At 74.7% G+C, this 55,879-nt stretch carries 56 protein-coding genes and 2 pseudogenes (2 of these 58 cut by a window edge); 22 read left to right on the forward strand and 36 right to left on the reverse strand.

The window, feature by feature from the left end:
* The 4 genes from C2142_RS01135 to C2142_RS01150 form a co-directional block, all read right to left on the reverse strand.
* A protein-coding gene (locus tag C2142_RS01135; protein ID WP_148640641.1) for a HAMP domain-containing protein crosses the window boundary here: on the reverse strand, positions 1-995 show its start. The gene continues 3,124 nt to the left of window position 1, outside the view; the window shows 995 of its 4,119 coding nt (coding positions 1-995); the start codon lies at positions 993-995; the stop codon falls past the left edge of the window.
* A 369-nt stretch (positions 996-1,364) separates the two neighbouring features.
* A complete protein-coding gene (locus tag C2142_RS01140) occupies positions 1,365-2,306 on the reverse strand; it encodes a SigB/SigF/SigG family RNA polymerase sigma factor (RefSeq protein ID WP_241002303.1) in 942 nt (313 codons plus the stop codon).
* 538 nt (positions 2,307-2,844) lie between these two features.
* A complete protein-coding gene (locus C2142_RS01145; RefSeq protein WP_148640642.1) occupies positions 2,845-3,390 on the reverse strand; it encodes an ATP-binding protein in 546 nt (181 codons plus the stop codon).
* Between the two features lie 10 nt (positions 3,391-3,400).
* On the reverse strand, positions 3,401-3,847 hold the full coding sequence (locus C2142_RS01150; protein ID WP_148640643.1) for an STAS domain-containing protein: 447 nt from the start codon (positions 3,845-3,847) through the stop codon (positions 3,401-3,403).
* A gap of 484 nt (positions 3,848-4,331) precedes the next feature.
* On the opposite strand from C2142_RS01150, the gene C2142_RS01155 reads away from it, so the two are divergent.
* From C2142_RS01155 to C2142_RS01170, 5 genes are all read left to right on the forward strand, one after another.
* On the forward strand, positions 4,332-4,541 hold the full coding sequence (locus C2142_RS01155) for a hypothetical protein (protein WP_148640644.1): 210 nt from the start codon (positions 4,332-4,334) through the stop codon (positions 4,539-4,541).
* Positions 4,542-4,839: 298 nt separating this feature from the next.
* Complete coding sequence (locus C2142_RS01160) at positions 4,840-5,262, forward strand: hypothetical protein (protein WP_148640645.1); 423 nt, start codon at positions 4,840-4,842, stop codon at positions 5,260-5,262.
* The gene (locus C2142_RS41385; RefSeq protein ID WP_277347210.1) at positions 5,259-5,381 is read left to right on the forward strand and encodes a hypothetical protein; all 123 of its coding nucleotides are present in this window, start codon (positions 5,259-5,261) and stop codon (positions 5,379-5,381) included. Before C2142_RS01160 ends, C2142_RS41385 begins: the two co-directional genes overlap by 4 nt.
* A gap of 166 nt (positions 5,382-5,547) precedes the next feature.
* Positions 5,548-6,660 carry an AI-2E family transporter gene (locus tag C2142_RS01165; RefSeq protein WP_241003098.1) on the forward strand — a complete coding sequence of 371 codons (1,113 nt, stop codon included), beginning with the start codon at positions 5,548-5,550 and terminating at the stop codon, positions 6,658-6,660.
* Between the two features lie 98 nt (positions 6,661-6,758).
* Positions 6,759-7,139, forward strand: a complete 381-nt coding sequence (locus C2142_RS01170; protein WP_241002304.1) for a hypothetical protein — start codon at positions 6,759-6,761, stop codon at positions 7,137-7,139.
* A gap of 165 nt (positions 7,140-7,304) precedes the next feature.
* On the opposite strand, the gene C2142_RS01175 is transcribed toward C2142_RS01170, so the two are convergent.
* A complete protein-coding gene (locus C2142_RS01175; RefSeq protein WP_148640647.1) occupies positions 7,305-7,727 on the reverse strand; it encodes a GNAT family N-acetyltransferase in 423 nt (140 codons plus the stop codon).
* A 100-nt stretch (positions 7,728-7,827) separates the two neighbouring features.
* Between C2142_RS01175 and C2142_RS01180 the strand changes: the two genes are divergently transcribed.
* A complete protein-coding gene (locus C2142_RS01180; RefSeq protein ID WP_148640648.1) occupies positions 7,828-8,886 on the forward strand; it encodes an NAD(P)-dependent oxidoreductase in 1,059 nt (352 codons plus the stop codon).
* 74 nt (positions 8,887-8,960) lie between these two features.
* Complete coding sequence (locus tag C2142_RS01185) at positions 8,961-9,482, forward strand: hypothetical protein (RefSeq protein ID WP_148642102.1); 522 nt, start codon at positions 8,961-8,963, stop codon at positions 9,480-9,482.
* A 90-nt stretch (positions 9,483-9,572) separates the two neighbouring features.
* On the opposite strand, the gene C2142_RS01190 is transcribed toward C2142_RS01185, so the two are convergent.
* The 3 genes from C2142_RS01190 to C2142_RS01200 all read right to left on the reverse strand — a co-directional run bounded on the left by C2142_RS01190 (position 9,573) and on the right by C2142_RS01200 (position 12,042).
* A complete protein-coding gene (locus tag C2142_RS01190) occupies positions 9,573-10,013 on the reverse strand; it encodes a carboxymuconolactone decarboxylase family protein (RefSeq protein ID WP_148642103.1) in 441 nt (146 codons plus the stop codon).
* Between the two features lie 169 nt (positions 10,014-10,182).
* Entirely contained in the window at positions 10,183-11,307 is a 1,125-nt protein-coding gene (locus C2142_RS01195) for an MFS transporter (protein ID WP_277347317.1), read from the reverse strand.
* A 255-nt stretch (positions 11,308-11,562) separates the two neighbouring features.
* Positions 11,563-12,042 (reverse strand): Rrf2 family transcriptional regulator, encoded by a 480-nt coding sequence (locus C2142_RS01200; RefSeq protein ID WP_148640649.1) that lies wholly within the window; start codon positions 12,040-12,042, stop codon positions 11,563-11,565.
* Positions 12,043-12,211: 169 nt separating this feature from the next.
* Between C2142_RS01200 and C2142_RS01205 the strand changes: the two genes are divergently transcribed.
* From C2142_RS01205 to C2142_RS01215, 3 genes are read left to right on the forward strand one after another with little or no spacing between them, the layout of a single operon-like run.
* The gene (locus tag C2142_RS01205; protein WP_148640650.1) at positions 12,212-13,036 is read left to right on the forward strand and encodes a CPBP family intramembrane glutamic endopeptidase; all 825 of its coding nucleotides are present in this window, start codon (positions 12,212-12,214) and stop codon (positions 13,034-13,036) included.
* Positions 13,037-13,085: 49 nt separating this feature from the next.
* Positions 13,086-14,405, forward strand: a complete 1,320-nt coding sequence (locus C2142_RS01210) for a sensor histidine kinase (RefSeq protein ID WP_241002306.1) — start codon at positions 13,086-13,088, stop codon at positions 14,403-14,405.
* The gene (locus C2142_RS01215) at positions 14,357-15,001 is read left to right on the forward strand and encodes a response regulator transcription factor (protein WP_148640651.1); all 645 of its coding nucleotides are present in this window, start codon (positions 14,357-14,359) and stop codon (positions 14,999-15,001) included. Before C2142_RS01210 ends, C2142_RS01215 begins: the two co-directional genes overlap by 49 nt.
* 172 nt (positions 15,002-15,173) lie before the next feature.
* Here the strand turns inward: C2142_RS01215 and C2142_RS01220 are convergent, their stop codons facing one another.
* The 7 genes from C2142_RS01220 to C2142_RS01250 all read right to left on the reverse strand — a co-directional run bounded on the left by C2142_RS01220 (position 15,174) and on the right by C2142_RS01250 (position 23,914).
* Positions 15,174-18,050 carry a bpX6 domain-containing protein gene (locus C2142_RS01220; RefSeq protein ID WP_148640652.1) on the reverse strand — a complete coding sequence of 959 codons (2,877 nt, stop codon included), beginning with the start codon at positions 18,048-18,050 and terminating at the stop codon, positions 15,174-15,176.
* Positions 18,047-19,753 carry a hypothetical protein gene (locus C2142_RS01225; RefSeq protein ID WP_148640653.1) on the reverse strand — a complete coding sequence of 569 codons (1,707 nt, stop codon included), beginning with the start codon at positions 19,751-19,753 and terminating at the stop codon, positions 18,047-18,049. Before C2142_RS01225 ends, C2142_RS01220 begins: the two co-directional genes overlap by 4 nt.
* Positions 19,750-20,325 (reverse strand): hypothetical protein, encoded by a 576-nt coding sequence (locus tag C2142_RS01230; protein WP_148640654.1) that lies wholly within the window; start codon positions 20,323-20,325, stop codon positions 19,750-19,752. Before C2142_RS01230 ends, C2142_RS01225 begins: the two co-directional genes overlap by 4 nt.
* The gene (locus C2142_RS01235; RefSeq protein ID WP_241002307.1) at positions 20,322-21,599 is read right to left on the reverse strand and encodes an AAA family ATPase; all 1,278 of its coding nucleotides are present in this window, start codon (positions 21,597-21,599) and stop codon (positions 20,322-20,324) included. Before C2142_RS01235 ends, C2142_RS01230 begins: the two co-directional genes overlap by 4 nt.
* Positions 21,600-21,691: 92 nt before the next feature.
* Positions 21,692-22,258, reverse strand: a complete 567-nt coding sequence (locus C2142_RS01240) for a DUF4240 domain-containing protein (RefSeq protein WP_174315567.1) — start codon at positions 22,256-22,258, stop codon at positions 21,692-21,694.
* Positions 22,259-22,526: 268 nt separating this feature from the next.
* Entirely contained in the window at positions 22,527-22,901 is a 375-nt protein-coding gene (locus C2142_RS01245; RefSeq protein WP_162002376.1) for a hypothetical protein, read from the reverse strand.
* A 581-nt stretch (positions 22,902-23,482) separates the two neighbouring features.
* Positions 23,483-23,914, reverse strand: a complete 432-nt coding sequence (locus C2142_RS01250) for a hypothetical protein (RefSeq protein WP_148642108.1) — start codon at positions 23,912-23,914, stop codon at positions 23,483-23,485.
* 575 nt (positions 23,915-24,489) lie between these two features.
* On the opposite strand from C2142_RS01250, the gene C2142_RS01255 reads away from it, so the two are divergent.
* Together C2142_RS01255 and C2142_RS01260 are read left to right on the forward strand one after the other, a co-directional pair.
* A complete protein-coding gene (locus C2142_RS01255; RefSeq protein WP_148640656.1) occupies positions 24,490-24,741 on the forward strand; it encodes a transposase in 252 nt (83 codons plus the stop codon).
* 72 nt (positions 24,742-24,813) lie between these two features.
* Entirely contained in the window at positions 24,814-25,485 is a 672-nt protein-coding gene (locus C2142_RS01260) for a GNAT family N-acetyltransferase (RefSeq protein ID WP_162002377.1), read from the forward strand.
* Between the two features lie 104 nt (positions 25,486-25,589).
* Here the strand turns inward: C2142_RS01260 and C2142_RS01265 are convergent, their stop codons facing one another.
* The 3 genes from C2142_RS01265 to C2142_RS01275 all read right to left on the reverse strand — a co-directional run bounded on the left by C2142_RS01265 (position 25,590) and on the right by C2142_RS01275 (position 28,343).
* The gene (locus tag C2142_RS01265) at positions 25,590-26,243 is read right to left on the reverse strand and encodes a GPP34 family phosphoprotein (RefSeq protein WP_148640658.1); all 654 of its coding nucleotides are present in this window, start codon (positions 26,241-26,243) and stop codon (positions 25,590-25,592) included.
* 199 nt (positions 26,244-26,442) lie between these two features.
* Positions 26,443-27,771 (reverse strand): DUF3533 domain-containing protein, encoded by a 1,329-nt coding sequence (locus C2142_RS01270; protein WP_148640659.1) that lies wholly within the window; start codon positions 27,769-27,771, stop codon positions 26,443-26,445.
* Between the two features lie 248 nt (positions 27,772-28,019).
* Entirely contained in the window at positions 28,020-28,343 is a 324-nt protein-coding gene (locus C2142_RS01275; protein ID WP_148640660.1) for a DUF1330 domain-containing protein, read from the reverse strand.
* Between the two features lie 270 nt (positions 28,344-28,613).
* On the opposite strand from C2142_RS01275, the gene C2142_RS01280 reads away from it, so the two are divergent.
* Positions 28,614-29,624 (forward strand): NADP-dependent oxidoreductase, encoded by a 1,011-nt coding sequence (locus C2142_RS01280; protein ID WP_174315568.1) that lies wholly within the window; start codon positions 28,614-28,616, stop codon positions 29,622-29,624.
* A 142-nt stretch (positions 29,625-29,766) separates the two neighbouring features.
* On the opposite strand, the gene C2142_RS01285 is transcribed toward C2142_RS01280, so the two are convergent.
* The 8 genes from C2142_RS01285 to C2142_RS01320 all read right to left on the reverse strand — a co-directional run bounded on the left by C2142_RS01285 (position 29,767) and on the right by C2142_RS01320 (position 38,617).
* A complete protein-coding gene (locus C2142_RS01285) occupies positions 29,767-31,236 on the reverse strand; it encodes a glutamate synthase subunit beta (RefSeq protein WP_148642110.1) in 1,470 nt (489 codons plus the stop codon).
* Between the two features lie 314 nt (positions 31,237-31,550).
* Positions 31,551-32,306, reverse strand: a complete 756-nt coding sequence (locus C2142_RS01290; protein ID WP_148640661.1) for an alpha/beta hydrolase — start codon at positions 32,304-32,306, stop codon at positions 31,551-31,553.
* A gap of 54 nt (positions 32,307-32,360) precedes the next feature.
* On the reverse strand, positions 32,361-32,903 hold the full coding sequence (locus tag C2142_RS01295; protein ID WP_148640662.1) for a hypothetical protein: 543 nt from the start codon (positions 32,901-32,903) through the stop codon (positions 32,361-32,363).
* Entirely contained in the window at positions 32,900-34,408 is a 1,509-nt protein-coding gene (locus tag C2142_RS01300; RefSeq protein WP_346766354.1) for a DUF58 domain-containing protein, read from the reverse strand. Before C2142_RS01300 ends, C2142_RS01295 begins: the two co-directional genes overlap by 4 nt.
* Positions 34,405-35,472 (reverse strand): MoxR family ATPase, encoded by a 1,068-nt coding sequence (locus tag C2142_RS01305; protein ID WP_148640663.1) that lies wholly within the window; start codon positions 35,470-35,472, stop codon positions 34,405-34,407. Before C2142_RS01305 ends, C2142_RS01300 begins: the two co-directional genes overlap by 4 nt.
* 192 nt (positions 35,473-35,664) lie before the next feature.
* A complete protein-coding gene (locus C2142_RS01310) occupies positions 35,665-36,213 on the reverse strand; it encodes a hypothetical protein (RefSeq protein WP_148640664.1) in 549 nt (182 codons plus the stop codon).
* The gene (locus C2142_RS01315) at positions 36,210-37,145 is read right to left on the reverse strand and encodes a DUF4129 domain-containing protein (RefSeq protein WP_148640665.1); all 936 of its coding nucleotides are present in this window, start codon (positions 37,143-37,145) and stop codon (positions 36,210-36,212) included. Before C2142_RS01315 ends, C2142_RS01310 begins: the two co-directional genes overlap by 4 nt.
* 410 nt (positions 37,146-37,555) lie before the next feature.
* On the reverse strand, positions 37,556-38,617 hold the full coding sequence (locus C2142_RS01320) for a phosphatidylinositol-specific phospholipase C domain-containing protein (RefSeq protein ID WP_148640666.1): 1,062 nt from the start codon (positions 38,615-38,617) through the stop codon (positions 37,556-37,558).
* Between the two features lie 383 nt (positions 38,618-39,000).
* Between C2142_RS01320 and C2142_RS01325 the strand changes: the two genes are divergently transcribed.
* Positions 39,001-39,729: a hypothetical protein gene (locus C2142_RS01325; RefSeq protein WP_153882742.1), complete on the forward strand. Its 729-nt coding sequence runs from the start codon at positions 39,001-39,003 to the stop codon at positions 39,727-39,729.
* Between the two features lie 92 nt (positions 39,730-39,821).
* Here the strand turns inward: C2142_RS01325 and C2142_RS39060 are convergent.
* A pseudogene (locus C2142_RS39060) lies at positions 39,822-40,004 on the reverse strand (IS5/IS1182 family transposase); the annotation flags it as partial.
* A 63-nt stretch (positions 40,005-40,067) separates the two neighbouring features.
* Between C2142_RS39060 and C2142_RS01330 the strand changes: the two are divergent.
* From C2142_RS01330 to C2142_RS01340, 3 genes are all read left to right on the forward strand, one after another.
* Entirely contained in the window at positions 40,068-40,853 is a 786-nt protein-coding gene (locus C2142_RS01330) for an alpha/beta hydrolase (protein WP_148640669.1), read from the forward strand.
* A gap of 384 nt (positions 40,854-41,237) precedes the next feature.
* Positions 41,238-41,936 (forward strand): SDR family oxidoreductase, encoded by a 699-nt coding sequence (locus C2142_RS01335; RefSeq protein WP_148640670.1) that lies wholly within the window; start codon positions 41,238-41,240, stop codon positions 41,934-41,936.
* Between the two features lie 401 nt (positions 41,937-42,337).
* Positions 42,338-42,874 carry a hypothetical protein gene (locus C2142_RS01340; RefSeq protein WP_148640671.1) on the forward strand — a complete coding sequence of 179 codons (537 nt, stop codon included), beginning with the start codon at positions 42,338-42,340 and terminating at the stop codon, positions 42,872-42,874.
* A 17-nt stretch (positions 42,875-42,891) separates the two neighbouring features.
* On the opposite strand, the gene C2142_RS01345 is transcribed toward C2142_RS01340, so the two are convergent.
* Both C2142_RS01345 and C2142_RS39065 read right to left on the reverse strand, forming a co-directional pair.
* Positions 42,892-44,406: a tyrosine-type recombinase/integrase gene (locus tag C2142_RS01345; protein WP_174315560.1), complete on the reverse strand. Its 1,515-nt coding sequence runs from the start codon at positions 44,404-44,406 to the stop codon at positions 42,892-42,894.
* On the reverse strand, positions 44,346-45,422 hold the full coding sequence (locus tag C2142_RS39065; protein ID WP_241002308.1) for a site-specific integrase: 1,077 nt from the start codon (positions 45,420-45,422) through the stop codon (positions 44,346-44,348). The genes C2142_RS01345 and C2142_RS39065 overlap by 61 nt, the downstream gene beginning before the upstream one ends.
* Before the next feature lie 143 nt (positions 45,423-45,565).
* Here C2142_RS39065 and C2142_RS39070 point away from each other — a divergent pair.
* From C2142_RS39070 to C2142_RS39080, 3 genes and pseudogenes are all read left to right on the forward strand, one after another.
* Positions 45,566-45,679 (forward strand): annotated as a pseudogene (locus tag C2142_RS39070) (hypothetical protein); the annotation flags it as partial.
* A 13-nt stretch (positions 45,680-45,692) separates the two neighbouring features.
* A complete protein-coding gene (locus C2142_RS39075; protein WP_241002309.1) occupies positions 45,693-45,977 on the forward strand; it encodes a hypothetical protein in 285 nt (94 codons plus the stop codon).
* Positions 45,978-45,998: 21 nt separating this feature from the next.
* Positions 45,999-46,409 carry a hypothetical protein gene (locus C2142_RS39080; RefSeq protein WP_241002310.1) on the forward strand — a complete coding sequence of 137 codons (411 nt, stop codon included), beginning with the start codon at positions 45,999-46,001 and terminating at the stop codon, positions 46,407-46,409.
* A gap of 118 nt (positions 46,410-46,527) precedes the next feature.
* On the opposite strand, the gene C2142_RS01355 is transcribed toward C2142_RS39080, so the two are convergent.
* On the reverse strand, positions 46,528-47,259 hold the full coding sequence (locus C2142_RS01355) for an HAD family hydrolase (RefSeq protein ID WP_148640673.1): 732 nt from the start codon (positions 47,257-47,259) through the stop codon (positions 46,528-46,530).
* Between the two features lie 129 nt (positions 47,260-47,388).
* Between C2142_RS01355 and C2142_RS01360 the strand changes: the two genes are divergently transcribed.
* Positions 47,389-48,054 carry a response regulator transcription factor gene (locus tag C2142_RS01360; protein WP_148640674.1) on the forward strand — a complete coding sequence of 222 codons (666 nt, stop codon included), beginning with the start codon at positions 47,389-47,391 and terminating at the stop codon, positions 48,052-48,054.
* A 7-nt stretch (positions 48,055-48,061) separates the two neighbouring features.
* Here C2142_RS01360 and C2142_RS01365 read toward each other — a convergent pair whose 3' ends face one another.
* From C2142_RS01365 to C2142_RS01375, 3 genes are all read right to left on the reverse strand, one after another.
* A complete protein-coding gene (locus tag C2142_RS01365) occupies positions 48,062-49,444 on the reverse strand; it encodes a sensor histidine kinase (protein WP_277347211.1) in 1,383 nt (460 codons plus the stop codon).
* Complete coding sequence (locus tag C2142_RS01370; RefSeq protein ID WP_148642114.1) at positions 49,437-50,828, reverse strand: FtsX-like permease family protein; 1,392 nt, start codon at positions 50,826-50,828, stop codon at positions 49,437-49,439. The genes C2142_RS01365 and C2142_RS01370 overlap by 8 nt, the downstream gene beginning before the upstream one ends.
* Positions 50,829-50,929: 101 nt before the next feature.
* Positions 50,930-51,682: an ABC transporter ATP-binding protein gene (locus C2142_RS01375; RefSeq protein ID WP_148640675.1), complete on the reverse strand. Its 753-nt coding sequence runs from the start codon at positions 51,680-51,682 to the stop codon at positions 50,930-50,932.
* Positions 51,683-51,827: 145 nt separating this feature from the next.
* On the opposite strand from C2142_RS01375, the gene C2142_RS01380 reads away from it, so the two are divergent.
* Positions 51,828-52,094, forward strand: coding sequence for a hypothetical protein (locus C2142_RS01380; RefSeq protein ID WP_148640676.1), 267 nt, complete (start codon positions 51,828-51,830; stop codon positions 52,092-52,094).
* 272 nt (positions 52,095-52,366) lie between these two features.
* On the opposite strand, the gene C2142_RS01385 is transcribed toward C2142_RS01380, so the two are convergent.
* From C2142_RS01385 to C2142_RS01390, 3 genes are all read right to left on the reverse strand, one after another.
* A complete protein-coding gene (locus C2142_RS01385) occupies positions 52,367-53,860 on the reverse strand; it encodes an SDR family oxidoreductase (RefSeq protein ID WP_148640677.1) in 1,494 nt (497 codons plus the stop codon).
* Positions 53,861-54,744: 884 nt separating this feature from the next.
* Positions 54,745-54,933, reverse strand: coding sequence for a hypothetical protein (locus C2142_RS39085; RefSeq protein ID WP_162002437.1), 189 nt, complete (start codon positions 54,931-54,933; stop codon positions 54,745-54,747).
* A gap of 499 nt (positions 54,934-55,432) precedes the next feature.
* Positions 55,433-55,879, reverse strand: the 3' end of a protein-coding gene (locus tag C2142_RS01390) for a nucleotide disphospho-sugar-binding domain-containing protein (RefSeq protein WP_148640678.1). The gene runs 666 nt beyond the window's last position; 447 of the gene's 1,113 nt are visible here — the last part of the coding sequence; its start codon lies beyond the right edge, outside the window — the gene reads right to left on this strand; the stop codon is at positions 55,433-55,435.

Here is a 55,879-nt window from a genome sequence, read left to right on the forward strand (position 1 = left end):
ATCGTGTTGATGGTCTCCTTGAGCTCCAGGATCTCGCCGCGCGCGTCCACCCGGATCTTCTGGGTGAGGTCGCCCTCGGCGACCGCCGTGGTCACCTCCGCGATCGAGCGGACCTGGGCGGTGAGGTTGTCGGCCATGACGTTGACGGACTCGGTGAGGTCGCGCCACGTCCCCGAGACGTCCCGCACGTCGGCCTGGCCGCCGAGCCGCCCCTCGGTACCGACCTCCCGCGCCACCCGGGTCACCTCCGCCGCGAAGGAGCCCAGCTGGTCCACCATCGTGTTGATGGTCGTCTTCAGCTCCAGGACCTCGCCCCGCGCGGTGACCGAGATCTTCTGGGTGAGGTCGCCCTCGGCGACCGCCGTGGCGACGTGGGCGATGGCGCGGACCTGGCCGGTCAGGTTGCCGGCCATGGAGTTCACCGAGTCGGTCAGGTCGCGCCAGGTACCGGCCACCCCGGGTACCCGGGCCTGGCCGCCGAGCCGCCCCTCGGTACCGACCTCCCGCGCCACCCGGGTCACCTCCGCCGCGAAGGACCCGAGCTGGTCCACCATCGTGTTGACGGTGTTCTTCAGCTCCAGGATCTCGCCGCGCGCGTCCACCTCGATCTTCTGGGTGAGGTCCCCGCGGGCCACCGCCGTGGTCACCTGCGCGATGTTGCGCACCTGCCAGGTGAGGTTCCCGGCCATCGCGTTGACCGAGTCGGTGAGCTCCAGCCACGTCCCGGCCGACCCCGGCACCCGGGCCTGGCCGCCGAGCCGACCCTCGGTACCGACCTCCCGCGCCACCCGGGTCACCTCCGAGGTGACCCGGGACAGCTGGTCCGCCATGCCGTTGAACACCGTGGCGATCTCGCCGAGCAGGCCGGGCCGGTCGGGGGTGAGCCTGGTCCCGAAGTCGCCGTCGCGCACCGCCGTCAGCCCGGCGAGCAGCTGTCGCAGGCCCTGCTCGGCCGGGTCCGCCGGCTGCGCGCCGGACACCGCCTGGTCGTCCATCCGTCCCACCGTCCGGATCGGCCGCACCCGGGGGCGCCGGGCGGCGCGCTCCGGGTCGTCGGGCGGCGGGCGCCGCCCTGCTCCCACTGTGCCACCCGTCGGCCGGACACGGCAGGCCCAGGCCCGCGACCCCGCGCCGGGCGGGCGGGCCGGCCTCCGGTGGGGGGCCACGCCATCCGGCACCCGGCGGCGTGAACCGGCGGCGGGCACCAGTCCCGAAGCCCGGGGCGCCGCCGGCCCCCGGGGTGACGGTGCCCCCGGCGGGGTCGAGGGTGCGTCGAAGAGCAGCCGCTCGATCCGCGGGCGGCGGCCCCCGCAGCAGCGCGGCAGTCCGCTGCGGGGGCCGGCAACGCCCGGCGGGAGGGGAGTTCAGCCCGGCGTCCCGGCGCCGGCCGGTGCCTGCGGCCCGTCGGCCCAGCCCGGGGAGTCCCGGTCGTCCAGCTCCTCGCGCAGCCGGGCGAGGGTGGCGGTGAGCAGCCGGGAGACGTGCATCTGGGAGACGCCGATCCGGGCGGCGATCTCGGACTGCGTCCAGCCGTCCCAGAACCGGAGCTTGAGCACGGTCTGCTCGCGCCGCGGCAGCCGGCCCAGCAGCGGGCGCACCGCGGTGCGGAAATCGGCGAGTTCGAAGTTCTCGTCGCAGCCGCCGAGTCGGTCGAGCAGGGCGCTCCCGCTCTCGTCGCTGTCCTGGTCGCGCAGCGCGTCCAGCGAGTTGGGCCGGTACACCCGGCCGGCGACCAGCCCCTCAAGGACCTGTTCCACCGTCAGGTCCAGGTCCTCGGCGATCTCCTCGGGGTGCGGGAGGCGGCCGAGTTCCTGCTCCAGCCGGTCCGACCCGCGGGCCACCTTCAGGTACAGCTCCTGCATGCTGCGCGGCACCCGGACCGGCCACGAGGTGTCGCGGAAGAAACGCTTGATCTCACCGGCGATGGTGGGGATGGCGTAGGTGATGAACTCGACGCCGCGCGCCGGGTCGTAGCCGTCGACGGCCTTGATCAGGCCGATGGTGCCGACCTGCAGGATGTCCTCCATGTCCTCGGCCCGGTGCCGGAACCGGGCGGCGATGAAGCGGACCAGCGGCATGTTGAGTTCGATGACGGTGCCGCGCACGTAGCTGTAGGCGTGGGTCTCGCGGGCGAGGCCGGCCAGCCGCTCGAACAGCGCGTCGCTGAGCTCGCGTGCCTCGGACTTGCCCATGGTGCGCAGCTCCGCATCGCTGGGACGCGGGGGCAGGTCGGGCGGGAGGCCGGACGGCGGCACGGCCGCCCGGTCGGTCCGGTGGCCGGTTTGCACGGGGACGGGGGTGGACACGGTGGCTTCTCCTGGGCATCGGGGCGAACGGCCCCGGCACCGCGAACGGACCGTTCACGTGCCGTGGGCTTCTTTCCCGAGAACCTCTGCCCGGCTGCTTCAAGCGACGGTCCCGGTGGCACCTGCGGGTGCGGGGAGCGTCGGGCTGGTCGCCGTGACCGCTCCGGTGGTGTCCTACCCGCAACATCCGGTTTCATCCCGATCTGTCATGATTTGCTGCCCCTGCTCCGGGTAGACGCCGCCGGGCAGTGACCCGAGGAAGGTGCCACGATGACCGTCCCCGTTCCCCCCGACCCGGACACCGAGCCGATCCCGCACCCGTACCCCGCACCGGGGCCGGGCGAAGGGCCCCGGCCCGCCCCGCCGCCGATCCCCCCGTTCCCGCGCCCGGAGCCCTTCCCGGACCCGGACCCGGCACCACTGCCCGAACCGCATCCCGGACAGGCGTGACCGCCGCCGCCCGGGGCGGCCGTCGGCCCGGTGCCGGCGGACGCCCGGGTCCGTGACCGCCGCCCGCCCGGATCGGGGCCGGCGGACGTCAGTGCCGGCGGACGCGGTGGTCGATCCGGGCGACGCGGTGGTCGAGCGGGGACGGCACCTCCAGCCACACCTGCTTGCCCGTGCCCTCCGGCAACGAGCCCCAGGCCCGGGCCAGCCGGTCCACCACCCGCAGGCCGTGCCCGCCCGGCCGGCCGGGGTCGGCGTGCGGACGCAGCCGCGGCGGCACCGGGCTGGCGTCCGCGACCTCGACCCGCAGCCGTTCGCCGTTCCAGCTCAACCGCAGCTCGCGCGGGCCGCCCGGGGCGTGCAGGCACGCGTTGGTGACCAGCTCCGACACCATCAGCAGGACGTCCTGCGTCACGGCCCGCTGCTCGTCGTCCTCTTGTCGCTCCTTGTCCGGTTGCTCCTCGTCCTGTTGCTCGCCGTCCTGTTGCGCCGCGTCCTCGCCGGGTAGCCAGTGCCAGGCCGCCAACGCCTGGCGGCTGAAGTCCCGGCAGCGCTGCACGGCGCCCTCGGCATCCTCCAGCCGGAGCCGTCGGGTCCGGTCGGGTTCCGGGAGCGGGCCTTCCCACGGGCGCTTCATCCGGTGCTCCTCAGTCGCCGTCGGAGGGAGGAGCGTCCGCCACCGGGCGGGGAGCCCGCAGCGCGGCGCCGAGGTCCGGGTGGATCCGCAGCACGCCGTCGACTCCGGTGAGCGCGAACAGTCTGGCGACCACTGGACGCGGGCCGGCCAACTCCATCCGGAGCCCGGCCGTCTCGGCGTCGAGCCGGGTGCGCAACAGGATGTTCAGCCCCGTCGAGTCGCAGAACCGCAGACCGGTGAGGTCGACGACGATCCGCTCCAGCCCCTCGTCCTCCGGCCCCTCGTCCGCGGGCAGGGCCAGCGCCCTGCGCAGCACGTCACCCGTGTCGTGGTCCAGCTCGCCGGTGACGGTGACGACCCGGGTCGCCCCCTCCCGGCCCGTGACGACGTGCAGACCGCCGCGTTCCTCGTCCCCCTCGCCGTCGCGGTCGGAGGGGTGCTCGGCTGGCCGCGGCATGGTGGGCTCCCGGTCCGCTCGGGACGGCGTCGTACCGTCCCGACCATCATGCCGCGCGGCGCGGCGGGCCGCACGGACGACCGGGGCCGGTGGTACCGCCGGCCCGGGCGGGACCGGGCCCGCCACGTACTCCTCGTCCTCCATGCCCCGCGTCTGTCCGGTCCGGCGGCGGTCACACACGCCGGAGGGCACGTCCGGAAGGCACGTCCGGAAGGCACGCGCGCGAGCCGACCACGTGGACGCCGCCGCAGACCGCCCCGGGTCCGGACGGCGACGTTTCGGCGGCGCCCGCCCGCCCGGCAAGACGCCGTCCATGACGTTCCGTGCACATCCGAACCCCCGCACCGTGGTCACCTACCTCGGCTACGTCAACGCCGGACGGCGGCCGCCCCCCGTGCCCGCCGGTCTGCTCGGCGCCGCCCACTGGTGAGCCGCCCGCCTCGGCCTGTCCGGCGAGGGCGTCGACCCGGCCACCGGCCGCCGCGTGCCGATGTCCGCACTGGCCGAGCAGCTCGTCGAGTACGCGACTCCCGGCCTCACCGCCGCGGGTGACCTCGCCGCCGTACGGTCCGGACTGGCCCGTCTGCACCGCCTCGGCACCGGCGCCGCCCGCCGGCGCCTCACCCTCCGCCGGTGCGGCCGGCTCACCGCCGTCGTCGGCGAACTCGCCGCGCTCACCACCTCGGCGGCCTGACCCGGCGGGGTTCCGGACACCCGGCCCGCGCGCCGTGGACGACCGGCCCTCGGGCCGCCTCCGGGCCGCGTCCGGTCGACCTCCGCCGGTGCGGCGCCGGGCCGATGATCACAGCGGCCGGTGCGGGCGTGCGGCGAACGAGTGGTCCGCGGGGGCCATCCCGGGCGCGGCGGCGTTGCGTCCGGGACGCGGCCACCCTCCGGAAGGTACACATGGGGCCGCTCGCCGCGAGGGCGGGCCGGGCGCCCGGCGCGGTCGGGGCCCGGGGCGAACGGGGCCCGGGGCGAACAGGGGATGAATGCGCACCACAGTCGAACTCCTGCTCTGGTGGGGGCTGTTGCCGCTGTCGAGCGCCCTGCCGATCAGTAGGGTGAGCCCGCTGGAGATGGCCGGCGGCGGCTGCCTCGGCGCGGGCGGTCGCGACGGCGCGGTCGTGGTCCGGCGCGCGTCCGGCGCCGCTGTGGGCGGTACGGCGCACCGGGCGCAGGCACTCCCGGCCTTCCCGCAGCCCCTCCTCGGCGACACCGCCCGGCTCGCCCTCGCCGTCGCCGTCGCGTCCGCCCGCCACCGGTGCGGCACGTTCCGCAGCGTCCGGCCCGCCCCTGCGTCCTCCTGCGCGGCACCGGCCTGCTCGACGCCCCGACCGGGGAAATCGGCCTCGCCCGGCGCGGCGCCGCCCTCGACCAACACGCCGCGGCCGGGCACGGCCGGGACGCCTTGACGGTCCGCGCCGCCGTCCTGCCGCTGCGCCGCCTGCACTCCGGGCTGCCCGGCGACTACGTGGCGCGGCTCGCCGTCGGCCTGGCGGCGCTGCTGGCGGCGATGGCCGCGCGGCTGTGACCGGCGCACCGTCTCGCCCACGGTTTCCACCCCGACCCGCCGGGTAGCCGCGGGATGTCGCAGCCCGAACCGGACCCCGATCGCAGAAAGGCCGCCCGTGCGGATGAACACCGGTGAACCGGCCCGGCGGCCCCGGCCGCCCGGCAGGCGACGGCCGCGTGTGCCCATGCCCCCGGCCCGGCCCGCGCCGTCCGGGGACGGCGTCCCGCCCGGGCTGCGGACCGTCGCCGGGTACACCTGGCGACTGGTCCTGCTCGGCGTGGCGGCCTTCCTCCTCGTCCTCGTCCTCACCCGGCTCGAACTGCCGGTCGTCGCGGTGTTCCTGGCCCTGGTCATCACCTCCGTGCTGCGGCCGGTCGTCGATCTCCTGGACCGGCTGGTGCCCCGCTCGCTGGCCGTCCTGCTGGCCTTCCTGGCCTCGATCGCCCTGGTCGGCGGGATCCTGGCGTTCGTCGGCACGACCGTCGCCGACGAGTGGACCGGCCTGGGCCGCGAACTGCACGGCGGCCTGGGCCGGCTCGACCGCTGGCTGACCGGCGCGCCCTTCCACCTCCACGCGGGCACCGTCACCGACTTCCGGGCGAAGCTCGGCGAGTTCGTCGCCGCCCACCGGTCGACACTGATCAGCACCGCCATCAGCGGCGCGGGCCGGGCCGTCGAGGTGGTCACCGCGGCCGCGCTCGCGGTGTTCTGCTCGGTGTTCTTCCTCCACTCCGGCGACCGCATGTGGTCCTGGGCCGAGCACCAGCTTCCCGCCCGCGCCCGGCCGGTCTGGGGCCGGGCGGGCCGCGCCGCCTGGCAGACCTTCGCCGGCTACACCCGCGGCGTGCTCATCGTGGCATCGACCAACGCCGTCCTGGTCGGCATCGCCCTCGCCCTGCTGGGGGTGCCGCTGGTGCTCCCCCTGGTCGTCCTGGAGTTCGTCGCCGCACTCGTCCCCCTGATCGGCTCCCCCATCGCGCTGGCCATCGCCTCGCTGGTCGCCCTGGCCGCGCGCGGCCCGGTGGTCGCCCTGCTGGTGCTCGGGCTGATCGTGGTCATCGGCCAGATCGAGGGCCATCTGCTGCACCCGCTGGTCCTCGGCTGGTCGGTGCGGCTCCACCCGGTGGTGGTCGCCCTGTCGGTGACCGGTGGCGCCGTGCTGGGCGGGGTGCTGGGCGCGGTGGTGGCCGTGCCGGTGGTGTCGGTCGCGTGGGCGGTGACCGGCGAGCTCCGCGACCACGGGACCGGGGCCCGGCCGCGGTCCCGGCCCCGGCCCACCGGACGGGCAGCCCCGTAAGGGCGGGGCGCGGGGCGGTCCCGGCGCTTCGCCGGGCGGGGTAACGTTCCGTCAGACGACGACGGCAGCCGCGGCTGCACAGACCGGGGAAGGACGCCATGGCACGTGAGACCGCCGCCGTCGTGACGAGTCCGGCCGACCGGGCCGCCCGGTCCGTCTGGAGCGCCCGGTCCGCCTGGGGCGTGCTCGGGCTCCTCCTGCTCACCTGGACGGTGTTCGAGGCGGTGAAGCACACCGGGGCCACCGTCCCGTGCGCCGTGCTCGGGCTCCTCGTCCCCTCCCTGACCAGGGCGGCACCGGGCTCGGCGGCCGTTCGACACCTGCTGCTCCGGGTCTGGGCGCCGGTCGCCGTCATGGCGGTCTGCTCCGCCGTCCCGGGCCCGGCCGACGACATCGCCGCGCCGTTCACCTTCGGGTTGGCCTGGCTGGCCCACATCGCGGTGGGGCGCGCCCTGGGACACGGGATCCGGCCGTCCTGAGCCGACCGCCGGATCCGGGGAGCGGGACCGGGGCTCAGCGCAGAGGGCGCTGCACAGGAAGTCGGGCGGGCCGACTTCCCGCGCAGCCGCCCGCCCGGCCCGGGCGCTCCGGCCCGCTCGGCCCGCTCGCCGGGGCGGGCACGGGCACCGAGGCCGGGGGCGGGGTCAGACCAGGCGGTGCATGCCCACCGAGTGCGGGGCCGTCCCGACGAAGCCGTGCTTGGCGTAGAGGCGGTGGGCGTCGCCGTCGGCGATGAGCGAGACGTACGCGCCCGGCACGGCACGGCGCTCCAGCTCGGCGACCAGGCCCGCCATGATCCGCCCTCCGAGACCCCGGCCCTGATGGGCGGGCAGGACGCAGACGTCGGCGATCTGGAAGACCATGCCGCCGTCGCCGACGATCCGCCCCATGCCGACGGTCGCGCCGTCCCCGGTGTGCACGGTCACGCCGTACCAGGTCCGCGGCAGCCCGGCGGCCACCGCGGCGGCGGGGCGGTCGCTCATGCCGGAGGCGGTGCGGAGGTGGCGGAAGGTGTCGACGTCGGGCACGCCCGACCGAAGCTCGTAAGAGTCATTAGCGTCATTCATACCTTACATCATAGGGTGGGTGGCTCCGGGTGCCCCACGGCCCGGGATCCCGCGTCGCGACGGATGCCGCGACGCTCCGGCCGTCCCGAAAGGAAAGTCCGTGTCACAGCCCCGGATCCTGCTGCTGGACGCGGCCCCCGGCGGGCTGCTCGACCGGGAGCTGGCGCGGCTGCTCGACCACGGGCTCGCCGTCACCCTCAACCTCCGACGGGTGACCGACAGCTCTGCGGCGCGGGCCGCCTGGGCCGGCCGGGTCGAGTTCGCCGACTTCGACGCCTTCGACGAACCGGCGCTGCTCGCCGCGACCGTCCGGGGCGGCCTCGGCTACGACGCCGTCAAGTCCCGTGGCGGGGTGCCGATGCGCGCCGCCTTCCTGGCGACGGCGACCGACCCCCGTCTCGCCCGCCGGCTCCGGGCGATCGGCCGGGCCGGGGCCGGCACCGACCACGTCGACCTCGCGGCCACCGCCCGCCACGGCGTCGCCGTCACGCACACGCCGGGGTCCAACGCGAACGCGGTCGCCGAGTTCGCCCTGGCCCAGCTCCTCGCCCTGAGCCGCGACCTTCCCGCCCACAACGAGGCCGCCCACCGGGGAAGTTGGCGCACACCGGCGGCGCCGGCGGTGGAACTCTCCGAGCTCACCCTCGGCATCGTCGGCCTGGGCCGGACCGGTCTGGCCCTGGCCACGCGGGCCGGGGCCCTCGGCATGGACGTCCAGGCGTTCTCCCGCCGCCCGGCCGGGGCCCCGGTGCGCGCCGCCGACTCCCTCCGCACGCTCCTGGCCGGCAGCGACGTCGTCTCCCTGCACCTGCCGCTCACCCCGCAGACCCGCGGGCTGATCGGCCGGGCCGAGCTGGAACGGATGCGGCCCGGCTCGGTCCTGCTCAACACCGCCCGCGGCGGCATCGTCGACGAGCAGGCCCTGGCCGACGCCCTCCGCGACCCCGCCCACCCGCTCGCGGCCGCCGCCGTCGACACGTTCGAGCACGAGCACGCCGCCTTCGCCTCACCGCTCGCCGGCCTGCCGAACGCGCTGCTCACCCCGCACATCGCCGGGATGACGCGGAGCGCGATGGCCACCGCCGCCCTCCGCTGCGCGGACCACCTCGCCGCCCTGCTCGCGGGCCGCCCGGACGGCGTTCCGGTGGCGACCGCGTGACGGCCCGGCTCCCCGAGGGCACTGGGCGGGGTGCGGGGACCGGACGGGGCGCCGGGACCGGGCGGGGCGCGGGGATCACGGTCCAGTGGGTGAGGACGTCCTGGACGAAGCGGTCGCGGGGCGGGCCGGCGGCAGCTCGCCGGAACGCCGCAGCGGCCGGCTTCGCGGTGCCGTCGCAGCCCTCGACGCTGTCCGCGCCTTCGCCGTCGATGCCGTCGGTGCACCCGGCACACCTGGCGCACCTGGTGCACCTGGTGCGCATGGGCGAGGCGGACGGCTTCGCACCGCGGGAGGGGTGGGAGGTCCTCCCGCCCGGCGCGCTCGGGCTGCGCGAGGCCGACGGCCGGTTGCGGGTGCTGCCCCCGGTGGAACCGTTGTACGGCCTTCCGCCGCGCGCGCGGCGCCCGCCGGCCGTGCGGCTCGCACCCGGGCAGTGGGTCCGGTGGCAGCTCAACTACCGCTTCTCCAGCGCGGCGGGCGTACGGGACTGGTCCTACTGGCTGGACACCTTCAACATCGCGTACGGCCCGGCCGGCCCCGGCCTGTTCCTGACCGAACCCACCGTGCTCGTCGACGAGTGCGGCCCGGTCCGGTAGCCCGGCGCCCGGCCCCACCGCCACAGCCCAAGTGCCGGGCGGCGCGGGGCCACCCGGCACCGGGCGCGAGTCGCAGCGACGACCGGAGTGTCACCAGGTCGCGCCGGCGGGCTGGCGGGTGGTGGCGTTCAGACGGTTGAAGAAGTTGGTCAGGCTGATCCAGAGGACCAGTGAGGCCAGCTGCTTCTCGTCGAAGTGCGCGGCCGCCGCGTCCCAGACGACGTCCGGCACGACCGCCCGGTCGGCGAGGCGGGTGACGTGCTCGGCCAGCTCCAGGGCCGCACGCTCGGCGTCGGTGAAGTACGGCGCCTCACGCCAGGCGGCGACCGCATGCAGGCGCTCGTCGGTCTCGCCGTTCTTCTTCGCGCTCGCCACGCCGCCGACGACGCAGTAGCTGCAACCGTTGATCTGGCTGGCGCGCAGGTGGACGAGTTCGAGGGTCGACTCGGGCACGCCACCCTTCTTCGCGGCCTTGAGCACGCCCAGGATCGCGGGCATCGCCTCGGGGATGACGACGGCGGGGTTGGCCATACGGGCGTCGTTCACGGTGGTGTCCTTCTCTCGGTGTTCGCTCGTGCTGTCATCCCTTCGACGGAGCGGATCGCGGAAGTGTGACAAGCAGGCGGAAGAGGTCCCGGGAAGGAGCCGCCGGGCTCACCGGCCGGGCGTCGACGCGTCCGCCGGGCTCACCGGCCGGCCCTCAGCGCGCCCGGCCGACGGTGGCGAGCAGGCAGGCCGCGGCGACGGCGGCGAGCGCCGCGGCGGTGGCGTACATCGTGGCGGCCCCGGCGTGGGCCGTCAGCCCGCCGAACACGGTGCCGGACCCGATACCGATGTAGATGGCGGAGGAGTTCAGGGCGACGACCAGCGGCGCCTCCTGCGGGGCGGCGGCGATCAACCGGTGCTGCTGCGGCGGGGTCTGGCACCAGCTGCCCGCGCCCCAGGCCACCGCGAGCAGCCCCACCAGGGCGGGCGCGCGTGTCCCGGAGGCCGCCAGCAGGCCGAGACCTCCGAGCCCGGCGGCCAGCACGAGGTAGCCCGTCGACAGCACCCGGACCGGGCCGAAGCGGTCGGTGGCGCACCCCGAGGCGAGGTTGCCGAGCACCGCGCCGAGCCCGTAGAGCGAGAGCGCCCACGCCGTGTCGGACTCCCCGATGCCGACCGCCGCGAGCGCCGGAACGCTGTACGCGTACACCGTGTAGGCCGCCGTCATGCCGAGCACGGTCAGCGGCAGGACGGCCCGCACGGCGGGACGGCGCAGCACCGCGAGGCGTTCCCGCAGTGGCACCGCAGGGTTGCCCGGCAGCGCGGGCAGCAGGAGGGCGAGCGCCGCCGCGGTGAGCAGCGCGAGCGCCGCGACCGCGGCCAGCGCCCAGCGCCACCCCGTCAGTTCGCCGACCACGTCCCCCAGCGGGACGCCGAGTGCGGTCGCGACGGTCAGCCCGCCCACCACCACGGCCAGGGCCCTGGCCCGCCGTTCGGGGCCGGCCAGGAAGGCGGCGACCGCCCCCGCGTTGGGGGTGAACGCCGCCGCGGCGCCGGCTGCGGCCACCCGCGCGGCGATCAGCGCGGCGAAGGTGGGGGCGAGCGCCGAGGCGAGGTTGGCCACGCCGAGCCCGGTGAGCGCGGCGACGAGCAGGGTCCGGCGTGGCAGCCGGGCGGTGAGGGTCGCCAGCACCGGGGAGAGCAGGGCGTACGCCGCCGCGAAGGCGGTGACGGCCTGGCCCGCGGCCGCCGTCGACGCGCCGAGGTCCGAGGCCAGGTCGGGCAGGAACCCCGCGACCGCGAACGCGTCGGTGCCCACGGCGAAGGTACCCAGGGCCAGGACGGGGACGACGCCGGTCCGCGGCGGAGTCGGGCCGGTCGTGGCAGCGGCAGGGACGGCGGCAGCAGCAGGCGACTCCGGCCTTAACGAGATATTCAATGTCCCGATTCTCCTTCGCAAAAAGCCCGGCCGGGCGGCCGGGCGGCGTACAGCGGACGGACGGGCAGGCTACGGCGGGCGGACCGGGGTGCGGGCCGCTCCGGCCCACGGGGAGCGAGGCGTTCGGGCCCGTCCGGCCCACGGCATGACGGCTGGTCAGCCGCCCAGCCGCTCGTGGAAGCGCCGGACACGCCCGGGCGCACCCGCAGGGCTGGCCGCCAGCAGGTCGGCGAGGGTCTGCGAGGCCAGCTCGCGGCGCCACGCCAGTTCGGCCCGCCGCATCGCGCCCGCGATCCCGCACGGGCGCGCGAACTCGCCCGCCGCCGCCTCGGCACCCGCTCCCCTGCGGCGGATCTCGGTGCAGCGGAACGCCTCCGTCGCCCCCTCGACGGCGGCCACCACGTCCATCAACGTGACGTCCTCGGGTGCGCGCGCCAGCCGGTACCCGCCGCGCGTGCCCGGCACGGAGGCCAGCACACCGGCCCGTACCAGCGGCTGCAGACGCTTCTTCAGGTACACCGGCGGCAGTTCGAAGATCTCCGCCAGCCTGCCCGTCGGGATCGGCGCCTGGTCCTCCAGCCACGCCAGCGCCAGGCAGCAGTGCAGGCCCCACTCCACACCCTCACCCATCAACATAACCGGGATACTACATGTCCCCAAATGGATCCGGAAAGGCCCGACGCCGCCCGAGGGGGTGCACCTGGATACACCCCCGTTGGGCAGCTACACGCAATGGCCCCGGCGGCGCGGACCGGAAGAGTCGACGTCGACAGAGACGGACCGCACGAGCAGGAGGCCAGAAGACATGCGGGCTTGGAAGGCGGAGACGGGGGTGTTCCTCACCGTCGCGTTCGTGGCGGCGGGGGCGTTGGGGGCGGTGCAGCCCGCGACGGGGATTCCGCCGGAGGTCGTCCAGTTGACCCAGTTCGGCCCCGCGGCAGGGGTGTTGGTGGTGGCGCTGCTCTGGCCCTCGCGCATCCGGCAGCGTCTCGCCGGGGCGCTGCCCCGACGCCGGACGCCGGACACGGCCCAGGCCGGGAAGGGCGGGGCGGCCCAGGCCGGGAAGGGCCGGGCGGGCCGGGAACTGTGGATGCTGCTCTCGGCACCGCTGATCATCGCGCTCGCCGCGGGCACGTACGCCCTACTGGAGGGAGTCGGCCGGTTCACGGATCCGCGCACCCTGGAACACCCCTTCGCCCTCGTCGTGGTGGCCCAACTGGTCGGCGCGTGCGGAGAGGAGATCGGCTGGCGCTGCCTGCTCCAGCCCCTGGTGCGGACCAGGTTCGGCCCGGTCACCGCGTCAGCCCTGGTCGGCCTGGTGTGGGGCTTCTGGCACGTGCAGGTCTTCACCCACGCCCCGGCGTACGCGGCCGGTTTCCTGCTGGCGACCGTCGCGATGTCCGTCGTCCTCGGCCTCGGTCTGGAGCACGTGCGGTCCAACCGGCTGCTGCTCGCGGGTGGCTTCCACACCCTGGTGAACCTGGGGATGCTCCTGTTCCTGGACGACGACTCCGGCGCGGTGCTGCCGATGGCGCTGTTCGGCGGCGCGTGCCTGGTGGCGGCACTGCCGTGGGTGATGCGGGCGCCCGGCACTAGGCTCGTGACCGCGGCGGAGCACGGCGCGCGCTGACGGGGGAACAACGGGTGGGCAGGGCAGAGCGGTGGGCACAGCGGAGCAGGTGAGCACGGCGGAGCGGCAGGGCACGGCAGAGAGGCAGGGCACGGCAGCGGGGGGCGCCGCGGGCGGCTGGGCCGCCGTCGGGCGGTGCCAGCTGCTGTCACTCGCCGGCTTCGCGGTGACCGCGGTCGGCGGGCTGGTGGTGTGCACGCTGCTCCTGCTGCCGGTCGGGGTGGGGTTCCCCCTGTTGCCGCCCGCCGCGGCGGCCCTGCGCCGGCTCTCGGACCGGTACCGGTCCTGGACCGCCCGCTGGACCGGCACCTGGATCAGCCCGCCCGAACCGCTCGCCGTGGACGGCTCCGGGAGCCGCCGGCGGCGGGCGGCGGCCGTCCTCGGCGACGAGGGGTTCTGGCACGACCTCAGATGGGCCTGGCTGGAACCGTGGGCCGGCGGGGTGCTGGTCGCGGTGCCGCTGGCGCTCATCGAGTACGGAGCGTTCGGCGCACTGGTGCAGCCGTTCATCTGGCGGCTCCTCGGCGACGGCAACTGGTACGCCTTCATCCCCGTCGAGTCCACCGCCACCATGCTCGCCGCCGCCGTCCTCGGCCTCGTGTTCGTCGCGGCGGGGCTGCGTCTCGCGCCCCGGGTGCTGGAACTGCACGCCCGGTGGAGCCGGCGCACGCTCGCCGCGCCCTACTCCACCGAGCTGGTCCGCCGCATCGAGCACCTGACCGACACCCGCGCCGACGCACTGGACACGCAGGCGGCCGAACTCCGGCGCATCGAACGGGACCTGCACGACGGGGCGCAGGCCAGGCTGGTCGCCCTGGGCATGACCCTGGACAAGGCGACCCGGCTCCTCGACGCCGATCCGCAGACCGCCCGCGAGCTGCTGCTCGTGGTCCGGAGCACCTCGGAGCGGGCCCTCCAGGACCTCCGGGACCTCGTCCACGGCATCCACCCTCCCGTCCTCGCCGACCGCGGTCTCGGCGACGCCGTCCGGTCACTGGCGCTCGACAGCTTCCTCGACGTCGACGTCGAGGTCCGGCTGCCGGGACGGCTGCCCGCGCCCGTCGAGTCCGCCGCCTACTTCGCGGTCGGCGAACTCCTCGCCAACGCGGCCAAGCACTCCGGCGCCCGCGAGGTACGGATCCGCCTGGCGCACGCGGACACCGTGCTGCGGGTCACCGTCACCGACGACGGCCGCGGCGGCGCGGACCCCTCCCGGGGGAGCGGACTCCACGGTGTCCGGCGCAGGCTCAGTACCTTCGACGGGGCCCTCACCCTGCACAGCCCGCAGGGCGGACCGACCACCGTGACCCTGGAGATACCGTGCGCGTCGTCATTGCCGAAGACCTCTTCCTCCTCCGCGACGGGCTGATACGGACCCTTCAGGAGCACGGCTGCGAGGTGGTCGCGGCCGTCGACAACAGCCCGGCCCTGCTGCGCGCGCTGCGCGAGGAGGAGCCGGACGTCGCCGTGGTCGACATCCGCCTGCCGCCGACCTTCACCGACGAGGGCCTCCAGGCCACCCTCGAAGCCCGCCGCGCCCGGCCGGGCCTGCCCGTCCTGATCCTCTCCCAGTACGTCGACCAGCTCTACGCCCACGAGCTGCTGGCCGGGGGCGAGGGCGCCATCGGGTACCTGCTCAAGGACCGCGTCACGCACACCGCCCAGTTCATCGACGCCGTCCGCACCGTCGCGGCCGGCGGTACGGTGATGGACCCGCAGGTCATCGCCAAGCTCCTGGCCCGCAGCGACGCCCGGGGGAACACCTCGCAGCTGACCCCGCGCGAGCACCAGGTGCTGGAGCTGATGGCCGAGGGCCGGTCGAACGCCGCCATCATGGGCACCCTGCACATCAGCGAGAGCGCCGTCGCCAAGCACACCGCCGCCATCTTCGCCAAGCTGCGGATCGAGGCGTCCGCCGACGACAACCGCCGCGTGCTGGCGGTCCTGGCCTACCTCAAGCGCTGAGGGCGGGAGACCGACGGGCACGGCCCCGCCGACGTACGTCGCCGCACGTCGAGCCCGCCAACGCCCGCCGATCGTCCGTCAGGTCGGGCGGGCGCCCGCCCCCGACCGCTCACCTGAGGCCTGCGGACCGCTCCGGCTCCGGCTCCGGCTCCGGCCGATCTCACGCACGGTCTCAGTCCGTGGTGACCCGCAGGTTGGCGAGGAGGGTGGCGCCGTCCGCCGAGGTGGCGAGGACCCGGCCGGAGCGGTGCCAGTGGGTCACCGCGCCGGCGTGCCCGCGCAGGCCCGTGTACGGCGGGTCGGCCTGCGGGAAGACGACGGTGGCGGCGGGCGCGGCGTCCGGGCCGGTGCCGGTGCGAACGAGGGCGCCGGTGCCGTCCGCGAGCGGCACGGTGAGCGCCCAGTGATCGCCGTCGGCGGTGGGCGCGTGCGGCGCGAGGCCCTCGACGGTCAGTTCGGTGACGCCCCCGGCCGTGTCGGTGGTCCAGGAGAGCGTGGTCCGGTCCGGCTGCAACTGCCGGTGCGCGGTGAGCAGGCCGCCGCCGGCGACCACCGCCGAGTCGCCGGGGTCCCCGGCCGTGCGGTCCAGCCGGAGCCGGGCGCGCAGCTCCCATCCGGGCTGGTCCCAGCGCCAGAGTTCGGTGAGCGGCGAGCCGTCGGGCAGGTTCGAGATGACGACGGCCGCGCAGCTGGTCGCCGTCCGGGAGATCCGGCCCACCGGCCGCTGGCCGTTCCCGAGTTCGCGCCAGACCACGGTGGGGCGGGGGGCGAGGGTGTCCAGTACGGCGATGCCGTCCTCGTCCACGGTGACCAGGTGGCGGCCGTCGAAGGACCGGGCGAGCTGCCGCGTCCGCAGGGTGGTCCAGGGCCGGACGACGCGGGTGGCGAGGTCGAGCCGGGCGATCTCGCGCGTCCCGCCGTAGCCGGCCACGAGGAGCGCGCTGCCGCCGTGGTCGGCGAGGACGAGCTCGTCGGCGGGCACGTCCCAGCGCGCCTTGGTACGGCCGTCGGCGGTGAGCAGCCGTACGCCCGCCTGGCCGCAGGCGACCAGCACGGCACCCGATCCGAGCAGTGCCGCATCGAGCACCGGCAGTGTGCCAGGCCGGTCGGCGGCGGTGTGCGTGGGCGCGCCGCCGGCGGGGCGGGTGTCGCGCCGCGGACCGGGCAGGTCGGCGGCGGCCAGCGGGTCGGCGCGTTCCAACAGCCGCTTGGCGAGGACGCTCTCGGCCCGGCCGGCCTGGGCGCCGCCGAAGCCGCCGTCCCGCACGACCGCCCGGGCGGCGGCGGTGGCGAGTTCGCGGTCGGCGGCCGGGTCGGCGGCCGGAAGGTCCGCCAGGGCCGCGGCGAGCGCCGAGCGCCCGGTGGAGCGCGGGTCGCCGTCGGTGTCGAGGACGGCCAGCGCGAGCGCCCGGGTGGACTCCCCCGCGCCGAGCGCCAGCAGGTAGGGCAGTGCCCGGCCGCGGGCCGGGCCGCCGAGGGCGACGGCGTCGCGCAGGTCGGCCGCGACCGAGGGCCGCAGCGACTCGTCGGGCCAGGCGGCTTCGACGGCGCCGAGGCGGTCGCCGGCGTCCCGGCAGTGCGCGGCCCAGGCGACGCGCAGTTCGCGGGCGGCCTGCGGGTGGGTGGCGGAGAGGCGTTCGACGGCGGTGGCGAAGGCACCACGGCGGTGCGCGATCCGGACGGCGCGCTCGCGCTCGCCGGCCCGCCACCAGAGCCGGACCACCAGGTGGGCGTCCAGGTCCCGGCCCTCGGCGAGTTCGGCGGCCTGGGCGGTGCGGTCGTGGCGGATCAGCACGGCGACCGCCTCGGCCGGCGCGTTCAGCAGGTCGGCGAGGACGAACGCCGCCTCGTCGACCCGGCCGTCGCGTTCCAGCTCCTCGGCGGCCCGTCGGTAGAGCGCGGAGAGGTGCTGGTGCACGGTGGGGCCGGAGAGCGGGGAGGTGCCGCCCGCGCCGCCGGCCTGCGGGGTCGCGCGCAGCTCGCCCGCGTAGCGGCGGGGCAGGCCGAGGGAGAGCCAGGGCCGCTGGTCGGCCGCCTTGGCCCCGGCGAGCCGGACGGCGTCGCGCAGGGCGTCCTCCCACTGGCGCTGTTCGAAGGCGCGGGTGAGTTCGTGCAGGTAGCGGGCGTGACGGCCGCGCACCAGCCGGGCCGCCGGGGTGCGCAGGGCCAGGCGGGCCAGCAGGCCGCCCAGCAGCGGGCGGCGGGGCCTCCGGGCCGCGCGACCGGGGGCGGCTGCGGCGGAGCCGTCGGCGGCGGAGCCTGGTCCGGCGGGGGCCGCCGGGGCGGGCCCGGCAAGCACCCCGCTGTTGCGGGCCACGACCAGCCCGGCCGCGAGCGCGATGAGGAACCCGCCGGGACGGAAGCCGCGCTCGGCGATGAGCCCCACGAAGCTGGCCGCGGCAAGGAGCCCGGCGCCCAGCGTCACGACCAGGACGGTCCAGTACGCGGCCCGGCCGGCCCGGCCGGCCAGCGCCGCGAGGCCGTCCGGCCGCGGCCAGGAGAAGGACCGGCGGGGGCCGGCCGGCGCGTCCTTGGTGAGCCGGCGGGCCCGTTCGCTCCGGGGGCCGATGCCGGCGGCCGCCCGCAGGTCGGGCTGCGGTCGCGAGGGCAGGGCCTCCAGGACGGGTTCGGCGGCGGGTTCGACGGCGCCGACCGGTCGTGGGCGGTGCGGGGTGAGGCCGGCCGGGTCGAGCCAGACCGACGGGTCCGACTCCGGCAGTCCGGCGATGGCGTGAGTGACCATCAGGCCTGCTGCCGTGAAGGACAGTTGCCCGGGCCCGGCGCCGGAATCGCCGGTGCCGGCGGCGACGAGTGCGCCGCTACGCGCACGTGTCAGCGGCAGTCCGGGGGCCCGGTCGGCCCGGCTCTCCACGGCCGCCACCAGTACGAGCAGCCAGCGCCCGTCCGGGAGTTCACGCAGCTCGGCGCCTTCCTGCCAGTGCGCCAGGACGCGTGCGGCCGCCTCGGCCGCGCCGATCACCGGCACGTCGAGGAGGTAGCCGGCGGCGGTGACGGTGGCACCGAACGCCGCGGCGGGGGTGGCGCTCAATCGTCGCTCCCGATCAGGTGGTGGATCCGTCCGGTGTAGGCGTCGCCCACCACGATCCGGCCCGGCCGGGTCTCGGCGGCGATCAGCGGCAGCGTCGGGTGGACGGCGGGCAGGGTGGTGCCGCCGGAGAAGCGGGTCAGGGTGCGGACGCCGTCGGCGCGGACGTGGCGCACCAGGAGGCCGCTGCGGGTACAGGTGATCAGCGCGGGCACCGCCTCGTGGTGGACGAGGCCGATCACATCGGCGTTCTCCCGGAAGGAGATCCGGTGTGCCTGGCCCTGCCCGTTCCTGACCTCCCAGTCCCTGCCGTCCTCCGACCACGCGACGGTGGCGCCGCTGTGCAGGAGGTGGCGGGCACGGGCCGCGCCGACCGGCAGGCTCCGGCCGTACAGCCGGGGCTCGCGGAAGCGGTTGAAGTGCTGCGGCCCCTCGGCGCCCCGGCCGACCTCGCCGTCGTCGGTGACGGTGCCGTCGGGCGCGATCCGCCACCAGCGGCCGGCCAACGGCAGCAGCAGGTCGTCCCCGCCGCGGAGCAGCGGCAGGACGGGGCGGGTGAACTGCCCGTCCAGCCCGGCACGGTCGAGGCCGAAGGCGGCCAGTTCGGCGGTGAACCCGGCCTGCTCACCACCTGCCGGGGACAGCGGGCGGCCGCTGACGTAGGGCACGAGCTGGTCCCCGCGTGCGTACAGGGCGATCAGCCGCCGGCCGATGCGCCCGGCGGCGAGCACCGGGCCGTGCAGCTTGTGGCGCTTCGCCCGCACCTCGGTGGCGGGTCCGTTCCCGCTGTTGGGCAGGTTGGCGGCGAGCAGGAAGGAAGGGTGACGGCCCCGGGCGAGCAGGGTGCGGGTGTCGGTGGTGAACGCGGGCAGCGCTCCCCCGGCGACCCCCGCAGCCTCCGACGGAACGGCAACGACGGCGGGCGCGGCGGCCCGCCGGAACTCGCGGCCGCGCAGTGCCCGCACGGCGATCTCCGCTGCGGGGAGCGGGAGTTCGGTCGTGGCGCCGTCGATCCGGACGGTGACGCCGGTGGCACCCTCGGCGGACCAGCGGGCCACCTCGCTCGTCAGCACCCGGGCCCGAGCCTGGAGTTGTTCACCCAGCCGGGGCGAGGTGAGCACCCATGCGCGGTCCTCGGCGTCCAGGCCGGCCTGGGCGCGCGCCACGTCCTCGGGGGTCGGATCGGCCGGGCGGCGGGAGGCCAGCCAGGCCGGCAGCAGCTCGGCGAGGTCCCCGGTGAGCCAGTGGCCGTCCGGGTCGCCGAGGACGCCGACCACCAGCTCGGTGCCCCGGGCGGCCGCCCGGCGGTGCAGGACGAGCAGCGCGGCGAGCTGGACGAGCCGGCCGGCGCCGGCCTGGGCCGGACCGCTGTCGACCAGGGCGACGATCCGTCCGCGAACCGCCGGTGTGCTGAACTCGGATGCGTGGTGGAGGAGTTCACCGTCGACGAAGCGGCGGAGGAACTCGTCCGGGTGAGCGTCGGCGAGCAGCCACTCCGAGGGCAGCAACCGGTCCGGCCGGCCGGCGCGGGTGAGGCCGCCGAGGCCGTCCGGGTCGCCGAGGACGTCGACGACGGGCTCGCGCGTGCCGACCAGGGTGTCCAGACGGCGCAGCAACGGGCCGAGGGCGACGGCGAGTTCGGGGCTGAGCGCGGAGAGGGTGGCGGCCCAGGGGGCGAGGGCTGCGGGCAGGCGGGTGGCCGTCATCGCTCCGCGCTCCGGGTGTACGGCTCCAGGGCGTCCGGGGAGCCGGCGGGCGGGGGCGGGTCGGCGACCAGCGCGTGGCCCGGGACGAGCACGCAGAGCTGTCCGTCCTCGGCACCGAGCGCGCGGCGCCAGAGGGCGGCGGCGGGCCCGGGCCGGGCGGTGGTGGGAACCAGCAGGCCGGCGTCGCGGCCGAGGTAGCGGGCGCCGTCGGCCCACGGCAGGTCGGCCCCGGCGCCCAGGACGAGAAGGACCGTCGTGCCTGCGCCGGGCGGGGCGCCGGGCGGGGTTCCCGTGTCGGACGGGGCGCCTGCGCCTTCCCGGGCGTCGGCGTCGACCCGGGCGCCGGCGGCGTTCGGCACGCCTGCGGCGGCGGGCGTCGTGCCACCGGCGGGCGGGCCGTCGGCGAGGACGCCGAGGCGGGCACCGTCGCGGAGCCGGTCCCGGGTCGCGGCGGCCAGCGCGGGCACCGCGTCGCCCAGGGCGAGCACGGCGGCGGCGGGCAGCGGGGGCTCGCGGCGCTCCCACCGCAGGGGGAACGAAGGCAGGGGGAACGAAGGCGGGGCGGTGGTCACGAGGGCGCGACCGCCGCGACCAGCTCGGCGCGTATCCCGGCCAGCGCGGACGGCAGGTCGGCCGGGTCGAATCCGGCGTCGATCTCCCGCAGCGCGGCCTCCAGCCGCAGCCGTGAGTCGCGCCCGGCGGGCAGGCCGCGGTGCTCGGCGAGCAGCGCGGTGCCGGTGCGGGCGAGTAGTTCGGCCCGGGCCGCCGTGCTGCGGGAGAGCTCCTCCGCGGCGTGCACCAGGCTCCGGTTGGCGGCCTTCTCGATCAGGTCGGCCAGGGTGTCCCGGGCCAGCGCCTGGGTGTCGGCGGTCGGGGCGATCAGCGGCAGCACCCACAGGTCCCGCGCGGAGGCCGTGGTCCGGCCGTCGAGCACGGCCGCCGCCGCGACCAGCTTCTGTGAGCGCACCGCCCGCCGGTCGCTGAGCGGCACCCCGGCCCCGCGCAGCCGGCGCAGTGCGGAGCCGAGCAGCGGGGTCACCTCGTCCAGGTCGCACTCCCGGGCCGCGGCGGCCAGCCGGTCCACGGCGCCGAGCAGGTCGCCGGGACGGGCCGCGGCGGCCGCGGGGCGCCGGCCGGCCTCCAGCAGCTCCTCCAACCGGGCGTCGGCCACCGGCTCGACGAAGACCCGGGCCAGGAAGCGGTCGGCGAAGGCGGCGAGCGCGGGGTCGTCGGGGAGGTGGTTGGCGGCGCCGACGCAGACCCGCAGCGGGCTGGCGAGGACGGTGCGGCCCCGGCGGAAGACCCGCTCGTTGAGCAGGCCGAGCAGCGTGTTGAGGACGGCGGTGGAGCCGAGGAACACCTCGTCCAGGAAGGCGATGTCGGCCTCGGGCAGCATTCCGGCGGTCTCGAACTCGACCCGGCCCTCGCGGAGCAGGCGCAGGTCGACCGGGCCGAACAGCTCGTTGGGCTCGGTGAACCGGCCGAGCAGGTACTCGAAGTAACGGCCGCCCAGCTGGCCGGCGACCCTCCGCACCGCCTCGGACTTGGCGGTGCCCGGCGCGCCGACGACCAGCAGGTGCTCACCGGCGACCGCACAGAGCGTCACCACCTCGGCCACCGTCTCACGGTCGATCATGCCCCGGCCGGCGGCGGCCACGGCGGCGCCGATCAGCTGAGCGTCCCCCGCCAGGGTGCCCTGCCAGGTGGCATCGGCCCGGCGGACGGCATCGGCCGGCTGGACGGCGTCGATCGGGCTGCCGGCGTCGATCGGATTGCCGGCATCGGCCTGGCGGGTGGCATCGGTCGGGTGGACGGCGCCGGTCGGGTTGGTGCTGGTCTCGGTCACGAGCACCGGAGTCTACGGGGGCCGTCTCCGCGTCGACCAGCGGGTTTCCGGCTGGCCGCCCCCCGCCCCCCGGGGGGCGGGCGGAGGACCGTTCAGTCGCCCAGCCCCGGCCAGCCGTCCCGGTTGGAGCAGCTCTCGTAGTCGTACCGGGTGAGCCTGTCCCACTCCTCCCCCGTCGCCTGCTCGTACGCCTCCTCGTGCACGTAGAGCAGCTCCTCGCAGTGCCGCCCGGTGAACGGCGCGAACCGGTCCGGCTCGCCGAAGACGCTCTCGTACACGGCGCGGCCGGCGGCGACGACCGCTGCCCGCGAGTACAGGAACCCGTCGTCCGACTGCGGGAACGGCTCACCTCCGGGCCGCTCCATCCCGGTGACCGGCAGGGTGCCGAACTCCTCCTGGTCGAGCCGGTACAGCGCCTCCGCAAGACGCTCGCCGAAGCCGATGATCTGGCCCACCGGCCCGGCGGCGAGCACCTCGGTCAGCCGCTCGCAGCCGGTCTCGATGTCGTGGCAGGTCGACGTCCCGGTCGGCCCGCCGAGGATCCCGATCAGCTCCCAGAACCGCGCCCAGGTGATCACCGGCAGGTCTCCGCCGACGGCGGGGCCGCCCTCGGTCGCGCCTGCGTCGGTGGCCGGATCGGTCGTGCCGGTCGTGCCCATGCGTTCTCGGCCCTTCGTGGTGTGAGGTGTCAGCGGTGGTCGTCCGCCGGAACACACCATGTCATCGCGCACTGACAGATCCGCAGGCCGGCGGGCCCGCAGCCGCATCGGGCCGGCCGACGCCCGCACGCTGCGGGCCGGGCCGGGCGGCCGGCGGGAGGGGCCACACGACGGGAGGGGCCACACGACGGGAGGGGCGCACGGCGGGAGGGGCGCCGGGCCAGCAGGCGCCGGGCGGGGCCGGTCTCATACTCCAGCCGAAGGCTACCTACGTCGATTTTTTCCACAACGAAGCGGAGAAGGTGAACGAGTCCGGATTACCCCATCCATCTTTAGTGGAGCCCGTAATCTTCATGTGCAAAATGCTTTTGCCCTTCGTTTCGAGACACAGGGCGACACCTTTTCGCAGCAAAACACCATCTTGTAGCTGCGAGGCAGATACTGGATTTGGAATAGCCTGTTGACGCGCATCCCTAGCGCATTGAATGGCCCCAGGGTTGACGTCCGAGCTGATGCCCACTGCAGCCACATTAAAGGTCAACGAGTCTTCATTAGATGGACTACTGGCACATCCAGTGGTGTGCCATTCGATCTCCATAGAACTTGCATCAATTCCAGCTGCGGCCGGATTCTTCTCGGTCACATGGATATGCGTGTCCACTGGATCCTGGTCAAGATCGAAGTAGTTGCGAGAGCACTGCCAGTTTCCCGACGTCGCTGCTGGCATCACGAAAACGCGGTCGCGGTATACCTCGTTCCACGTGACAGGGGGAGGAGTAGTGGCGGGGGTCACCGTTGGACTGGGGCCCGTAGCTGAGGGCCGACTCGTCGCTGCGACTGACGGCGCCGCCTGTGTCTGAAGCACAGGCGGCGGACCGCCTGCCTTTCCACCGTCCGAGTCGCCGCCGGGACGGATCACGGAAAGGACTCCACTGATGAAGATCCCGACACACGCTACGGCCACCACAGCGGTGGAACCCCCGGGAACTCTACCGAGCACAGCCTTTAGGGAATCAGCAGATGCCCCCGTTACCAGCCCCTGGGGCTTCCCGGGCGGCGGAGGAGATGGCCGGCTGATGTCGCCGGCCGCATCCTGCTCGTTGGCCACCTCGGGCGGCGCGTTGTAGAAATGGAAGTGCTGGCTCTCAGCCTGATAGGTCCGACTGTCCCCTTTTGCATCAACCTCGAAGTTGGGGCCAGACTCGCGGCCGCGTTTCGACTGCTTCACCTTTCGGTGAAGTGCTGGTCGCGGCCAGCCTGGTAGACGCGGGCATTCCCTGACGCAGTCACGTTGAAGATCGGTCCAGTCGCGATACGGTCCCGCTCCTCTGCGGGCAGGGCAGGCACAAGCTCCTCTCGCAGCAACCTGTCGATCTCGGCTGCGAGATCGGGGTCGCTGACGATGAGCCTCCGAAACTTGGTCTGCCAGTCACCGGCGAGCGCGGCCTGGGCATCGGCGTCGTTACCTTCACGCGCCGCCAATGCCTCGACTCGGGTGTCGTCGAGATCAGCCTCGATCGCAGCCGCTCGCTCCGGATGCACTCGCTGCCAGAGCCGCGCGACGGCTGACTTCGCGAGCTCCCACGAATCCGTAGCCAGCACGGTCACCAGGGCCGTGCTGGCGGTTGTTACCAGTTGCACCTGTTCAGCGTCCACGAGTCCCCAATCTACGATCCAGAGCGGCACATGATAGACCATCAGAGGGATCAGAGCCGGGGCTCCTGAGGGCCGGATCACGGGCGCCGACCCTCAGCCCTCCTCCGCTCAGAATGACTTCATCCAACCGGGCGATGCGCACGACAGTGACTGCGCTGGCCTCGCCCAGGTCGAGGGCGTGCCGAGTCCGGCCGAGCATGCCGGCCGTCAACGAAGCGGCGGCCACCGCAGTCACCGGGTCGCCGCGCTGGGACAGCAGCGCGGGCAGCAAGGCTACGAGGCCGCACCAGGACGCGGTGTCCCCCAACCGCTACCCGCCCCTCCGCACCGCGACTGAGCTTGATTGGGTGATGTTGGAGCCGTTCACCTGACAGTCGGCTATCGGCACCGGTAGCCCTGGGACATGAGGTATGCACAGGGCAGCGGGTTGACCGACGCGGGGAGGGCCACACGGGAGCGGTTACGGCTTCAGGTGGCGGAACGCTTCCAAGCCGGGTAAATGAACTCGGAGATCGCTGCCGCAGCGACCCGATTGTGCTGGCCTGGGACCACCTCCGCCTACACCTGCCCGCGGTATGCGTGAGTTCATCGAGGCGAACGCCGAGTGGCTCGCGGTGTTCCATCTGCCCGCCTACGCGCCTGACCTCAACCCGCAGGGGTGGATCTGGTCACTGGTCAAACGCGAGATTGGCAATCTCGCCACCGCGGACCTGGGTCAGATCACCCGAGCCGTGAAGCGTCGGCTCCAGAGGATCCGCCGCCCCGACGGCCACCGCCCCCGGGCAGTACGCCGACTTCCGGCGGGTCGGACAGGCGAGCACCGCTGACTCCTCGGACGCGCCCGACGCGGTACCCGCGGCGCGCGCACAACCTTTCCGCCGTCGGTTCGTTCGCCAGTGGTGAGGACCTTCGCCAGCCCGGACGACCCTGCCGACCCCGGCCACCCCGACGCCCCTGCCGCCCCCCGCCCCAGCGCCGACCGCGACCGCGACGCCGACGGCAGCACCGCGGCACCGCCCCTGGTCCTGTACCTGCGCGCCGCCGTGCCGGAGGACGCCGAACTGCTCGCGCGCTGGCGCCGGGAGGCGTCGGCGTGGGTGGCCGGACGGCACGGCAACCCACAGTGGTCCGGCCCCGACCGGCCCGAGCGCCGGCTGGCCCTCATCGAGAAGGGCGCGACCGTGCTCGCCCTGCTGGAACCGGACGGCCCGGCGGTAGCCACGTGCACCATCTGCCCTCGGGGGAGCAGGCGCCGATGGACGGCCGAGGAGCGCGCCGTCCCGGCCCGCTACCTGCGCAAGAGCATCGTCGACCGCGCCCATGCGGGCCGCGGCATCGGCAGGCTGCTGCACGAGTGGGCCGGCCACCGGGCGGCCGGCGCGGGCGCCGTCGTCCTGCGCCTGGACGCGCGCTCGGACAACCCCGGCCTGAACCGCTACTACCGCTCGTGCGGCTGGCGGTACCTCAGGACGGTCCCGGGCATGGCCTCCGGGGCCCTCTTCGAGACCCCGGCGCTGCTCCGCCCCGGCCTGCCGGTGCACGAGCTGGGCACGATCCGGCTGCCGGACTGACCGGGCCGACACCGGCCTCGGACGGCAGAACGGCAGGACGGCGGAACGGGCAGGAGAGCAGGAGAGCAGGACGGCACCGCCGGGCCACCAGACACCCCGGCCCGTCAACTGCCGCCCATCCCGCCCTGCGCCGCGACCATCGTCACGTTCAGTCCGGCCACCGCCCGGGCCAGGCCCGGCGTTTCGGCCGTCAGCCGGTCGGTGAGCGCCGTGACCCGCTCGGTGTGGGCCCGCCGGTCGTGCCGCGAGAGGACCAGCCGCAGGTGTCCGTGGGCGGCCAGCGCCGCCAGGACCGCCTCCGCGAACGGTGCCTCGGCGACCGGGCCGCCGCCGCGCACGAGCTCCGCCACCCGCACCTGGAGGTCGAGCGCCTCCCTCGGGTCCGCCATCGCCACCGCCCGGTGCGGCACGACCGGACCATAGGGGTCGCGGTCCGCCATGGTCACCACACCGAGCACGGCGAGCCGCTGCTCGACGGCCTCCAGCGTGTCGTCGCGGCTCCTTCTGATCCAGGCCTTCCAGGTGCGCGGCCGCGTGCCCAGCTCGGCGAGCAGCGCGTCGAGGACGCCGTCCTCCGTCGGGGCGGCCGTCACGACCCTGACCCGGCCCGCGTCGTCCTCGACGGCGGCGCCGCGATGGGCGAGCTCGGCCAGGGCGGCCGCCCGCAGCAGGAAACCGGCCCGGGTGCGGTCCTGCAGGGACTGTGCCTGCGTGTCGAAGGCCAGCAGATACGCGGCCAGGTGCAGCGGTCTGTTCATGCCACCGACGATACGGAGCCCGGCGCCGCCCGGCGTCGGCCCAGAGGCCGGAACCGCGCTCCGACCACAGGACCACCCGGCCGGCCCTCCGTCGTCCCCCGGGACCGGCTCGCCTCGGTGGCGCCTGCCCGGCCCGCCTCGGTGTCGTGTGCCCGAACCGTCTCGGCGCGGCCCGCCCGGCCCGCCTCCGGGCCGGTGTTCAGCTCGCCTCGGGGTGGAAGCGGTGCAGGCCCTTGCGGTCGTAGTACCTGGTCATCGCGAAGCCGAAGACCAGCGCGGCCACCGTCCCGATCGCGATCATGATCCAGGCCCGGGCCAGCCCGGCGTCGGCCTGGGCGTCGAAGTAGAGGATCGCCCGGACGCCATCCGTGAGCTGGCGCATCGGCTCGAACACCGCGAGCCCCCGGTAGAACTCCGGCAGGGCCTGGAGCGGGACGGTCGCCCCGGAGGACGGCAGCGACAGGGCGATGAAGACGAACATGCTGATCAGCTGCCCGATCCCGCCGAACGCGGCGATCAGCGCCTGGGTGCCGAGCCCCACCGCCGAACTGGCACAGACCGAGAAGACCCAGAGCAGCGGCAGGTGCGAGGCGTCCATGCCGAGCACCCCCACGGTCGCCAGCATCACCAGGGTGGAGGTCAGCAGCGAGATCCCGACCGACATCACGGAGGTGACGACCCACGTCTGGGTCCGGCCGATCGGCACCAGCGGGCGCTGGGTGCGCAGCGGCCCCAGCTCACTGGCCGCGTAGCCGAGCGCCACGTCGACGCCGTTGTTGATCACGTTCGCACCCAGGAAGCCGCAGAGGACGAGCAGCAGCGTGTAGTAGAACGCCGTCAGGCCGAGACCGCTGTGCGGGCCGATCGGGTGGCCGACCTGGACGTCGACCGTCACCGGGTCGGCCAGCTGGAGCGCCGCCGCGTTGGTCGCACCGCCGCCGCTGCCGGCCTGCCCGGACGGCTGCTGGGCCTGGGCCTGGGCTTGGGCTTGGGCGGTGAGGGTCCGGCCGAGCTGGGTCGAGGCCTGTTGCGCGGCGGCCTGGGAGATCGACGAGGCCAGTGACGAGGCCAGGCTGCCCACCCCGGGGTTGGTCAGGACGGTGATCGTCGGCCGTGGCGGCGGCTGCGGGCCGGCCGGGGCGCCGAGGGCGGCGACGGCGGCGGTGAATCCGGCCGGGACCTCCAGGGCGCCGGCGATCTTGCCGGAGGACAGCTGTTCGTTGGCCCCGGCCCGGTCGAGCAACCGCCAGTCGACCTGGTCCCCCGGGTCCGGCGCGTTCGCGATGCCGGCCGTGATCTGCGCGCCGAGGTTCTGCTGCTGCCCGCCCACGGTGGCGCCCTGGTCCGAGTTGACCAGGCCGATCGGCAGCCGGTGCAGGTCGGCGCGCGGGTTGATGATGCCGCCCATGTAGAGCAGCGAGAGCAGGAACCCCACCAGGCCGACGATGACCGTCGGCACCACCCAGACCTTGGGGTTGCGCAGCACCTGCGAGGCCCGTACGCCGGCCGCGGGCCGGTTCGAAGTCATGGCTCTCCCGTGGACGTCGTTCGGTCGGCCCCCGCCCGACCGTAGCCCTCGGCCGCCTCCGGACCGCGGCGCCTCGCGCGCGCCGCCGACCGGGTCGACCCGGTCGGCGGCGCGGCCTCGGGAACGCCCCGCGGGGGAGCCCCGGGAACGCCCGGCGCTCCGACCCGGGGGCCCGCTGCTCCCACGGACGCCCGGTGCGCCGGCCGACACCCCGGGGGCCGGCCGGCGCCCGGTGCGTCAGCCGACGGTCAGTGCTTCAGCGCGTCCGCGCCCCGGTAGCCCGCGGGCACGCCCTGGGCGATGATCGCATCGGCCACCATGTGCCGGGTGCGCAGCGCCAGGATCTCCTGGTAGGCGGGCGAGTCGTACCAGGCGCGCACCGCCTCGCGGTCGGGGAACTCGATCACGATCAGGTCCGGTCCCCAGGACCCCTCCAGCACCTCGACCTCGCCCCCGTGGACCAGGAAGCGCCCGCCGAAGGGCTCCAGGGTGGCGTCGATGCGCTCCAGGTACTCGACGATGTCCGGGCCGAACTCGACCGAGTGGACGTGCGCCAGCGCGTAGGCGGTCATGTGCTGCTCCCCCTTGTCGTCCGGGACTCGTGCCCCGGAAGCCGACTGTTCGCGGGACCCGGGCGGCCCGGGACCGGAAGGTCCCGGGAGCCTGGTGTCCCGGTGGCCGGACCGTTCCGGCCTGGCTCCGACCGTACGGCACCACCGGCGCACCGGAATCAGTCGGGAATAGGTACTCCGCGACCGCCCGCATCCGCCCACCCCCCTGGCGCCCCGACTAAGCGCTTGCTTAGAATCGCCCTCGTCCGACGTCCAGACAGGGGAGCCGTCATGTTGTCCGCAGAGAACCGTCAGATCCGCCTCGCCCGGCGACCGGTGGGCGAGATCGGCCCCGAGGACTGGGAGCACGCCACCGTGGCGGCCGCGGCACCCGGCGAGGGCGAGTTCGCCGGCCGCACCCGCTTCATCTCGCTGGACCCGGCCATGCGCGGCTGGCTCGACGACCGGCGCTCCTACCTGCCGCCCGTCGGCCTCGGCGAGGTGATGCGGGCCGGCTCGGTGGTCGAGGTCACCGAGTCCAACCACCCGGGCTTCCGGATCGGCGACCTGGTCGTCGGTACCTTCGGCGTCCAGGAGCACGTGGTCTCCGACGGCAAGGGCACGCTGAAGGTCGACCCGTCCGCCGCCGCGCCGTCGACCTTCCTCGGCGCGCTGGGCATGCCCGGCATGACGGCCTACTTCGGGCTGCTGGACGTCGGGGCGCTCAAGGAGGGCGAGACGGTGGTGGTCTCCGGCGCCGCGGGCGCCGTGGGCACGATGGCCGGCCAGATCGCCAAGGCGAAGGGCTGCCGGGTCGTCGGCATCGCCGGCGGGGCCGAGAAGTGCGCGCTGCTGACCGGCGAACTGGGCTTCGACGCCGCGATCGACTACCGCACCGAGGACGTCAGGAAGGCGCTGCGCACCCATGCCCCGGACGGTGTCGACGTCTACTTCGACAACGTCGGCGGCGAGGTCCTGGAGGCGGCGCTGGCCAACCTGGCGATGCACGCCCGCGTGGTGATCTGCGGTGCGATCAGCCAGTACAACGCCACCGAGGGCGTGCAGGGCCCGGCCAACTACCTGTCGCTGCTGGTCTGCCGGGCCCGGATGGAGGGCTTCGTGGTCTTCGACTACGCGCCGCGCTTCACCGAGGCGGCCCGGGAGATCGGCGGCTGGATCGGCTCGGGGAGGATCAAGGTCCTGGAGCACGTGGTCAAGGGCACCGTGAACGACTTCCCGCAGACCCTCCGGATGCTCTTCCGCGGCGAGAACACCGGCAAGCTCGTCCTCGAACTGGTCTGACCGCTTCCCTCCCTTCCCTCCCGCGCCGGCCCGCACGGCTCGCACGGCCCGGACGGCGGCCGGCCCCTCCCCGGCCCCGGGCGGTGAGCGGGCAGGCCCCGGGCGGTACGCGGGCCGGCTCCAGGCGGTACGCGGGCCGGCCTCAGACGGTCAGCGGGCCGTCCGAGGGGGCGACCGGCGCGGGGAGATCGGTACCGCCGCGCAGGTAGCCGTCGACGGCGGCCGCCACCGCCCGGCCCTCGGCGACCGCCCAGACGATCAGCGACTGGCCGCGCCCCGCGTCGCCCGCGACGAACACGCCGTCCGCCCCGGCGGCGAAGCCCTCGTCCCGGACGAGCCGGCCCTGCCGGTCGGCGGCCAGGCCGAGCTGGCGGGCGAGGCCGCTCCGGCGCCCGGGCCCGTTGAAGCCGAGGGCCAGCAGCGCCAGTTCGGCCGGGACGGTCCGCTCCGTCCCGGGCCGGGGGCTGCGGTCGCCCGGCCGCGCCTCGGCGAACCGGACCGCCGCCAACCGCCCGTCCGCACCCGCCTCGAACCCGACCGTCACCGCCGCGAACACCCGCGGCTCGGCGGCCGAGCCGCCGGCCTCCTCGTGCGAGGTCGTCACCCGGTACACCTTCGGGTGGACGGGCCAGGGCTGGCCGGGCGCGCGGCGGTCGGGCGGCCGCGGGTTGATGTCGAACTGGGTGACGGCGGCGGCCCGTTGGCGCAGCGCCGTGCCCAGGCAGTCGGCGGCGGTGTCGCCACCGCCGACGATCACCACGCTGCGGCCCTCGGCGCTCACCGGGGAGGCCGGGCAGTCGCCCTCGTCCACCCGGTTGGCCAGGGTCAGGTAGGTGATCGCCTGGTACACCCCGGGCAGCCGGCGGCCGGCCACCGGGAGGTCGCGGCAGGCCCTGGCACCGACCGCGACGACCATCGCGTCGTGCCGGGCCCGCAGGGCGTCCGCGGACACGTCCCGGCCGACCGCCACCCGGGTGCGGAACCGGGTGCCCTCCGCCGCCATCTGGCCGATCCGCCGGTCCAGGCGGTGCTTCTCCAGCCGGAACGGCGGGATGCCGTAGCGCAGCAGCCCGCCGATCCGGTCGGCCCGCTCGTACACCGTGGTGGTGTGGCCGGCCCGGGTCAGCTGCTGGGCCGCGGCCAGGCCGGCCGGGCCCGAACCGACCACGGCCACCCGCAAGCCGGTCATCCGCTCCGGCGGCTGCGGCCGGTCGTACCCGTCCTCCCAGGCCCGGTCGGCGATCGCCAGCTCCACGTTCTTGATCGTCACGGCCTCGCCGTCGATCGCCAGCACGCAGGCGCTCTCGCAGGGAGCCGGGCAGAGCCGGCCGGTGAACTCGGGGAAGTTGTTGGTGGCCAGCAGACGCGAGGCGGCCGCGCCCCAGTCCTGGTGGGCGACCAGCGTGTTCCAGTCAGGGATGACGTTGCCCAACGGGCAGGCGTGGTGGCAGAACGGCAGGCCGCAGTCCATGCAGCGGGCCGCCTGGGAGCCGACGACCGGCAGCAGCGCGCCCTCCCGGTAGACCTCGTGCCAGTCCCCCAGCCGCTCCTGCGGGGCCCGACGCTCGCGCGGCCGCCGGGGCGTGGTGAAAAAGGCCATGCGGTCGGCCATGGAATCAGCCATCGCGGTCTCCGGCAGGGCGTGCCAACGCGGGTGGCGACGCCGCCGTGCCGGGCCGGACGGGCGCGCCCCCGGCCGGCGCATCACCGTGTGGCCACGGTACGCCTGCGGACCGCCCGGCGGGAGGGGGGACGCTCGCCGGGTCCACCGGAGGGGCGGCGGGAGCCGACGGGAGTGGCCACTGGAGCCGACGGGAGGCTCAGCGGGAAGCGGGCGGAAGCAGCCGGAAGCGGGCGGGGAGGGAGGCTGCCGGGCCGGTGACAGGGGCCGCCGGCCCGGGCGGACGGGAGCACCGCCGGGGCGGGTCAGTCGCGCAGGAAGGCCTCCAGGGCGGTGGCGAAGGCCACCGGCACCTCGTGCATCGGGTAGTGGCCGGAGTTGGTGAGGACCTCCAGCTCCGCCTGCGGGTAGTGCGCCAGCCAGGTGCCGCGCATCACCTCGGCCGACAGGGCCGGGTCGTGCTCGCCGACGAAGACCTTGACCGGCAGGGTGCTGCCGGCCACCTTCGCCGCGAAGTCCTGGGTGCTCCAGTCCCGGAGGTAGGCGCCCATCGCCTCCGGGCGGGAGCCGGCCACCGAGCGGGCTGTCATCGCGTCCAGCCAGCGGCCGCAGGCACGGTTCCCGGTGACCAGGTCGAGGATGGCCCGGCGGTTGGCGGCGTGCTCGGGCGCCCCGTGGAAGAGGTCGTCCATGCCGCCCTCCAGCGGGAAGGCGCTCGCCGGGACGGGCGTCACCCCGACCAGCTTCCGGACCCGCTGCGGAGCCTCGGCGAGGACGCGCTGCGCCGCCTTGCCGCCCATCGAGTGCCCGACCACGGAGAACTCGTCCCAGCCGAGCCGGTCGGCCAGGGCGAGCGCGTCCGAGGCGATCTCGGCGAGGGTGAACTCGCCGTCCACGTCCCGTCGTTCACCGTAGCCGCGGTAGTCGAGGAAGGCATAGCCGAAAGTGTCCCGGTCCAGGTGGTCTAGGAACTGGCCCCACCCGGCGCTGGTTCCGAACCAGTCGTGCAGGACGAGCACCTTCTGCCCGCCGGCTCCGATGGTGCGGTGACTGATCGTCATCCACGGCTCCCTTCTGGCGATCTGACGGCGGTTACCTTCCCATCCGTCCGCGGGCTACTCCCGCACCTGGCGCCCACGGTGGGGCCAGAACGCCAGGCCGACGCCGCAGGCCGCCGCCACCAGCCCGAGCACGGCCACCGGACGGGACCACTCCCCCGCCCCGGTCGGCGCGAAGGCCACCGGCAGGACCAGCAGGGACGCGGCGACCGCGGCCACCCCGTGCGCCGGCCCGGCCGTACGCCGGTGCGAGCCGAAGGCGTCGACCAGCAGCAGGTATCCGGTCAGCAGCACGGCCACCGCCGCGGCCTGCCAGAACGGCGGCTCGCCCAGCGCGGCGAGCGCCACCGCCCCGGCGGGCAGCACGGTGGCGCGGCCCGCCGCCAGACGGGCCGCCCAGCCGACCGGACGGTTCCGCGGGTCCACCGGCGGCACGGCGCCCGCGGCGGCGAGGGCGCCGGCGATCACCGCGGCGGCCGGCCCGAACCGGTCCACCGCGCTGCCAGGATCGTCCACCGGCCCGGCGGCGGCGATCGCCAGCGCGGCTCCCGTGGCGCGCAGCGCGGCGCGCTCCGCCCAGGGCGGCAGTGTCACGTTCATCGGACTCCTCCCCCGATCCGGCGGCGCAGCAGGGGCGCGAGCGCGAGGTCGAGCGCCTCGCCCGGGGTGTAGCGGGCCACCGGGACACCCTTCGCCCGCAGGGCCGAGCGCATCGCCTCGCGCTCGGCGTGCCAGAGCCGCAGGGCGAGGGCGTCGATCTCGTCGCCGGGCTCCACCGCCGGTTCGCCGGCCGGGATCTCCACCACGACGAGCGGATTGCCGCGGTCGCGGACCTGCCCGAGCACGTCCAGGATCCGCTGGTCGGCGAGCGAGGTGAACGCGTACACCAGCGCGTGGCCGGGCAGGGCGGGCAGTGGGAGCCGGGGGAGGTCGGTGCCGCGGTGGCGGCGGTCCTGGCGGACCTCCAGCACGCTCTCCACCATCCGGTAGAACTGCCGGTCCCCGGTGCCCGCGGCGAGCCAGCGCAGCTTCCCGCCGATGGCGACCAGGCCGACCCGGTCGTGCCGGCGCAGGTAGGCGCGGGTCAGCCCGCCGGCCGCGCGCAGCGTCTCGTCCAGGCTGGACAGGCCGGTGGCGGCGTCCCGGAAGTCGGCCAGGGTGTCCAGCAGGACGACCGCGTCGGCGGCCCGCTCGGCGGCGAACTGGTTGATCTGGACGGCGTCGCGGCGGGTGGTCGACGGCCAGTGGATGCGCCGCTGGCGCTCGCCCGGCACGTGCGGGCGCACGCCGACCACCTCGACGCCGGTGCCCTCCTGGACGGTGGTGTGCTCGCCGAGCCGCTCGGGCAGCCGGACCGGGATCGGGGTGAGCCGGGCGGCGCTCGGCACCGGGAAGACGTCCACCTCGCCGAGTTCGGTGCGCACCGTCCGGCGGGTCAGGCCCCCGGCGTCGTAGACGTCGAGGTCGACGGCGCCCAGGGTCCAGCGGCCCCAGCTCCGGGCGCGCAGGACGAGGTCCACCTCGGCCGCTCCGACGGTGAGCGCCTCCAGGGCCACTCCGGGACCGAGGGCGACGGTGGGGTCGAGCGGGCCGATCCGCCCGTCGTGCCGCACGGTGATCCGCACGACGACCGGCTCGCCCTCGAAGCAGCGGCGCGGTTCGGCGGTGCTCTCGGCGGCCAGCCGGGTCGGCCTGCCGTGGCCCGGGGCGGCCAGCGCCAGCAGGACGGCGGGGCCGGCCGCCAGGGCGAGCAGCCAGGCGTGGCCGGTGGCCAGGGCGGCGACGGCCGCGACGGCGGCCACGGTGAGCAGGCACAGGGTCTGCTCACCGGCCCGCCAGTGTGGCGAGGGCGGGGAGCTCGGCAGGCCGGCCACGGTGGCCCGGGCACTGCGGGCCAGCAGCCGGGCGGTGACCCGGTCGGCAACCTGGCCGTCCCTCCGGGCACGAGGCCGCTCGGTGGCGGGCCGCTCGGCGGCGGGCGTGGAGGACCGGCCTCCGCTGCCCGCGGGCGCCACGGCCAGCCGCCGCACCGGGCGGCGGCCGGCGGCGGCGCTCTGCGCGGCGAGCCGGCGGGCCCGCTGCCCGTCCGGTGACGCGGGATTCACCGGGCGCCGCCCGGCGAGCGGTCCGCGTCCGTCTCCGCCGCCCGCGGCAGCGTCTGCGGCGCCGGGACGGTGGCGACCAGCCGCGCCAGCACGTCGTCCGACTCGATCTGGCGCACCCACAACTCCGGCTTCAAGGTGATGCGGTGGGCCAGCGCCGGCACGGCGAGCGCCTTCACGTCCTCCGGCGTCAGGTAGTCGCGGCCCTCCACCATCGCCCGGGCCCGGGCGAGTTGGATCAGCGCGAGGCCGCCGCGGGGCGAGGCGCCGACCTGGATCTGCTGGTCGCGGCGGGTCGCATCGACCAGCGCGACCACGTACTCGACCAGGTCGTCGTCCACCTCGACCCGCTCCACGGCCGCCCGCATGGCGAGCAGTTCGGCCGGGCTGCTGACCGGCTCCAGGACGGGCTCGGGCACCGACCGGTCCAGCCGGGCCCGGAGCATCGCCGCCTCCAGCCCGGTGGACAGGTAGCCCATCCGCACCCGGAGGAGGAAGCGGTCGAGCTGCGCCTCCGGCAGGGAGTAGGTGCCCTCGTACTCGATCGGGTTGGCGGTGGCGATCACCGCGAACGGCTGCGGGAGCCGGCGGGTGGCCCCGTCCACGGAGACCTGCCCCTCGGCCATCGCCTCCAGCAGCGCCGCCTGGGTCTTCGGCGGGGTCCGGTTGATCTCGTCGGCCAGCAGGAGCTGGGTGAAGAGCGGGCCGGGCCTGAAGACCATCTCCCCGCTGCCCCGGTCGTAGAACGGCGCGCCGGTGACGTCCGAGGGCAGCAGGTCGGGGGTGAACTGGATCCGGCGGAAGTCCAGGCCGAGGGTGGTCGCGAAGGAGCGCGCCAGCAGGGTCTTGCCGAGCCCGGGCAGGTCCTCGATCAGCACATGGCCGCCGGCCAGCACGCCGAGCATCACCAGGCGGAGGGCCTCGGGCTTGCCCACCACGGCCCGTTCGATCTCCTCGACCACCGCGCGGGCGCGCTTGCCGGCCTCCTGCGGCGTCAGCACGGGGGCCGGGACGGCGTCACCGGTCTCGGCAACCGGGGCGGCGGGGGCCTGGGGAACGGCGGTCATGGCTCTCCTGAAGGGGCTGGCTGCGGTGTCGGTGCCGTGGGGTGATGCTGCGTGTCGAGCGGGGCGGTGGTAGGGGGAGGGTGCTGCGTGTCGAGCGGGGCGGTGGTAGGGGGAGGGTGCTGCGTGTCGAGCGGGGCGGTGGTACGGGGAGGGTGCTACGGGTCGGTGCGTGCGGCCGGTGGTTCTTCCCGGCTACAGGGATTCGAGCCGGTCGACGAGGGCCAGCAGGACCGGCGCCGGAACGGGCTCGGCCGACGCCGCGGCCTCCGGGTCGATCCAGGGCCAGAGCCGGGGGCCGACCAGTTCGGCGGCCCGGTCGCGGTCGGCGGTCAGCGAGACCCCGTGCGCGTCCGACAGCCGTGCCGCGAACAGCCGTTGGAGCCGGCCGCGCAACGGCTGGCTGTCGCCCTGCGGGTCGAGCCCGTGCCGGACGGTCCAGCGCCAGTCGCCGAGCCCGGGCTCGTGCGCCTCCATCAACCGTGCGCGCTGCCGCAGGCCTTCCGTCCCGACCCCGGCGCCGGCGACGTACCGGCCGACGACCAGGGCGACGGCGGTCAGCAGGACCGCCCCGGCGCCGGCCGCGGGCGCACCGCCGACCAGCGCGAAGAGGATCTCCGCCAGGACGGCCACCGTGATCAGCTCGATCAGACTGTGCTTGACCGAGCCGGGCTCGGCCACCGCGTCCCGTCCCCCACCGGGGCCGGCCTCGTCCTGCCCCGGTCTGTTCCGGCCGGTGTTCATCCGCGTCCTCCTGCCGGGCCGGTGGTACCCGCGGCCGTGCCCGCGGTCGTTCCTGCGGCCGGGACGGGCTCGGACGGCGCCTCCGCCCGGGCCGCGAGGTGGGCCGCGATCGCGTCCAACGCGCCCTGTGCGCGGCCCACGTGGCCGTCGCCCATCGGGTGGGACGAGTAACGCGCCTCCCGGAACAGCCCGGTGAGCGCCTCAGCTGAACCGCGGTCCACGTGGTCGTCGGCCACCGCGCGCTCCAGCAGCTCGGTCGGGCTGTCGCAGGCCCGCCGGGCCGTGCCGGAAGCCGCCAACGAGCCCTCCATCGCGGCGTAGCAGGCGATCACCGCCGCCCGCGCGTCATCGCCGGAAAGCGCCCGGCGACCGGTGGCCACGGCGGCCGCGAGCACCTCCTCGGGCCGCGCGGGGGCGGCGGGCAGCGGCGCGGGCAACCGGTTCCGGGAAATGCTCAGGCGCCGCCAGACCTGGACGAGGAAGACCACGAACGCGACCGCCACCGCGACGGCCAACGCGCCGATCAGCACCGCGACGAGGGCCTTGAGCAGGCCCCCTGAGCTCGGGTCCACCGGCACCGGCGGCGGCGTCGGCGGGTGCGAGGAGCTCGGCAGCACCTCCAAGGGCCCGTTCACCGTCCCGACCGGCCCGTGGAGCCGGCGGAAGGCGAACAGCAGCAGCGGCACCGCGACGGCGGCCCCGGGCAGCAGCACCATGGCCGCCCCCCGCAGTCGCTCGGCCCACGGCGTCGGCCCGTCCAGATGCCGGACCTCCTCGCGGAACCGCACCGCGAACCGGCCGACGAGCGCCGCCCAGCCCAGGGCCAGCAGCACCACCAGCCCGATGGGCCCGATCAACCCGGTCGTGGCCGTGCCGCGCAGCCCGCCGTCCGGACGCAACGCCGCTGCGGCCACCGGCAGCCCGACTCCCACCAGAAGGACGATCACTGTCCGCCCGCCCGGCCCTCGCCCGGCCCCGCCCGACGGCACCTCGCCGCCCATGCGGCCACCCCCCGGTCCCTCCGCGCGCGGATGATCACACGCGAAGTGCAGCGTCGCACACCAACTGTCGCACTGTCACCCCCCGAAAGGAGGGGGCGGACGAGGTGGGCGGGCGGATCCGACGGAGGGAGGCCCGTGGCCGACTCGCCGGGCCGGCGGGGGCCGGGTGGGCCGGAACGGACGGCCCGGCGTCGCAGCCCGGGCCCCGACGTCCGGAGTCCGGGCAGGCGAACCTACGGCCGGCAACCCGGCCGAGAGGCAGTCAGGCGGGCCCACCGCCTGCCCCACTGCCCCGGCCGTCCCGGACCATCCCGGGCCGGACGCGGGGCAGGGCCGGGTGGTCAGCCTCGCGGGAACACCAGGGACTGGACCGCGGGGAGCTTGCGCCAGTCGCTGGAGACGATGCTCGCGTGGGCCCGGGCGAGCTGTTCGGCGCGGGCGCGGGCCTGGTCGGCCGTCGGGTCGGTGGCGCTGATCGCGGGGGCGACGTTGTGGGCGTCGGTCATCGTCAGCAGGTAGTGCCGGCTGTCGTACCAGGACGTGTCGATCCCGCCGGTGTACGCGGCGGCGTCGCCGTCGAAGACGACGAACCAGGGGCGGATGGCCGTCTCCGCGTACTGGGTGCGCGGGTCGCCGGCCGCGGCGCCGAGGACGGCCGGGAAGACCTGGGCGTCGCCGATCCGGCCGGCCGCGGCGAGGTCGCGCAGGTGGCGGCCGTACTCGACGTCGGTGTGCAGGGTGTCGAACGGGTTGCCCAGCTCGAAGGTGCCGGGGATGACGTACAGCAGCACCCGCCCGGCGAGCGCCGCGCGGGTCGGCCAGTTGCCCGCACGGGCGGCCTCGTCGGCGGTCGCGTACGAGCCTCCGCCGGGCTTGGCGAGCAGGTCGGCGGGGCGGAAGACGGCGGGGCCGAGGTGTGCGGCGATCAGCGAGTCGAGCTGGGCGGGGCCCATGCCGCGGTTGCCGGCGAAGCCGCCCTTCAGTTCCAGCTTGACCACCAGCGGGCCGGCCTCGGGGTGGGCCCCGAGCCAGATCCGGACGTCGTCGAGGCAGGTCTCCGGGTTCTTGTTGGTGCCGCCGGTGTAGAGCTGCGCGGGGGTGCCGGCGGCGGCACAGTTGTTGGCGTTGCCCAGCGGGTTGGAGTGGCTGACCTTCCACTCCTTGGTGACGGTGTCCGTCCAGGCGTCCAGCTCGATCATGCCGGTGCCGGTGTCGAGGGCCTGGGCGAGGCGGCCGAACGCGGCCGGGTCGTAGGTGTTGTGGATGCCGACGGTGGTGGCCGAGCCGAACGGGAGGTCGCCGGGCCCGCTCGCGTCGGCCACCGGGGCCGGCAGGAGGGCGGTGGCGGCTGCGGCGAGCAGACCGGCGGCGATGGTGCCGGCGAGGGCGCGGCGTACGGTCACGGTGGCTTGTCCCCTTGTCAGAACGCGTGTGGCTGCGTGTCAGAACGCGTGCGGTTGTCCCGGAACGCGTGCGGCGGTCGTCCTCGGACGATGCCCGGCCCGGGCGACCCTCACGTGAAGCGAGCACAACAACTCCGTAACGCCGACGGGACAACTACGGCCGCCGGACGACCGGCCCGCCGCGGGCCGGGGCCCCCGCCGGTGCGGGCGCGCCCTCGACAACCTGCCGGCCGGACCGTCCCTGACCGACCCGCAGCAGTGGACGGCGATGACGGATGCGACCTCCGTGTGGTAGACCCTTGCGCTGACACCGGGGCCACCGGTGCGGGCCCCCGGACCGCCGACACGGCGCGGCGGGCCGTGACCTGACATCGGGGGATGCCATGACACTTCGCCGTACGCTGACCAGATCCCTGGCCGCCGCCACCGTCGCGGTGCTCGCCGCGGCCTGTGGCAGCGCAGCGGGCCCGTCGGCCGGCACCACCGCCGACGCCACCGGCAGCGCCATCAGCACCGCCGGCACCACTGGAGGCGGCACCACCGTCCCCGGCCCGGGCCGGAGCGAGAGCGCCCCGCCCCCTGCGCCGACGGCGCCCGGCCGGGCCGTTCCGACCGCGCGGGGGCAGGTGCTCCACGGGGTCGCCGTCGACACCGGATTCACCGCCCAGGTGGTCAGCGCCAACACCAGCGCCGCGCTGCCGGGCATCGCCGCCCCCACCGGAAGGACCACGCTGCTGGTCCGGCTCAAGGTCGCCTCGGACCCGGCCGACCGGACGGTCAACGCCCCGAACCACCAGGCCCTCGTCGTCAAGTACCCGGGCTGCGACCCGCTCCGGGACTGCTTCACCGCCGACGACGGGGCGCGGGCCCTCCCCGAGAGCGACGTCCGGGAGGGCGTCCACATGAACAGCGTGCCGGACTGGTTCGGCAAGCTGGACGCCAACACGGCCTACTACAAGTACGTCTGGCAGTTCGTCCCCGAGGGCGCCGACCTCTCGGCCGCCCAGCTCTGTTCGAAGCGGATCGGCAACCAGCAGGACGTCTGTGTTCCGCTCGGCCCGGTGGAACCCTTGAACGGCCAGGTCGACCGCGCCGATCTGGAGTCGCGCTGACCGGTCGTTCCCGCGGCGGCCCACGCATCGTCGACCAGCTCATCGCCTGGGACCCGGACGAGTAGGGCGTGACCTGACGCCGCCAGGCACTTGTCTAGGTCGTGGCCCCGGCCCGCGCCCGGCCGGCGGGGCCGGCGGGGTCGTCCCCGCCGGCCCCGGTCCAACGGGCTCGCGTCCAGCGGCACGAACCGGATGACGTCGTGCCGGCTCCCGCCGGTGGACGTGGCGGAGAGCGGGGTTCCGCGGCGGCCGCCGATCAGGTGGTGCGCGGAGCCGGTGTGGCGGGCACCGCTCAAAACCGGATGGCGGCCTGAGCGCCGACCTGCGAGGATCTCCGGATGATGATCTTCGCCGACGATCTCGGCCACCTCTCCCACACCGTCACCGGCGACGGGCCGCCCGTGGTCCTCGTCCACGCCGGCATCGCCGATCACCGGATGTGGGACGCGATCGTGCCCGCCCTCGCGGAGCGGCACACGGTCATCCGGTACGACCTGCGCGGCTTCGGTGAATCCGCGCCCCCGACCGGCCCGTTCAGCGAGGCCGACGACCTGCGCCGTCTCCTGGACCACCTCGGCCACGAGCGTGTCCGGCTCGTCGGCGCCTCCTGGGGCGGCCGCGTGGCCGTGGAGTTCGCGCTCGCCCACCCGGACCGGGTGCACTCCCTCGTCCTGCTCTCCCCGCCGTGGCCGGGATACCACTGGTCCGCGGACATGATCGCTTACGACGAGGCCGAGACGGCGGCCCTGGACGCGGGGGACCTCGACGAGGCCGTCCAAGTGAACCTGGACATGTGGGTGCGCGGGCCGGCCCGCACCTGGGACGCGGTGGACCCGGCACTGGCCGACCGCCTCCGCGGTGCGGTCCGGACGTCACTGGCGAACCAGGACGTCGTGGGGACGCACTCCCAGGGCGTCACGGACGGCGACGTCGCCACGATCGCCGTCCCCACCCTGGTCGGAATCGGGCGCCTCGACGTCCCCGACTTCCAGGACATCAGCCGCCGGTACGCCGACGCCGTCCCCGGTGCCACCCTGGTCGAGTTCCCCTCCGCGGCCCACCTCATCGCCCTGGACGCGCCCACCGAACTCGTCGCCGCGCTGCTCCCGTTCCTCGCCCGCTAGGACCAACGCCGTTCAGTCAGGGCGGTGGACGGGGCGCCAAGGGGTGTTCGTGAGCATCTTGATGCTGATGGTGGCTTTGTAGGTAGCCCGATCGATGGCGGGTCCGCGTGCGTTAGACGTGGAGATCGCGCGGTTGACGATGCGGTCTTTCGTGCGGACCCGTCGGGCGGGCAGGAGCCGGGCCAGGACATGACGGCCGATGACGCCGCATCGTGCCGGTCCGCGGATGGTGTACCGGCTCGGCGGGAAGATCGCTGGGTATAGTGCAGGCGTTTCGGGGGGCCGACGGCGGGGAGTCTGTCGACTTCACCCGCCACCTCGCGTTCGCGAACATCCAGGACGCTGCGGGAGCCCCGATGACCACACCACTCAGGAGGCCGTCCCATGGAACCCGTCACGCTGATCACCGGTGGCTCGACCGGAATCGGCGCCGCCACCGCCCGCGTCCTGCTCAAGCAGGGCCACCACGTGGCCGTCACCGGACGCGACGCGGACAAGCTGGCCGCCTTCGCCGCTTCGGCCGGAGCGGGCGAGCGGCTGCTGACGATCACTGGCGACACCAGCGACGAGCACGACGTCGCCTCCGCCGTGCGCCGCGTGGTGGACGTGTGGGGCCGACTGGACAACGTCATCGCCAACGCCGGCTTCTCACTGCCCGGCAACCTGGAGAGCCACGCCCCAGAGGACATGCGCGCCATGGTCCTCACCAACGTCCTGGGTCCGGCCCTGCTGGTGCGGGAGACCCTGCCGCATCTCAGGGAGTCCAAGGGCCGGCTCGTGATCATCGGTTCGGTCGCCGGGGTGCGCAACACGCCTGGCAACCTGTACTCGGTCACCAAGTGGGCCGCGCACGCACTCGCCGAGAACACCCGGCTGCTGGTCGGCAAGGATGGAGTCGGCGTGACCGTCGTCGCCCCCGGGGTGGTGGACACCCCGTTCTGGAACGAGCGCGGCGGCACTCCCGACGCCTCGCCGACGATGACCCCCGAGCAGATCGCGAACACGATCGCCTTCGCCATCAACCAGCCCGCGGGCGTGGACATCAACCACATCACCGTGCGGCCGACTGGCCAGCTCGGCTGACGCCGCGCTCCCAACGACCTTACGAAAAAGCCGCCTTCGGCCCCCGCCGCGTACCAGGCGGCGCAGGCCGAAGGCGTGCCGGGAGCGACCGTCCGCCGGCCTGGATCCAACGCCGTTCAGTCATGCGGGGGAGCTGCTGGTCGAGCCGGGTCGGTCAAGCCGGTGAACAAGGCGGCGGAGCTGCGGCAGAAGAGGTCTGTCACTCCAAGACATCCTCACCACAGGAGCTCCGCTGTTGGAACAGGCACGTTATTGCGAATATCCGGTAACGATGGCCAGCTGGGTGGCCAGGAACGCGGCTGAAAGTGAGGCGGTGCGAGGCGTGTGCGGCGCGGCCATGGGGCTCTACAGTGATCACGGCGGTCGCTCGAACGGCCCATCCACCATGAGGGGGAACTGACTTGGCTGTCCCATGGGACCTTCTGATATCCACCGCCGGTGGCGTCGCCGCCACCGTCGTGGGCGTCATCGCAGGCGGGATCGTCGGGCGACGCGGCCAGAATCGCCAGTGGCTGCAAGGGACACAGACTGCCGCCTACGAGAGGTTCCTGCAGGCGTTCGGCGCTGTGGAAGCCGAGCTCCGCGAAGCGTTCCTTGAGGAGCGCCGGCCTGCCCCACTTATTTGGGGCCCGTTCAACGCCGGAGTGCAGTCGTTGAGCCTGGTCGCAACTCGTGAGGCCGCCGACGCGGCAATCGAGCTCTGCGAGGTCGTGGAGGATTTCACCATCCTGTTCCACGGTCGCCAGACCACCGACCTTGAGAAGCTTCGGCCGATTCACAGCGCGCTGGAGGAGGCACACCTGAAGTTCGTCAACGCGGCTCGACGCTCGCTCGACCCGTCGCAAGAGCACTTCGTCCGAACGCTGGGTGGCCCACCACCGTGGCGCGGCGTCGTATCCTTCCACGCCCAAGGAGCCATTCCCGACAGGGGCGAATAGCAGCGCACCCGTCGGCATCACGAGCCACCCAGGGTGCTCTGTACTGAGGTTGGCGCTGGTCCACCAGTGAGAGCGGTGAGCGGGATGAACGCCTTCTGTGTGCCGAGCTGGGCCGGCGTCGGGCCAGCGGGGGTGGGAACGTCGGTCAGGCGATCGAGAAGCGCCTCTACGGCCTCGCGGTCGCCTTCGAGGGCTTCGCGTTCATCTGCGGTGAGATCGAGCTGTTCGAGCATCTGCTGGATGCCGTCCTTTACGTTCAGAAGCTGGCCCCGGGTGGAATCCTTGGGCAGGTAGAACGGGCAGCGGGCGCAGGCGAGACGGTGGGGGCACTTGGCGAAGAAGTCGTAGCTGCAGTAGCCCTCGCCCAGGTCGTAGTACTTCCAAGGCTGGCCGCCGCCTGTCGCGGCGCCGGTCAGGATGGCGTCGCGGTCGATGAGGACCTGGATGGTGCGGACGTTGCGGGCGAAGTATTCGGCCTTGCGGTAGGCGGCGGTCAGGGTGCGCTGCAGGATGGCGGCGTAGTGCCGGGTGCTGGCGGCGTGTTTGTGTCCGAGCCATTGCTGCAGGTCGGCCAGGGACAGCGACTCGCGGGCGTTGAGGAGCTGGGTGGCAATGGTGGCGCGGGCCCGGTGGCTGGTCAGGGCTCCGCGTGAGTCGGATTCGGGGATGCCGGCCTTGCCGCACAGGATCGGGATGAGTTTCTCGTTCAGGTATGCCTTGCCGACGAGTTGGGCCCGGTAGCAGAACAGGTGCTGGCGTAGGCGGCCGGTCTTGCGGTCGGCGATGTCGGGCTGGGACGGGCGCACGGCCTGCCATGCCTCGATGAGCTCGCCGACCAGCGGGTCCACCGGTTTGCTGAACGCGCCGGAGGTCTTGTTCTGCGGTATCCGCAGTAGGCAGATCCGGAACTTCTCGCCGGTGGTGTCGTCGGTTCCTTCGTCCCAGTCGACGCAGTCCCGTTCCAGGCGGCGGATCTCGTCGACGCGCAGGCCCCCGAACAGCCACACGCCGACCAGGGCGCGGACCATCTCGATCGGGTAGTAGTTGCGGTGCCACCCGGACGCCTTGGCCGCCGGGGTGCCGTAGGCCAGCAGGTCGTCGGAGGTGAGAGTGAGTCCGGCGGCCATGAGCTTGGCCCAGGAGGCGTCGTCGATGATGCGGGGGTTGGGGCCCATCCCGGCGCGGATGGACAGGGGCAGGCTGAGCACCCGGCGGGGGTCGAACCGCGCGGTGATCCACTCCCACTCGATCAGGTCCGCGAAGAACCCCCGGACGCTGCCGATGCGCTGAGTCTTCCCGACCGCCGACAGCTCCTGGCCCCAGCGGGACTTGTTGCGGTTGTGCCCGGCCCATTGGCCGATCACCGCGTGCAGGGTGTCGGCGACGTACTCGGCCGCGATGTCGCGTGTCCACAGGTCCGGGGTCAGGGCCTGCGGGTGCTTCTCGGCCGCCCACCGGCCGGCGATCAGGATCACCGAGAACATCGAGCGGATCGTGGCGGGCTCGTGTGTGGACAGCTTGCGCCAGCGCATCGGTGCAGCTTGGCTGCCAACTCCCGTCCGCTGAGGTGGATGTAGCGCATGGTGGTGGACAGATCGCGGTGTCCGGCGTAGAGGGCGATCTGGTCGATCGTCCATCCGGCGCGGGCGAGGTCGGTGAGCCGCAGATGGCGGAAGGTGTGGGTCGACATGCAGGGCACGCCGGCCTGCTCAGCGAGTCCTTCGACGATCTTCGACCAGCTCGAAAGTCCGAGTCCGGCACCGTAGTTGCGCCGCGAGACGCTTCGAAGTAGCGGCCCGTCGATGCGGCCGAACAGCGCCCGGCGCTCGCTCAGGTAGGTGGCGAACAGCTGGGAGGTGGCGTCCCCGTAGGCGACCTCCCGGGATCGCTTGGACTTGGTCGTGACCGCCCGCAGGTGGATCAGCCGGTAGGCGGGTTCGAAGCCGCCGACATCGAGCCGCACCAGCTCCTCGCGGCGAAGCGCGCCGTCGTAGGCCAGGGCGACCATCAGCCGGTTGCGGAGCGACAGCGCGCCCGCGGCGTCCAGGACGGCCTGCCAGCCGGTCTCGTTCGGTATCCACGGTGCCTGCTCGACCCGGCGCACCAGGCCCTGCTTGGGTCGGCGTCCGCGCCTGCCGGACTGGCCACGGCGTACCGGGTTGCGCTCGCGCAGTCCATCCTCGACCAGGTAGTCGTAGAAAGAGCGGACGGCCACGACCCGTTGCTGGATAGTCGCGTTGGCCAGACCGGCGCCCGAGTCCAGGTGGACGACTTTCGCGGCACGCGGGTTCGGCCGCTCCAGCATGTCGCCGATCCAGGCCGCCACCACGTCCGCGCGGATCGTCAACGGGTCCGCACCAACCAGCGCGCAGAACCTCAGGTGATCCTCCACAGCCCGCCCGTAGGCGTCGATGGTGTTGTCAGCCCGACCGATGTTCGCCGTGAACTGCAGCCACCGCCGGGCCTGTTCATGCTCCGCCAGCAGCGGGAACCTGTCCCACATCACAAGAACCACGACCCAGAACCGTAGCCAGATCAGATTCCACATAAGGCTGCCATATCAAGGACTCTTGGGGTAGCGGCCGGGGTGTTCGCGCCGGGTCATATCGGTGAGCTGACGCGGATCGTGCCGTTCGAGATGGTCGAGAGGTGCGGGCGCAGACCGGTGCGGTGCAGCGCAGGGTCCGGCTGGTGTCGGCGCGGGTCAGGTGTACCTGCTGCTGGCCGCGGCGCTCTTCACCCGGGTTGGGCTACCGGCAGGTGTTCGACCGGCTGTGCGCGGGGCTGACGGGCCTGGCGCTGGTCCATCCCAGCGGCAGTGCTCTTCGCCAGACCCGTCAGCGGCTCGGGCCGGCACCGCACCGGCGCCGACCTGCTGGTGCGCTGCAAGTCCGGCCGGAACCTGCCACTGGTGGCCCGTCACCGCGACGGCTCGGCAGTGGCCCGGCTTGGAGCACTGACCGTTCGCGTCATCGACGCCGAGATCAGCATCCGCACCGCCGCCGGCGCCCGCACCGGCCACTACCGGCTGCTGACCACCCTCACCGACCCCGGCGCCCACCTGGTCGCCGAACTGGTCCGGCTCTACCACGAGCGCTGGTAGATCGAGACGGCCTACGCGGAGTTGAAGTCCACGATCCTGGGCGGACATGTCCTGCGGGCCGGCACCCCGCAGGACATCGGGCAGGAGGTCTGGGCGTTGCTGACCGTCTACCAGGCACTGCGGACCCCGATGACCGACGCCACCGCCAGCGTCCCGGGCACCACCCCCGACCGGGCAGGCTTCCTCACCGTCCTCGCCGCAGCCCGGGACCAGCTCGTCCTGGCCGCCGGTGTCATCACCGGCAACGACATCGACCTGGTCGGCGTCATCGGCCGTCATATCCTGGCCCGGCTCCCGCCCGCCCAACGGGTCCGCACGAGAGGCCGCATCGTCAAGCGCGCGATCTCCACGTACGACGCAGGCGGACCCGCCATCGACCGGGCCGCCTACAAAGCCACCATCAGCATCAACATGCTCACGAGAATTCCTTGACGCCTCGTCCACCGCCCTAACTGAACGGCGTTGCCGCTAGGACCCCGTGCTGGGCCCCTGCGCTGGGACCTCGGGGCACCGACCCCGGCCGCCCGCCCACGACAGCCGTGAGGCCTGGTCAGGCGTCGGTGCCCGGCAGGTGGCCGGGAAGGTCGGTGAGCCGCTCGATGCGGCGGACCGTCCCGTCCGCCGTCGGCGACGGTCCACCGGTGACGAAGTCGATGCCGCGGTCCAGCCAGATGCCGGTGAGCCCGGCGAGGGCGGCTGCGTTCACATCGCTCTCCAGCATGTCGCCCACGTTGACCGCCTGCGCGGGGTCCGTCCGCATCCACCGGCAGGCGGTGGCGTAGGCGGCGGGCTTGGCCGCACCGAGCTCGGTCGGGGTCAGCACGGCTTCGAAGTATTCGAGGAGGCCGAACCGGGCGAGCTTGGCGCGCTGCTGCCCGGGGTCCCCGTTGGTGAGAACAGCCAGACGCGGACCCCGGGAAAGCCGCTTCAGGGCCTCCAGACACGGCCGGACATCGGGGTAGCACCGCCAGGACTCCTCGAACCCGGCGAGGTAGCGCTCGGCGATCCAGGCGTCCAGGAGGCCGGGATCCTCGGGCACCGGCTCGCCGAGCGCCGGCAGGAAGGAACGGAGCCTGCGCCGGTGGTGCTCGGCGAAGGAACACCGGCCGGCCAGGTACTCCCGCATGTGGCGCGCCTCCAGCGTCCACCACAACGCCACCAGCTCCTCCGGTGGAGCCGTCGCATCGGGCGCGTCCTGGACGATCCGTCCGATCGTTTCGAAGACCGCGCCTCGGTGGTCGACCAGGGTGCCGTCAAGGTCGAAGAAGATCACATCTGCCATGGGGTGATCCTCTCCTGACGCCTCTTCCCGACACCAGGGTCGGCCCTCGCGAGGCTCCCCCAGGACGGCTGCCCGAGCGCGACGCCGCACCGTTCCCGTCTTCTCCGGCCCGTCGTCGATAATGGCATCATGATCGACAGGCAGCTGCGGGTGGTACTGGCCGAGGACTCCGTGATTCTGCGGGAGGGGATGGTCGAGCTGCTCTCCGCCCGGGGGTGCGAGGTGGTGGCCGCGACCGGGACGGCGCCCGAACTGCTCGCCGCGGTGGCCGCGCACCGGCCCGACGTCGCGGTGGTGGACATCCGGATGCCGCCCACGCACACCGACGAGGGCATCCGCGCGGCCGTCGAACTCCGGGCGACCGCACCCGAGGTGGGCATCCTGGTCTTCTCCCAGCACGTCGAGACCGCCTGGGCGTCGCGGCTGCTGGCGGGCGGTGCCGCGGGGATCGGGTACCTGCTGAAGGAACGGGTGGCCCGGACGTCGGAGTTCGTGGACGCGCTGCACCGGGTCGCGGACGGCGGGACGGCGTTGGACCCGGAGGTCGTGACCCGGCTGATGCAGGGCGGCCGGCGCAGCCGGGTGGACGGGCTGACGCCGCGCGAGCGGGAGGTGCTGGAGCTGATGGCGCAGGGGCACTCCAACCGCTCGATCGCCGCGCGGCTGGTGGTGTCGGAGCGGGCGGTGGAGAAGCATGTCGCCGCCGTGTTCACCAAGTTCGACCTGCCGGCCACGGAGGTGGACAACCGCCGGGTGAAGGCGGTGCTCACCTACCTCTCCGAGACATCCGGTTGACGGACCGTCAGATCCGGCTCGGCAGTTCGGCGGTGACGACGGTGGGCCCGCCGAACGGGCTCTCCAGCCGCAGCACGCCGTCCACCGCGGCGAGCCGCTCGGTCAGCCCGGCCAGGCCGGTCCCGCCGGGCGCGCCCACGCCGGAGGCCGAATCCCCGATCACCGCCCCGCCGCGGCCGTCGTCGCGCACCGTGAGCCGGACGCGGCCGTCGGCGGCCGTCGCCGACAGCTCCGCCGTCCGCGCGCCGCTGTGCTTGGCGAGGTTGGTGAGCAGCTCGGCCGCACAGAAGTAGACGGCCTGTTCGATCGCCGGGTCCGGCCGCTCGCGCAGGTCGACGCGGACGGCGACCGGGACGGGTGAGGTGCCGGCCAGCCCGGGCAGGGCCTCCCCGAGGCCGCCGTCCAGCGCCACCGGGTGGATGCCCCGGGTGAGCCGGCGCAGTCCGGTGATGGTGTCGTCGGTCTGGCCGCGGGCGCGGTCGACCAGGGCGCGCAGGCGGGCGAGGTCCGGGCTCCCGGGGCCGGCGCCGGGGTCGAGTACGTCGTCGGCCAGCGTGAGGGTGATGGCGAGCGCGACCAGCTGGGCCTGGGTGCCGTCGTGCAGGTCGCGTTCCAGGCGGCGCAGCCGGCCGGTGTTGTCGGCGAGGAGCGTGGCCCGGGCGGATTCGAGGGCGCGCACGCGCTGTTGGGCGCGGGCCGGGCCGAGCAGCAGCCGGGCGAGGCTCCGATTGGCCGCGCCGAGTGCACGGTTGGCGGGCGGGCCGGCGGCCAGGACGGCGAGGCCGAGCAGGACGGCGGCCGCGTCCAGCCAGCCGGCGGGCCGCTCACCCGGCTCCAGCAGCCGTACCCAGAGCGGGAACCCGAGCAGCCAGCCGCAGCCGAGCGGCAGGACGACGGCGGCGGCGAAGCCGAGCAGTCCGAGCGGCAGGCGGATCAGCAGGTAGAGCAGCGACCGCCAGGCGACCGGGTCCGCCAGGACGGCGCGGCCGCGGGCGAACGCGCCGTCCTGCCTCGGTGGCGGGGGTGGCGGTTCGACGTGCTCCCCCAGCAGCCGGCCCACCAGTCGGCGGTGGAGCCCGCCGAGGCCGCGCGCGCCGGCCAGCGCGGCGACGACGAACGGGAGGCCGAGGACGGTGAGCGAGAGCAGCGTCCCGGCGTAGAGGACGGCGAGCGCGTAGGCGCCGCCGAGGACGGCGGCCGGCAGGCCCGCGACGGCGAAGAGCAGTTCGCCGCCGCGGACGGCGAAGTACCGCCGCGCCCCGGAGGACGGCCGTACCCCGGAGGGCCGCCTGGCTCCGGAGGGCGGCCGTACCCTGGAGGGCGGCCGTACCCTGGTGGGCGGCTTGGCTCCGATGGGCCGCCGCGACGCGTCACCGGCCCGGTCAGCCACGCTCGCCGCCGGCCAGCTCGGCGGCCGGGCCGGTGATGGCGCGCAGGCCGGTGCCCAGGATGCCGGGTACGGTCAGCGCGGCCGCACCGGCCACGATCCAGCCGCAGGCGGCCACCGGGACGGCCGGCGCGGCGGAGCCGGTGACGGCCGTGCTGAAGGCGGCCGAGGCGACGGCGGCGACCGCCGCGCCCAGCAGCACGCCCACCGCCGTGGTGAGCACCGCCTCGGCGGTGAGCATCCGCAGCAGCTGACGCCGGGTGGCGCCGACCAGCCGGAGCAGCGCGAACTCGCGGCGGCGGTCGGCGGTCAGGGCGACCAGGGTGTTGACGGTGGAGACGGCGGCGAAGCAGACCAGCATGGCCAACTCCGCCTGGCGCAACCAGACGTCGGTCGCGGAGGTCACGGACGTCACGGTGGCGGCGGACCCGGGGAGGGCACGGGCCACCGCTTGCTCGGCGGTGCTTGTCATGATCGACATCGTGCCCGACACCCCGGTCAGGAGCGCAACCGGCACCACGGCGGCCGAGAGCCGGTGCGCGTAGCCGCGCAGGTTGGCGTCGGCCAGCCAGCCCGAACGGGGGGCCGCCCACCGCACCGGCGCACCCAGCACGGTGGCCAGGCCCCGGGCCGCGAGCGGTCCCAGCAGGGCGACGGCAGCCAGCAGCACCAGCGAGGCGAGCATGGCCGCCTGCCCGGCCTTGTCGAGCTGGTCGGCCGGCCGGGTGGCCGCCAGCCGCAGCAGCAGCGCGCCGCCGGTCAGCGCGCCGGCTCCGGCCAGCAGCCGCACGACGCCGGTCCGGCCGTGCTCGGTGGAACCGGCGGTGAGCGCGGCGGCCGGCGGGATCCGGGTGATCCGCCGGGCCGCGACGGCGGTCGCCGCCAGGCCGACCAGCAACGCGGCGGCGAGCGCCACCAGCATCGGCAGCGGTGTGCCCGGGACCCGTACGGCGGGCGCGGCCATCCCGCGCTCCTGAAGGGCGGCGAGGAAGCCGCGCGCGGCGAACGCGCCGGCCGCCCAGCCGGGCCCGGCCGCCAGCAGCGTGGTCGCGACCACCTGGCCGCGCACCAGCCGGCGGACCTGCCGGGGCGTGGCGGCGACGGTCCGCAGCAGTGCCAGCTCCCGGTGCTGCTGGCGCAGCGCGAAGCCGAGCGCGTTGACCACCACGAAGAAGGCCACCAGTACGGCGATCTCGCCGAACGCGCCTGCGATCACCATCAGCCCCGGCCCGGCGGGCGCCTTGCGCGCGGCGGCGGGCGCGGTGACCTCGGCGGCGAACAGCGAGCCGAAGAGGGTCACCGTGGCGACGGCGAGGAAGAGTGCCACGGCCAGCCCGGCGAACGCGGCGGGTCGTCTGCGGAGCTGCCCGAGCACGAGCGCGGGCACCGGACGGCCGGCGGCGCGGAAACCGGAGCCAGGGCCGGATCCCCGGCCGGGGGCGGACTGCGGGCCGGGGGCGGGTCGCAGGTGCGGAGGCGTCATCGTGGTCACCCGCCCAGCCGGCTCAGCCGCTCGGCGACCAGCGCCGCCGTCGGCCGCGCCAGTTCGTCGACCAGCAGCCCGTCGGCGAGCAGCAGGACGCGGTCCGCGTACCCGGCCGCCACCGGATCGTGGGTGACCATCACACAGGTCTGCCCGTCCCGGTCCACACCGGTTCGCAGCAGGGCGAGGATCTCGTGACCGGTGGAGCGGTCGAGCGCGCCGGTGGGTTCGTCGGCGAAGATCACGTCGGGGCGGGTGACCAGGGCGCGGGCGATCGCGACGCGCTGCTGCTGGCCGCCGGAGAGCTCCCCCGGCCGGTGCCGTTCGCGGCCGGCCAGGCCGACCCGGGCGAGCGCCTCCCGGACGGCCGCGCGGTCCGGGCGGGCACCGGCCAGGCGGCCGGGGAGCTCGACGTTCTGTGCGACGGTCATCGCGGGCATCAGGTTGAACGCCTGGAAGACGAACCCCACCCGGCTGCGCCGCAGTTCGGCCAGCCTGCGTTCGGACAGCCGGGACACCTCCGTCGAACCCCAGTGGACGGTGCCGCCGGTGGGGCGGTGCATGCCGGCGAGGCAGTGCAGCAGGGTGGTCTTGCCGGAGCCCGAGGGCCCCATCACGGCGGTGAAGGTCCCGGGTTCGAACGCCACCGACACCCCGCGCAGCGCCTGCACGGCGGCGCCGCCCCGCCCGTACTGCCGGTGCAGGTCGTCCGCACGGGCGGCGGGTTCCGCCATCACTGTCGTTCTCGTCTCAGCCATGACTCCATGCTGGCCGGGCCGGGCGCGACGATCGATCGTGCCCGCCCCCGGATCGGCGGTTCGGTTTTCCGAACCCCTCCCGAGACGTCGCGGGTTGTCCGACGCCCCATCAACCGACGCCTGCCCTGCGTGTACGGTCGGCACCATGGATCCCAGCGGCCGGCCGACTCTCGACGAGATCGAGGAGTGCTTCGTCGCGCTTGTCGAGGGTCGTCTGTCCCGGGACGAGGCCGACCGCTGGGCCGCGCGATGGGTGGCCGACGACGAGCTCGCATGGGACGACCTCTCCTGGTGGGCGCTCGGTCTCCTGCACGGGATCGACCTGCCCGCAGGCCCGAACGCCGCCTACCTGCACGACGACGGCCAGCTGCGCGGCTGGCTCGCCGAACTGAGGAAGCGCCGGACGGTCTGACGCGGCCAGGGCTGCCGTCCCGGCGCCGGTCACGGTCGGGTCGTACGCCTACGGGAAACCGCTGATGCCGGGGCCGACGGGGCTGCCAGGGCTGCGGGGGCCGACGACCACGGCAAATCATCCGCAGAGGCCCCGGGCCCGCCCTCCGAGCCCCACCGTCCGAGACCCACCGCGCGGACCACCGTCCAGGACCCACCGCGCGGACCGCCCCCGGTGAGCGGGGGCGGGCCCTGTGGGACCACCGCGGTGACCGCCTCCGGCGCCGCGCGTCGTCAGTCCGTCGCGCGGGCCCGCTCGGTGATGTTGCGGGCCATGCCACCGAAGACCACGCTGTGGAACGGCGCGACGGACCACCAGTAGGCGTGTCCGGCGAGGCCGTGCGGGTGGAACAGCGCCCGTTGGCGGTAGCAGGCGGCGCCGTCGCCGTCCGGGGTGACCGACAGCTCCAGCCAGGCCAGGCCCGGCAGGCGCATCTCGGCGCGCAGCCGCAGCAGCCGTCCCGGCTCGATCTCCTCGACGCGCCAGAAGTCCAGCGAGTCCCCGACCCGCAGCCGGCCCGGGTCCCGCCGCCCGCGGCGCAGGCCGACGCCGCCGACCAGGCGGTCCAGCCAGCCGCGCAGCGCCCAGGCGAGCGGGAAGGAGTACCAACCGTTGTCGCCCCCGATGCCCTCGACGACCTGCCAGACGGCGCGCGGGGAGGCCTGCACGGAGCGCTCCCGGACGTCCTCGTAGAGGCTGCCGCCCGCCCAGTCGGGGTCGGTGGGCAGCGGGTCGCTGGGTGCGCCGGGCAGGGAGGCCGAGGACCAGCGGGTGGCCACCTCGGCGTCGCGGATCCGGCGCAGGGCGAGTTCCACGGCCCGGTCGAAGCCGATCAGTCCCCCGGGCGGGTCGGGCACCCACCGGGCGATGTCGTGCTCGCCGCACACCACCCGGTACCGCAGCGACTCGACCAGCGGCCGGGCGATGGCGTTCGGCACCGGGGTGACCAGGCCCACCCAGTGGCTGGACAGCCGCGGGGTGAGCACCGGCACCGCGACGATGACGCGACGGCGCAGCCCGGAGGTCCGGGCGTAGCGCTGCATCATGCCCCGGTAGGTGAGGACGTCGGGCCCGCCGAGGTCGAAGACCCGGTTGACCTCGGGCGGCAGCCCGGCGGCGCCGACCAGGTAGCGGAGCACGTCCCGGACGGCGATCGGCTGGATCCTGGTCCCCACCCAGCTCGGGGTGACCATCACCGGCAGTCGCTCGGTGAGGTAGCGCAGCATCTCGAACGACGCGCTGCCGGATCCGATGATCACCGCGGCGCGCAGCTCGGCGGTGGGCACGCCGCTGCGCCGCAGCGTGCGGCCGACCTCGGCGCGCGAGCGCAGGTGGGGCGAGAGCTGCTGCTCGGGCACGTCGCCGGGGATCAACCCGCCCAGGTAGACGATGCGGGACACACCCGCCGCGGCGGCGGCCTCGCCGAAGGCATGGGCGGCCTCGCGGTCGGTCTCCTCGAAGCCGGATCCGGTGCCCAGCGAGTGGACGAGGTAGTAGGCGACGTCCACCCCTTCGAGAGCGGCGGGGAGCGTGTCGGGGCGGGTGACGTCGCCGGTGACGGTCTCGACCTGTGCCCGCCACGGCTGGTCGCGCAGCCGACCGGGGTCGCGGACCAGGCATCGCACCGGGTGACCGGCGGCGAGCAGCTCGGGGACGAGGCGGCCGCCGATGTATCCGGTGGCGCCGGTGACCAGGGAGCGCTGGGGGGTGGGAGGCTGGTCGGTCATGCCCGCTCCTTCGCCCGGTGGTCACAGGCCGGCGGGCGCTGTTCGGTTCCGGGGTGCTCGGTGTGCTCCCAGGATCTCGCGCATCGTCCGGGACCGGCGACCGGGCGGACCGGTGGCCGCCGCGGACCGGTGGCCGGATCCGGACTGGTGGCGCTCGCCGATCGACCGCCTCCGCCGATCCGTCCGGTCCCGGCTACGGACGAGCCGTGTCGGTTCGTCCCGTCCACCCGGTGGGGCCCTCGCCGCGGCCGCGGCCGTGGGGAGGACCGTGATGTCCGCTGTCCGCCCATCGGGTCCGCCGCCCCGCTGCGGGAGGAACGGCCCGGAACAGTCGGTTCCGGGCCGTTCCTCGTCAGTGCCGGGAACGCATGCGGGAGCCTGGGGCGGCTCGGGTGGCCCCGGTGGCCCGGGTCCCGATCACCGCCGCATCACGTCACCTGCACGGTGTCCTGCCCGGGGCTGGTGGTGAGTTGAAGCAGCCGGGTCGACCGGGCCGAGGCAGCAGTCGTGATAGCGCGGACCGGGTGTTCCTGGCGGCAGCTGCCGAAGGATTCTGCTCCGTGGCCGACGGTGTAGTGGTACTTCACGTGGTGGCACGACGACGGCACCGTCGAGCGGATCCATGACGTGCCGCCCTGCGCGGCTGGGTCCGTGAAGGCGACGGTCGCGGCGCGGAGCCGAGCGCCGGCCTGATCGACTCGCAGCGGATTCTCGTGGCTCACCGCCCATCGGCGCCTCACACGTGGCTACGAGACCGGCCCGGCCCACTCGGAGGCCATGATCCACTGGGCCGTGATCGGCATCATGGTCCGCAGATTCACCCGCGGGTGGCCCGCTCAGCGCCCCGGCCCGCGACCCCTTCGCCTCTTGCCATGACGTCCGTACTACCGTTTCTGGGCTCTGTACCGCTTGAGGAGAGTGGTGAGCCTCTCCGGGTCAGCCCCGCCGTTCAGTTCAGCGGTCAGGTCGTCGGGGCAGAACTCGTAAAGGTCGCCCCACCACCGGCGCCCTCGGTTGTCCCAGATGCGGTACCCACCAGGCACGCCTCTGGCCACGTAGCGACGCCTACTCACGAAGCCCCCGCCGAGAGCAAGGCCCACGCCCGTAGCCCACTTCCCCTCCCTCACGCTCTACTGACAGTAGGCTACGGCAGATCTCAAAGGCGATCTCAGGTAGACCCTTTCCCGGGGCAGGGGATCAGTCCCTGCAACAGATCCACCGAGCCCACCAGGAATATCAGCTCGTATGCGCGGAGCAGCCGACCGTATCCGCACGCTTACCCGTACCCGCACCCGGCGACGACCGTCCCCTCCGTCAGGCCAGTGCCGCCGAGCACGGCCGCCGACTCCTCCTCGGGTTCGGGCGCCGGTTCCCGTTCGAGCAGGGCGTCCCGCTCCAGGCCGCCCCGGCCGTGAACCCGGCCGGGGCGTTGAGCGCGACGCTCTCGCCCCGGGCCGGGTTCTCCCGCCCGCCCGGCGCCGGCTCCCCGCGGACGGCCTGTGGCACCTCACGCGGCTGAACACTCGTCACGTGCCGAGGACGCACCACGCGAGCCCGTACAGCCCGGCAGGATCAGGCGAGCAGCGACTCGAAGTTCGCGACGAGCTCGGCCGGGGACGGCATGGCCGTGTTCTCCGCCCGCATGGCGCCCGCCGACTTCCGCAGCGCCTCGTCGGTGAGCAGCCGGTCGAGCAGGACCGCGTCCACGGCGTCCGCCGTCGACCGCAGTGCGAAGCCGTACGCCTCGGCGGCGGCGACGTTGATGAAGTGGTCCGCGCCCTGAGGAAGGATCAGCTGCGGGACGCCCAGTGCGGCGGCGGTCATCATGGTGCCGGAGCCACCGTGGTGCACCACCGCGTCGCAGGCGTCCAGCAGTTGGGCGAGGGGCACCCACGGCAGCGGCTGGACGTTGGCCGGCAGCTCGCCCAGCGGCGCCAGGTCCGTGTCGCCGACCGCGAGCAGGATCTCCGCGTCGAGGCCGCCCGCCTGCTCCAGCAGTCGCTTGACGGGCGCGATCCC

Origin of the sequence: Streptomyces sp. CB01881, from assembly GCF_002953255.1 — a bacterium.
Taxonomy (GTDB): Bacteria; Actinomycetota; Actinomycetes; order Streptomycetales; family Streptomycetaceae; genus Kitasatospora.

Coding starts and splice junctions, on each gene's coding strand:
- C2142_RS01145 (WP_148640642.1), bottom strand. CDS start 3,390: ATGAAGCGCCCGTGGGAAGGCCCGCTCCCGGAACCCGACCGGACCCGA.
- C2142_RS01150 (WP_148640643.1), bottom strand. CDS start 3,847: ATGCCGCGGCCAGCCGAGCACCCCTCCGACCGCGACGGCGAGGGGGAC.
- C2142_RS01160 (WP_148640645.1), top strand. CDS start 4,840: ATGCGCACCACAGTCGAACTCCTGCTCTGGTGGGGGCTGTTGCCGCTG.
- C2142_RS01165 (WP_241003098.1), top strand. CDS start 5,548: ATGCCCCCGGCCCGGCCCGCGCCGTCCGGGGACGGCGTCCCGCCCGGG.
- C2142_RS01170 (WP_241002304.1), top strand. CDS start 6,759: ATGGCACGTGAGACCGCCGCCGTCGTGACGAGTCCGGCCGACCGGGCC.
- C2142_RS01175 (WP_148640647.1), bottom strand. CDS start 7,727: ATGAATGACGCTAATGACTCTTACGAGCTTCGGTCGGGCGTGCCCGAC.
- C2142_RS01190 (WP_148642103.1), bottom strand. CDS start 10,013: ATGGCCAACCCCGCCGTCGTCATCCCCGAGGCGATGCCCGCGATCCTG.
- C2142_RS01200 (WP_148640649.1), bottom strand. CDS start 12,042: ATGTTGATGGGTGAGGGTGTGGAGTGGGGCCTGCACTGCTGCCTGGCG.
- C2142_RS01205 (WP_148640650.1), top strand. CDS start 12,212: ATGCGGGCTTGGAAGGCGGAGACGGGGGTGTTCCTCACCGTCGCGTTC.
- C2142_RS01225 (WP_148640653.1), bottom strand. CDS start 19,753: ATGACGGCCACCCGCCTGCCCGCAGCCCTCGCCCCCTGGGCCGCCACC.
- C2142_RS01240 (WP_174315567.1), bottom strand. CDS start 22,258: ATGGGCACGACCGGCACGACCGATCCGGCCACCGACGCAGGCGCGACC.
- C2142_RS01255 (WP_148640656.1), top strand. CDS start 24,490: ATGCGTGAGTTCATCGAGGCGAACGCCGAGTGGCTCGCGGTGTTCCAT.
- C2142_RS01265 (WP_148640658.1), bottom strand. CDS start 26,243: ATGAACAGACCGCTGCACCTGGCCGCGTATCTGCTGGCCTTCGACACG.
- C2142_RS01270 (WP_148640659.1), bottom strand. CDS start 27,771: ATGACTTCGAACCGGCCCGCGGCCGGCGTACGGGCCTCGCAGGTGCTG.
- C2142_RS01275 (WP_148640660.1), bottom strand. CDS start 28,343: ATGACCGCCTACGCGCTGGCGCACGTCCACTCGGTCGAGTTCGGCCCG.
- C2142_RS01280 (WP_174315568.1), top strand. CDS start 28,614: ATGTTGTCCGCAGAGAACCGTCAGATCCGCCTCGCCCGGCGACCGGTG.
- C2142_RS01285 (WP_148642110.1), bottom strand. CDS start 31,236: ATGGCCGACCGCATGGCCTTTTTCACCACGCCCCGGCGGCCGCGCGAG.
- C2142_RS01290 (WP_148640661.1), bottom strand. CDS start 32,306: ATGACGATCAGTCACCGCACCATCGGAGCCGGCGGGCAGAAGGTGCTC.
- C2142_RS01295 (WP_148640662.1), bottom strand. CDS start 32,903: ATGAACGTGACACTGCCGCCCTGGGCGGAGCGCGCCGCGCTGCGCGCC.
- C2142_RS01305 (WP_148640663.1), bottom strand. CDS start 35,472: ATGACCGCCGTTCCCCAGGCCCCCGCCGCCCCGGTTGCCGAGACCGGT.
- C2142_RS01310 (WP_148640664.1), bottom strand. CDS start 36,213: ATGAACACCGGCCGGAACAGACCGGGGCAGGACGAGGCCGGCCCCGGT.
- C2142_RS01325 (WP_153882742.1), top strand. CDS start 39,001: ATGACACTTCGCCGTACGCTGACCAGATCCCTGGCCGCCGCCACCGTC.
- C2142_RS01330 (WP_148640669.1), top strand. CDS start 40,068: ATGATGATCTTCGCCGACGATCTCGGCCACCTCTCCCACACCGTCACC.
- C2142_RS01335 (WP_148640670.1), top strand. CDS start 41,238: ATGGAACCCGTCACGCTGATCACCGGTGGCTCGACCGGAATCGGCGCC.
- C2142_RS01345 (WP_174315560.1), bottom strand. CDS start 44,406: ATGCGCTGGCGCAAGCTGTCCACACACGAGCCCGCCACGATCCGCTCG.
- C2142_RS39065 (WP_241002308.1), bottom strand. CDS start 45,422: ATGTGGAATCTGATCTGGCTACGGTTCTGGGTCGTGGTTCTTGTGATG.
- C2142_RS01355 (WP_148640673.1), bottom strand. CDS start 47,259: ATGGCAGATGTGATCTTCTTCGACCTTGACGGCACCCTGGTCGACCAC.
- C2142_RS01360 (WP_148640674.1), top strand. CDS start 47,389: ATGATCGACAGGCAGCTGCGGGTGGTACTGGCCGAGGACTCCGTGATT.
- C2142_RS01375 (WP_148640675.1), bottom strand. CDS start 51,682: ATGGCTGAGACGAGAACGACAGTGATGGCGGAACCCGCCGCCCGTGCG.
- C2142_RS01380 (WP_148640676.1), top strand. CDS start 51,828: ATGGATCCCAGCGGCCGGCCGACTCTCGACGAGATCGAGGAGTGCTTC.
- C2142_RS01385 (WP_148640677.1), bottom strand. CDS start 53,860: ATGACCGACCAGCCTCCCACCCCCCAGCGCTCCCTGGTCACCGGCGCC.